The sequence below is a fragment of the Pseudomonas sp. PvP100 genome, from assembly GCF_017833055.1.
GTDB lineage: Bacteria > Pseudomonadota > Gammaproteobacteria > Pseudomonadales > Pseudomonadaceae > Aquipseudomonas > Aquipseudomonas syringae.
Genome location: NZ_JAFIBO010000001.1, coordinates 3,164,164 through 3,221,141, shown reverse-complemented (window position 1 = coordinate 3,221,141; position 56,978 = coordinate 3,164,164). Strand labels below are relative to the sequence as shown.

Below are 56,978 nucleotides of genomic sequence, written 5' to 3'. Positions count from 1 at the left end.
GGTAATAACCGTTGCCGCAACCCACATCCAGAACGCGTTTGCCCTTCAGGTCCAAATGTGGCGAAACCCGCGACCATTTCCAGTCCGAGCGCCATTCGGTGTCGATATGCACGCCGAACACATTGAACGGCCCCTTGCGCCACGGTGACAGGCCCAGCAGTGCCTTGCGCAGGACGGTGCGGGTCTCGCCGTTGCACTCAGCTTCCAGGGTAAAACTGTCGATCAGATCGATTCGCTCGGGCTGCAGGTCGGGCAAGGCATCCAGCGCACTTTGCCAGCGCTGTAGATCACCGTGCCCCTTGGCCATCTTGGTATCGAGCTGGGCCTGCAGGCCATTGGCCCAATCGGCCAGAGGGGTTCCCGCCAGACGACGGACGAGGGGGGCGAGATCAATCATGGCAGGGCAATCAATGAGGTGAAGTTAAGGCATTGAAACCACGGCACCACCTTGGAAAACCCTGCCGCAAGCAGGCGTTGGCGGTGTTCTTCGAGGCTGTCGGGTTTCATGACGTTTTCGATGGCGCTGCGCTTTTGGGCAATTTCCAGGTCGCTGTAGCCGTTGGCGCGTTTGAAGGCGATGTGCAGGTCCGTCAACAGCGCATGTTCCTGCGGGTCGTCGAAGCGCAGTTTTTCCGAGAGGATCAGCGCGCCGCCGGGCACCAGTGCGTCACGAATGCGCCCGAGCAATGCCAGGCGTTGTTCGGGAGCGATGAATTGCAGGGTGAAGTTCAGCGCCACCACCGAGGCGGGTTTGAACGTCAGCGCGAGAATATCGCCTTCGAGGACCTGCACCGGCAGCAACTCCTGAAACATGGAGTCCTGCGCGTTAAGGTATTCACGGCAACGCTCGACCATGGCACTGGAGTTGTCTATCGCGATGACCTCACAACCCTCGCCGCGTACATGGCGGCGCAGCGCCTGAGTGACGGCGCCCAGAGAGCTGCCCAGGTCATAGAGCACGGTGTTTGGCTGTGCAAATTGCGCGGCCAGCACACCGAGGTTTTCGACAATCGTCGGATAGCCGGGCACCGAGCGTTTGATCATGTCCGGGAATACCCGCACCACGTCTTCGTTGAAGGCGAAGTCAGGCACCTGGGTCAGCGGCTGGGCGAAAATGCGGTCGGTTTCTTTGCTCACGGCGGTTCCGGCGAAGGCTTTGAAAAGCGGGCATTCTAGCCAACTTGCCGCCGGGATGCATGATGCAGTACGTGCAGTCGGACAAGCCGTGCGCAACGCCTCATTTCACGCTGATGGCGCACTCGAAGGTCTGCTCCGGGGCGACTTCGGGTGCCCAGGGTTGCTGATAAACCATCATCAGCCGGCCGGTCCCGGCATCGGTGGCCTTGAAGCGCCAGACCGATTGCCCGCCGTTGCCGACCATTTCCTTGCTCTCTGCGTTGGCATACACCTCAGGCCCCAGGCTGCGCAGGATATTCTGGGCCGGGTTCTGGGTCAGCCAGCGAAAGCCGGTGGTCGGGTTGCTGGGCAGGGTCAGGATCAGCGTCTGCCCGGACGTGAGTGTCAGCGGGCAGTCGCTCTGCGTGTCGATGGATACAATGTTTTTCGGCGTCTGAGCGCACGCCGTCAGCAGCGCAAGGCTCAGCGGGGCAATGAAACGGGCAGGGGTCATGGCAAGTTCCGGTATCGCGATACGAAGCGCAAGGATAACTGATCGGAGTTTTGTGGGGGAGTACGACAGGTGTCGCGCTCTGGATCGGACGCAGAGCGTCCAGAACTGCATCCCCACGCTGGAGCGTGCTGCACGAGAGGCGCCCGATAGAACACCTCTTGTGCCCATTCAGCGTGGGGGCATGCGCAGTATCAAACTCTAGAACAACACCTTCACCACGTCCGCAAAGCGTTTGGCGAAGTGCACGGTAATGCCTTCCTTCAGATAGTCCGGCAGCTCTTCGAAGTTGCCACGGTTAGGCTCCGGCAGGATCAGTTCGTGGATTTTCTGGCGCCGCGCGGCAATGACTTTTTCGCGAACGCCGCCGATGGGCAGTACGTGCCCGGTCAGGGTCAGTTCGCCGGTCATGGCGACGCCTTTTTTCGGCGGCTGGTTGCGGGCCAGGGACAGCAAGGCGCTGGCCATGGTCACACCCGCACTCGGGCCGTCTTTCGGGGTGGCACCTTCGGGGACGTGTACGTGCACGAACGCCTCATCGAAGAACTTCGCGTCACCACCAAATTTCGACAGATTGGCGCTGACGTAGCTGTAGGCAATTTCGGCCGACTCCTTCATCACATCGCCCAATTGGCCGGTCAGCTTGAAGCCGCGATTAAGGGTATGAATGCGCGTCGCCTCGATCGGCAGGGTAGCGCCGCCCATACTGGTCCAGGCCAGACCGGTGATCACGCCAGTGCCGGACAGCACCTGCTCGCTGCGGAACACCGGCATGCCCAGCGACGCTTCGAGGTCTTTCGGTCCGATCTTGATCACCGAATCGGGCGCATCCAGCAGTTTGACCACCGCCTTGCGCACCAGTTTGCCAAGTTGCTTCTCCAGATGCCGCACACCGGCTTCGCGAGCGTAACCCTCGATGACGGCGCGCAGGGCGCTGTCACTGATGCTCAGCTTGTTTTTCGCAACGCCGGCTTTCGCCAACTGCTTGGGCCACAAATGCCGCTTGGCAATCGCCAGTTTCTCTTCGGTGATGTAGCCGGACAGGCGGATCACTTCCATCCGGTCAAGCAGCGGGCCGGGGATCGAGTCCAGCGTGTTGGCCGTGCACACGAACAGGACCTTGGAGAGGTCCAGACGCAAGTCCAGGTAGTGATCGAGAAACTCGACGTTCTGTTCCGGGTCCAGGGTTTCCAGCAGCGCGGATGCCGGGTCGCCCTGATAGCTCTGGCCCATCTTGTCGATTTCATCGAGCATGATGACCGGGTTCATGACTTCAACGTCTTTCAGCGCCTGCACCAGCTTGCCCGGTTGCGCACCGATGTAGGTGCGGCGGTGGCCCTTGATTTCGGCCTCGTCGCGCATGCCGCCCACGCTCAGGCGATAGAACGGCCGCCCCAGCGATTCGGCAATCGAGCGTCCGACGCTGGTCTTGCCCACGCCTGGCGGGCCGACCAGCAGCACGATCGAACCGCTGATTTCACCCTTGTAGGCACCGACGGCGAGGAATTCCAGAATCCGCGCCTTGATGTCGTCAAGCCCGGCATGGTGCTGATCGAGCACCTTGCGCGCGTGCTTGAGGTCCAGCTTGTCGGCACCGTAGATGCCCCACGGCAGCGAGCTGGTCCAATCCAGGTAATTGCGAGTCACAGCGTATTCGGGCGAGCCGGTTTCCAGCACCTTGAGCTTGCCGATTTCTTCGTCGAACTTCTTGCGCGCCTGTGGCGGCAGGGTCTTGCCTTCCAGACGCTGCTCGAACTGTTCGATGTCGGCGCTGCGATCGTCCTTGCTCAGGCCCAGTTCCTGCTGAATGACCTTGAGCTGTTCCTTGAGGAAGAACTGCCGCTGATGCTCGCCGATCTTGCGGTTCACCTCGGCAGAGATTTCCTTCTGCAGGCGTGCAACCTCGACTTCCTTGCGCAGCATCGGCAGGACTTTCTCCATGCGCCTGAGCATCGGCACACAGTCGAGTACTTCCTGCAATTCGACGCCGGTGGCGGAGGTCAGGGCAGCGGCAAAATCGGTGAGCGGCGAGGGGTCATTGGGGCTGAAACGGTTGAGATAATTCTTCAGCTCTTCGCTGTACAGCGGGTTGAGCGGCAGCAGTTCCTTGATCGCGTTGATCAGGGCCATGCCGTAGGCCTTCACTTCATCGGTCGGCTCATTGGGCTGCTGCGGGTATTCGACTTCTACCAGATACGGCGGGCGATGATGCTTGAGCCAGGTACGGATGCGCACCCGGCTCAGGCCCTGCGCGACGAACTGTAAACGACCATTTTCGCGACTGGCGTGGTGAACCTTGACCAGAGTGCCATACTCTGGGAGTGCGTCAGTCTTGAAGTGGCGTGGATCTTCCTGCGGAGTGTCCATGAAGAACAGCGCCAGCGAATGATGCTCGGACTTGCTGACCAGCTCCAGCGTTTCGGCCCACGGCTCTTCATTGACGATGACAGGCAGCACCTGCGCCGGAAAGAACGGACGGTTGTGGATCGGAATGATGTAAACCTTGTCGGGCAGGTTCTGGCCGGGCAAGGCAAGCGAGGTGCTGTCGGAACTCAGAGACACATCGTGCTCGTCTGCGTCGTTGGGCAAATCTGGCGAGTCTGTCTGCTGGTCGTTCATGGGGCACCTGAGAAGTTGAACATGGCTCTTAGATGGGGCGGTGGCTCTCAGGTTTCAATAGTCTTGGTCGATAGTCTGTAAAGCGATTGGAAAACCGCTATTTATGAGTGATGGGGCCTGTCAGGTAGAAAAGAGCGGGCTTATTTCATTTACGGCGCTGCCGTTATGGGTTGAATCAGGTATGACCAACGTATTTATATCGGCATTACTGGCCGGACTGTGCGTAGCCTCGGCTGCGAGCGCATCGGCTTCCACCTTTACCGCGCAGGTGATGGACAAGGAGGGCAAGCCTCTTGCGGATGCGGTGGTCACCCTCAAAGGGCCGCCCGATCCGTCACCCGTTGCGTTGAAGGCATCAATGGACCAGCGTGATCAGGAATTCGCGCCACATGTACTGGCCATCCACACCGGCACTCAGGTCAAGTTTCCCAACAGCGACAACATTCGCCACCAGGTCTACTCCTTTTCTCCGGCCAAGCGCTTCGAGTTGCGACTTTACGAGGGCACGCCCTCGGATCCGCTGTTGTTCGACAAACCCGGCGTGGTGGTGCTGGGCTGCAACATCCACGACTGGATGGTCGGTTACATCTACGTCACCGACGAGCCATGGTTCGGCGTGACCGACAGCAACGGCCAGCTCAAGCTCGATCAGATGCCCGCCGGGCACTACAACGCTACCCTCTGGCACCCGCAGATCGCGGACATGCAGCCGGTATCGGGCGGCGAGTTCGAGGTGCCTGCCGCCGGGCTCACCCAGCGTTTTAACCTCGCGGTTGAAATGCAAGCCGAGGACAAACCCGGCAAGCCCGCACCAGGCGGCTTCGGTGACGCCTTCCACAAGGCCACGCATTAATGAAATTTAAAGCCAGCTTTCAGGCGCGCATCGCCGGGGTGCTGATTGTCCTGTTGCTGATTGTCGTGAGTGCGGTCTACATCGCCGTCAAGGTTGCAACAGAGGAGGCGGTACGCACTCAGGCTCAGGCGCAACTGGAGGTGGGCAGTCGTGTGTTCGAACGGCTGATCGATCTGCGCGGCAAACGTCTGCGTGACACCGTGCAATTGGTTGCAGCCGATTTCGGCTTTCGCGACGCGGTGGCCAGTGCCGACTCCTCGACCATTCGTTCGGTGTTGCTCAACCATGGCAAACGCATCAATGCCAGCGACATGTTCCTGTTGGGCATGGACGGCACAGTGATTGCCAGCACCGTACAGAAAGTTCCCGAGGGTTCCAGGTTTGTCTATGACCAGGCCCTGCGCAACGCCAAACGTGCCGGTCAGTCAGTGCTCATTGTGCCCGGCGGCGGAGACCCGCATTTGCTGGTGGAGAGCACCGTTCTCGCACCGTTGCCGATAGGCCGCGTGGTCATGGGCTTTACCATCGACAGCGATATTGCCGAAGAGCTGCGTTCGCTCAGCGGCTTGGAAGTGTCTTTTCTCACTGTAGAAGACGGCAAGAACGGTGATCTGATCAGTACCCAGCCGGAGGCCCTGCACGCGGGCCTGATCGAGCTGATGCGCAGTTCCTCGGAAGGCCAGATGCTGCTCACCGAGCAATCGAACCTTAACTTTCTCAGCCAGACGCTGATGCTCGCCAACACCAACAATGGCGGCGACGGGCAGGTCATCGCGCTGTTGCAGAGCCCTCTGGACAAGGCCTATCAGGCATTCGCGCCACTGAATCAAAAGATCTTCTGGATTTCCATGGCCGCCCTGGTGGCTTCGCTGATCGGCACCCTGGCGCTGGCGCGAAGCGTCTCGCTGCCGGTTCAGGTCCTGGCCACGGCGGCCAAGCGTATTGGTGATGGCGACTATAAAACCCCGGTCACCTTGGTCCGCAGTGATGAACTGGGCATGCTCGCCGACGCGATCAACACCATGCAGCAAGGCATTGCGGTGCGCGAGGGGCAATTGGCCCACAACGCCCTGCACGACAACCTGACCGGGCTGCCCAACCGGGCGCTGGTGATGGAGCGTCTGGGCAGTTCGATTGCCGCAGATCGTGCAGTTGCCCTGCTATCTCTGAGTGTCGAGAACCTCGCCACGGTCAGCGAAAGCGTGAGCGCCGAAGGCGTGGACCAGTTGTTGCGACAGGTGGGCCAGCGCCTGCAAGGTAATCTGCGCGCAGGCGATACCGTGGCGCGTCTGGGGGCCAATGAGTTTCTGCTGCTGCTGGACAACACGGCCAGCGATGGCGCGGTGGGCATGGCTGACGCTGTGCAGCGTCTGCTCAGTGAGCCGCAACGTATCGACAATCATGAGCTGGAGCTTGAATGCTGCATTGGTATCACGGTGTACCCGGAACACGGTGACTCCGCCCAGGAGTTGCTCAACCGTGCGGTAATTGCCCGCAAGGACGCCGCGTTCCTCCCCGGTCGCCTGCAGATCTATCAGGATGGCCGCGACCTGGCTCACCAGCGACAGATCACGCTTATTCGTGACCTGCGCAAGGCCGCGCAGAATGGCGAATTGATGCTGCATTACCAGCCCAAGCTGGATATCCGCCAGGGCTATGTGCGTCAGGCCGAAGCGCTATTGCGCTGGGCTCATCCGCAGTTCGGCAGTGTCTCGCCCGCCGAATTCATCGTCCTCGCCGAGCGCACCGGGAGCATTTACCTGCTGACCAACTGGGTGATCGAAGAGGCGATGCGCCAACTGGCCGAATGGCGTAAGCGCGGGCTGGTCCTGCAGGTGTCGGTAAACATTTCTGCTGACGACCTGCTAGGTGATGATCTGGTCGGCTATGTCGTGAAACTGCTCAAGCAATACGCCGTACCTGCCGAACAACTGTTATTCGAGATCACCGAAAGCGCCGTCATGAGCGAACCGGAAAAGGCACTGATCGTCCTGCATCGCCTGCGCGATTGCGGCATCAGCCTGTCGATCGACGATTTCGGTACCGGTTACTCGTCATTAGCTCACTTGAAACGTCTGCCCGTGCAGGAGCTGAAAATCGATCAGTCTTTCGTGCGTAATCTGGATGAAACCAGTGAAGACGCAGTGATCGTGCGGTCGACCATTGAAATGAGCCACAACCTCGGACTGAAGGTGGTGGCAGAAGGTGTCGAGTATCAACACAGCCTGGACCTGCTCCGGCGTTGGCACTGCGATACGGCCCAGGGTTACCTGATCAGTCGACCGCTGACCGCGTCGGCGTTCGAGGCATGGATTGCTACGTATCAGGCCTCACCCGGTCTTATGGTGAATTAGCACATGTTGCATAAAACATCGCTGCTGTTGGGGTCTTTGCTGGTGGGCATGGCGGGCGCTGCTCCGACGTCCGCCCTGGGCGACAACGGCCGGTTGATTGCCACGGGCGGCGCGACCAGCATTGAAGGCAGCGCCGGCGGCGGCATAACCCCGTGGGCGGTGATCACCGGGTACAGCGAGCAAGGCGAGTGGGGCGCTACCGCCTTCGCCACGCACGTGAATCTGCCGGACTACAACCTCGATGTGGCAGGCCTGGCGTTCGCCTATGGCAATCGCGTGGAGTTGTCCTACGCCCATCAACGTTTCGATATCAGCAACCTGCAGCACAGGCTCAGCCTGCCGGACGATAACCTCAGTCAGGACGTGTTCGGCGTCAAAGTGCGGCTGTTCGGCGACCTGATTTACGAAAGCCTGCCGCAGGTTTCTCTGGGTGTGCAGTACAAGCATCAGAACGATTTCCTGATTCCCAGCCTGGTCGGCGCCCGGCGTGACTCGGATGTCGAAGGCTACCTGACGGCCAGTCGGTTGTTCATGGGCGCGGCGTTCGGCTACAACGTCGTGGTCAACGGCGGCGTGCGTTACAGCCGCGCCAACGAAACCGGACTGTTGGGGTTCGGCGGCGATCTGCGCGACAGCCGCAGCCTGCTCAAGGAGGGTTCGGTAGCCGTGCTGTTCAATCCGCGCTGGGCGCTGGGCGTCGAATATCGCGAGAAGCCGGACAACCTTTCGTTTGCGGGCGAAAGTGACTGGGCCGATGTTTTTCTCGGCTATTTCCCCAACAAGCACGTGTCCGTGGTCCTGGCTTACGCCCGCCTGGGTGAAATCGCCACCCTGGATAACCAGAACGGCACCTATCTGTCTGTGCAGGGGAGTTTTTGATGAGGCGTCTGCTGATAGCCATGATGCTGACGCTGCTGGCCGGTTGCGCGCAGCAGCAACAGCCACCCAAGGATGACAGCCTCTACCACGACCTGGGCCAGCGTGCCGGTATCCAGCGCATCGTCGAAGGCATGCTGATAAACGTGGCCAAGGATCAGCGGATCGTCGAGCACTTCAAGAAAGTGGACATCGTGCGTCTGCGCGACAAGCTGGTCGAACAACTCTGCGTCGAGTCCGGCGGCCCGTGTCGCTATAGCGGCGACAGCATGGCCGAGGCGCACAAGGGGCAGAACCTGACCCCCAGCGATTTCAACGCGCTGGTCGAAGACCTCATCGCCTCGATGGACACCGAAAAGGTCCCGGTCCCCGTACAAAACCGCCTCATCGCCCGCCTGGCACCGATGCGTGGCGAAGTGATCGGCAAGTAAGTCGTAGCCTGGATCTTAAGAAATAGAACGCTCGTGCAGGAGCGAACTTGTTCGCGAAGAGGGCGTTTGAGCAGCAGAAATGTTGTGAATGTACAGGCCCTTTCGCGGACAAGTCCGCTCCTACAGAAACCGGGTTTCACACCGAGTGCGAGTTGACTCGTTTATAGCGTGGCATGCGCTGCCGGGCGCTACGAAATCGGACGCTCGTGCAGGCGCGAACTTGTTCGCGAAGAGGGCCTTTGGGCAGCAGAAATGTTGTGAATGTACAGGCCCTTTCGCGGACAAGTCCGCTCCTACAGAAACCGGGTTTCACACCGAGTGCGAGTTGACTCGTTGATAGCGTGGCATGCGCTGCCGGGCGCTACGAAATCGGACGCTTGTGCAGGCGCGAACTTGTTCGCGAAGAGGGCGTTTGGGCAGCAGAAATGTTGTAAATGTACAGGCCCTTTCGCGGACAAGTCCGCTCCTACAGAAACCGGGTTTCACACCGAGTGCGAGTTGACTCGTTGATAGCGTGGCATGCGCTGCCGGGCGCTACGAAATCGGACGCTTGTGTAGGCGCGAACTTGTTCGCGAAGAGGGCGTTTGAGCAGCAGAAATGTTGTGAATGTACAGGCCTTTTCGCGGACAAGTCCGCTCCTACAGAAACCGGGTTTCACACCGAGTGCGAGTTGACTCGTTGATAGCGTGGCATGCGTTGCCGGGCGCTACGAAATCGGACGCTTGTGCAGGCGCGAACTTGTTCGCGAAGAGGGCGTTTGGGCAGCAGAAATGTTGTGAATGTACAGGCCCTTTCGCGGACAAGTCCGCTCCTACAGAAACCGGGTTTCACACCGAGTGCGAGTTGACTCGTTTATATAGCGTGGCAGCGAGAGTGATCCAGCCCGCCTCAACTCAACCGCGTCAGATACCCCGGCACTTCCTGCTCCGGCAATACCGACAGGACTTTCAGGCGTTGCAGCATGCGCTGCCGGGCGCGTAGCAGGTGTTCCTTGAGGTTCAGGGCAGCAGCGTCGAAGGCACCGTGCAGCAGCAATTCGATGATCAGCCGGTGTTCGGCCAGCATCGCGTCATCGGCGCCAATGCTCAGCAGGCGGTAGAAAATCCGGTTGATGATCATCGGGCTCTGCGCCTGGCTGATCAGCGTGGCGATCTTGCGGTTTTGCAGGCCGCCCAGGCATTGCTGATGCAGATCATCCTCAAGGCGCTCGATTTCCTCAAGGCTGCACTGTTCGGCGTCTTGCGCCTCGATGACCCTGGCCAGCATTGCTTCGAGGGTTTCGCGGCTCAGCTGTGGCGCAGTCTGGCGCAAGGCTTCGGGCTCGAGGCAGGCACGCAGTTCGTAGTCTTCAGTGATTTCCCGGGCCGTCAGCGGCCCCGCCAGCCATTGCGAGTAAGGCTCTTTTTCCACCAGGCCGCGATCGCGCAGACGCATCAGCGCCTCACGAACCACTGCGCGGCTTACTCCATAATGCTGCGCGGCGCTTTGCTCATCGAGCCGGTAGTGACCAAAGGCGATACAGGCCGACAGTGCCGCACCGATCTCGTCATGAATACGTTCGCCGAGCGGGCGGGTGTCGACCAGTTCTTCACTGCTGTCCAGCCCGAACTGCTTGTGGCTCAGGCTCAGGCGCAGCGGCTCGACTTCCTGCGCGTCAGGATTGACCAGATAGCCCCGGCCGTCGAAACGGCTGATCAAGCCTTCTTCATGCAGCAGGTTGAGCGCCTTGCGCACCGGCACCCGGCTGGTGCCGAACAGTTCTGCCAGCGGTGCTTCAAGCAGCACCAGTCCGTTGGCGGCCGCGCCCGAGACGATAGCGTTACGCAACACCTCGCGGATCATGGCGTAGCGCGACGCGGTGCGCGGGTCCTCTTCTGACATCGGTTTCATACACTTCTGGCGGTTGACGGACGATTCTCGCACAGAAGCGTTGTTGTCACCTTGGCACACGTCCTTATGCTCGCTCATGGGGCCACCGTTACTTTTTTGCACCGAAATGTATCTTTTATAAAAGATACATTATTTCTTTATGACGATCTTGTGCGCTGGCGAAGCGTTGTCGCAACTGATTGATGCCTTTGCAAAAAGGTTTCTAGCACGGCGGTTCCAGCGCGAAAGGGCTATCAGCCCGATCGGGTCAGGGCGTCGCGACGTGCAGATTGGCATGGAACCTGCCTTTATTAAATGTACATTTTATTAATAAGTACATTTTTTAAGGGTGTGATGTCCATGACCGATACCGGGAGTCACAGCGTTACCCGGGATGCCTGCGCACTGGCCGAGGATTTTGCTCGGGGGCGCAGTGACCCTGTGCAGGCTCTGGACAAGGCCCTGCAGCAGGCAGAAACCGCCGATCATGTGTTCATTTCCATGAGTATCGAACGGGCACGCCGGGAAGCCGAAGCGTCTGCGGCTCGCTGGCAACAAGGGCAGCCATTGGGCCCCTTCGACGGCGTGCCTATCGCCTGGAAAGATCTTTTCGACGTGGCAGGCAGCGTGACAACCGCCGGTGCCGCGGTGCGCACCAGCCTTTCGCCGGCGCTGCTGGATGCGCCGACTGTCGGGCTGCTGGCACGGTCCGGGATGGTCAGCCTGGGCAAGACCAACCTCAGTGAATTCGCTTATTCAGGGCTGGGTCTTAATCCGCATTTCGGCACGCCGGTCAACCCCAGCAGCGACAGCTCGCCACGCGTTCCTGGCGGCTCCTCTTCGGGTTCGGCAGTCGCCGTAGCCAACGGAACCGTACCAATCGCGATGGGCACCGATACCGCCGGTTCTATTCGTGTGCCGGCAGCGCTCAACGGTCTGGTGGGGTTTCGCAGCACCAGCCGCCGCTATAGCCGCGACGGCGTTTTCCCGCTGGCGCTGACGCTGGACAGCGTCGGACCACTGACCCGCAGCGTGCGCGACGCTCTGGTGATCGACGATCTGCTCTGTGCGCGCAGCAAACCTTCATCGTTGATACCACGCAGCCTGGCCGGTCAACGTTTTCTGCTCGATCAGGCGGTGCTGGAAGACGAGCGCGTCACGCCGGCCGTTCGCGACAACCTGTTGCGTGCCGTCGACGCCCTGCGTGCAAGTGGTGCGCTGATCGAGGTAAAGCCATGCCAGGCATTTCAGGCCACCTTGCTGTTGATCCAGCAACAGGGCTGGCTTGGTGCAGCCGAAGCGTTCGCGCTGCATCAGGCGTTGCTCGACAGCGACGCCGCCAGCCAGCTTGACCCCAGAGTTCGCAAGCGCCTGGAGGCAGCCCGTTCCATGCCGGCCAGCCTGCTGGTCAATCTGTATGCCGCGCGCGAGCGCTTGCAGGAGCAGTTGACCCTCGAACTGGACGGCGCGCTGCTGATTACCCCGACCGTGGCCCATGTGGCGCCGCCGCTCGCACCGCTGCTGACGGACGACGATCTGTTCGTTCAAACCAACCTCGCCACGCTGCGCCTGACCATGCCCGGCAGCCTGCTGAACATGCCCGGCGTGTCACTGCCCAGCGGCCGCGATGCCTCGGGCTTGCCCACCGGGCTGTTGCTCAGTGCACCGGCAGGCGAAGACGCACGGCTGCTGCGTGCGGCGCTGGCTGTGGAGTCACTGATCGCAGCCCCTTGAACACGTTTTGCAGTGCCAACCGGCCCGCGTGCCGTACAGCGCGAAGCCGATCTGATTAACCCGTGGGAGAACAACGATGGCCAAAGAAATTCTGTGTGCGTTTGGTGTGGATGTGGATGCCGTTGCCGGCTGGCTGGGCTCCTATGGTGGCGAGGATTCGCCGGACGACATTTCCCGCGGCCTGTTCGCCGGTGAAGTCGGCGCGCCGCGTCTGCTCAAGTTGTTCGAGCGTTACGGTCTGCGCACCACCTGGTTCATCCCGGGGCACTCCATGGAGACCTTTCCCGAGCAGATGAAGGCTGTGGCAGATGCTGGGCATGAAATCGGTGTGCATGGTTACAGCCATGAAAACCCGATTGCCATGACCCCGGAGCAAGAGGAGATCGTGCTCGACAAGTCCATCGACCTGATCACCCAAATGACCGGCAAACGTCCGACCGGCTATGTCGCGCCATGGTGGGAGTTCAGCAACGTTACCAACGAGCTGCTGCTCAAGAAAGGCATCAAGTACGACCACAGCCTCATGCACAACGACTTCCACCCTTACTACGTTCGGGTGGGCGACAAGTGGACCAAAATCGATTACAGCCAGCACCCGGATACCTGGATGAAGCCTCTGGTGCGTGGCGAAGAAACCGATCTGGTGGAAATCCCGGCCAACTGGTATCTGGACGATCTGCCGCCAATGATGTTCATCAAGAAGGCGCCGAACAGCCACGGTTTCGTCAACCCTCGGCACCTGGAAGAAATGTGGCGCGACCAGTTCGACTGGGTCTATCGCGAACACGAACACGCTGTATTCACCATGACCATTCACCCGGACGTGTCTGGTCGCCCGCAAGTGCTACTGATGCTGGAGCGCTTGATCGAGCACATTCAAAGCCATGCTGGCGTCAAGTTCGTCACTTTCGACGAGATTGCCGACGACTTCGTGCGTCGCAACCCCCGTACCCGCTGATTCATTGCCCTGTCCGAGGCGTCACTCATGTCCATTTACAATAAGCTCGACCTGACCGGCTGGAAACCTGAGCAACTGACTCCGGAGCAAGTACGGTTCGCCACATGGATTGCGTTTTTCGCGTGGGTGTTTGCGGTATATGACTTCATTCTGTTTGGCACGCTGTTACCGGAAATCGGTCGGCATTTCAGCTGGAGTGAGGTCGAACAGGCCGAAATCGCGACCTGGGTCGCGGTCGGCACCGCGGTGGTGGCTCTGGCCATCGGCCCGCTGGTAGATCGCCTGGGACGGCGCGTGGGTATCATTTTCACCGTGAGTGGCTCGGCGATCTGCTCGGCGCTCACGGCCATCGGCGGAGCGTGGGGCAAGTCGCCCCTGATCCTCATTCGTTCGCTGGGCGGTCTGGGTTATGCAGAGGAAACGGTCAACGCGACCTATCTGAGCGAAATCTACGCTGCATCCGACGACCCGCGACTGACCAAGCGCCGTGGCTTCATCTATAGCCTGGTGCAGGGCGGCTGGCCGGTTGGTGCGCTGATCGCGGCTGGTCTGACGGCGGTGCTGTTGCCGGTTATCGGCTGGCAGGGTTGCTTCGTGTTTGCGGCCATCCCGGCCATCGTCATCGCGATCCTGGCGCGCAAGCTCAAGGAGAGCCCGCAGTTTCAGATCCATCAACGCATCACCCAATTGCGCAAGAAGGGCGACCTCAGCCAGGCAAAGGCCGTGGCGCAGACGTACGGGGTGGATTACGAAGAACACAGCAAGGCCGGTATCGGCGCTGCCTTTCGCGGTTCCTCGCGCCGCGCGACCCTGGTGATCGGTGCTGCGATCCTGCTCAACTGGGCGGCCATTCAGGTGTTCAGCGTGCTGGGTACGACGGTGATCGTCAGCGTCCACCACATCTCGTTCGAGAACTCGCTGATCATTCTGGTGCTGTCCAACCTGGTGGGCTATTGCGGCTACCTGTGTCACGGCTGGATGGGTGACCGGATCGGTCGCCGCAATGTCATCGGCCTTGGCTGGATGCTCGGCGGCCTGGCGTTTGCCGGCATGCTGTACGGGCCAAGCAACATGGTGACAGTGGTCGGCTTGTACAGCCTGGGGCTGTTCTTCCTGATCGGCCCTTACTCGGCGGCATTGTTCTTCATCAGCGAAAGCTTCCCGACCAGCATTCGTGCCACGGGTGGCGCAATCATCCATGCCATGGGCCCGCTCGGTGCTGTGGTCGCAGGCTTCGGTGCCACATCGGTACTGAGCGCAGGCGGCGACTGGCAGACCTCGGCGTTGTACTTCGGTGCAGTGCCTTGCTTCCTGTCGGGTGCGCTGATGTTCGCCGCTAAACACGTGCGACCTGAAACGGTGAAATGAGGAGCAGCACATGACGCGTAAAGTTGCAGTGATAACCGGTGCCGCCAGCGGCATCGGTCAGGCCCTGGCAGTGGCTTTTGCCCGCCAGGGTGTGGCGGTGGCAGGCGGGTTCTATCCGGCTGACCCGCATGATCCGGACGAAACCCGCAGGCTGGTGGCGGAGGCGGGCGGCGAATGCCTGATGCTGCCACTGGACGTAACCTTCACCGAGTCGGTCGATGACCTGGCCGCGCAGGCGGTCAAGTTGTTCGGCCGCATCGACTACGCAGTCGCCAATGCCGGGCTGTTGCGCCGGGCGCCGTTGCTGGAAATGACCGACGAGCGCTGGAACGAGATGCTCGACGTGGACCTGACCGGCGTTATGCGCACCTTCCGCGCCGCCGTCCGGCATATGGGCGAGGGCGGGGCGCTGGTGGCGATTTCCTCGATTGCCGGTGGTGTGTATGGCTGGCAGGACCATTCCCATTACGCAGCGGCCAAGGCCGGCGTGCCAGGGCTGTGCCGGTCACTGGCGGTGGAGCTCGCTCCGAAGGGCATCCGTTGTAACGCGGTGATTCCCGGCTTGATCGAAACACCGCAATCGCTGGACAGCACGAACTCGCTGGGGCCGGAAGGTCTGGCGCAGGCGGCCAAAGCCATTCCGCTGGGCCGGGTCGGTCGAGCGGATGAAGTCGCTGCGCTGGTGCGTTTTCTGTGCAGCGATGAAGCCAGTTACCTGACCGGACAAAGCATCGTGATCGACGGCGGCCTGACCGTGCGCTGGCCCGAGTAGATCGATTCGGATCGGCAGCGAGCTTGCTCGCGAAGCGTTCCGTACAGGTGCGTGCCAGTGACTGAGCGTTCGCGAGCAATACGCCGTGATCCCCAAATCAACCAAGGAATCCGACCCATGCAGCAACTCAAACAAAAGCGCGCAGTAATCACCGGAGCAGGCAGTGGCATTGGCGCAGCCATCGCCCGCGCCTATGCGGCTGAAGGCGCGCGTCTGGTGTTGGGCGACCGAGACGCCGACAGCCTGGCGAAGATCGCTGCAGAGTGCCGCCAGCTGGGCGTCCAGGTTCAGGAGTGCGTGGCCGATGTCGGCAGCGTCGACGGCGCGCAAGCCAGCGTCGATGCTTGTGTCGAGCAGTTCGGTGGCATCGACATTCTGGTCAACAACGCGGGCATGCTGACCCAGGCACGTTGCGTGGACCTGACCCTCGATATGTGGAACGACATGCTGCGCATCGACCTGACCAGCGTCTTCGTGGCCAGTCAGCGGGCATTGCCGCACATGATTGCCCAGCGCTGGGGGCGCATCATCAATGTCGCTTCGCAACTGGGTATCAAGGGCGGTGCCGAACTGACCCATTACGCCGCCGCCAAGGCCGGGGTGATCGGTTTCAGCAAATCCCTGGCGCTGGAAGTCGCCAAGGACAACGTGCTGGTCAACGCCATTGCGCCCGGTCCTATTGAAACCCCACTGGTCGCCGGGATCAGCAGCGCCTGGAAAACCGCCAAGGCCGCCGAGTTGCCGCTGGGTCGCTTCGGTCTGGCCGAGGAGGTCGCCCCGGTGGCGGTGCTACTGGCCAGCGAGCCGGGTGGCAACCTGTTCGTCGGTCAGACACTGGGCCCCAATTCCGGCGACGTCATGCCATGAGCAAACAGCTGGAGAACGCCTGATGTGTGGATTGTGCGGGCTGTTGGGTGAAGACGTGCACTGGAGCGATCCGCTGGCTGCAGAACTGCCCCGGCGGCGTGAGCGCTTGCGGCGTATTGCTGCAATCAACAAGGTGGTCGCGCCGTTTCGTCTGAAGGTCGAAGATTTTCAAGGCGTTTCCTATCTTCTGCTTGGGGCCACCGGCAAGCAGGAGCTGGCGACCGGGCTGGAGCAGCTCTGGCAGAAAGCCGAGTTGCTGATCGGCCGGCCGCTGGACCCGCTTGATTCACGTCTGCTCGATCATCTGCAGAGGTCATCATGAGCATTGCCCTGAACGTGATTACCGGCTTCCTCGGCAGCGGCAAGACCACGCTGCTCAAACGCCTGCTGGCCGATGAAAACATGGGCGACACCGCGCTGCTGATCAACGAATTCGGCGACGTGGGTATCGATCATTTGCTGGTTGAAGAGGTCGCACCGGATACCGTGCTGCTGCCCAGCGGTTGTGTCTGTTGCACCGTCCGCGGTGAATTGAAAGACGCGCTGCTCGGTCTTCTGGAGCGGCGTAATCGAGGTGAAATTCCTGCGTTTCGCCGGGTCATTCTGGAGACCACCGGCCTGGCCGATCCGGCACCGATTCTCACCACGCTGAGCAATGACCCGCAACTTCGTGGGCGTTTTCATATCGGTCTGATCGTCACGCTGGTGGATGCCTGTCACGCGACGCTGCAGGAGCGTCTGCATCCGGAGTGGCTGGCGCAGGTCGCGGCGGCGGACCGGCTGCTGTTGAGCAAGACCGATCTGGTCGACGAGTCGGTGCTGGATGGCCTGCGCGAGCATCTGCAAGCGCTGAATTTTTCTGCGCCACTGCTGGATACGGCGGATGTCCACAGCGGCGATCAGTTGCTGCTGGGCGAGGGTATGCGCAGCGAAGAACCGGCCGCTGAAGTGACCCGCTGGCAACTGCATCGGGTGCTGTCGACCTCCGCACGGCATGGTGATGCGCAGGTCTGTTGCCTGACGTTCGAGCGGCCTCTGGACTGGGTCGGCTTCGGGGTGTGGCTGTCGATGCTGTTAAGATGCCACGGCGAACGAATCCTCCGCGTCAAAGGGCTGCTCAACGTGAACGACAATCAGGCTCCCATCGTGATTCATGGTGTGCAGCATTGCCTGCATGCGCCGGTGCACCTTGCCGCCTGGCCGGGCGAGGATCGTACCTCGCGGCTGGTGTTCATCCTGCGCGGTCTCGATCCCGATCTGCTGCGTCGTTCGTTCGAAGTCTTCTCCAGCAGTTTCGCGCCGCCGCTCAACGAGTCTGCAGCATGACCATCACCTTGCGCGTACTGGGCACCTCCGTGACCCTGCTGGAGTCTTTGCGTGAGCGGGCCGAGCAGGAACTGGGGATCAAACTGGTCTACCAGATTCATGACGTGCAAACCGCGCAACGTATCGCGGTCATGCAACCAGACAGCTACGACCTCTACGACCAGTGGTTTCATAACGTTGATTTCGTCTGGCCAGCCCGGGCGATTCAACCCATCGACACGCGGCGCATTGCGCTGTGGCACGAAATCAACGACTTGCCCAAGCAGGGCCGGCTGCGGCCTACCGACCAGCCAGGCAGCGGCAGTGTGCCGAGCGAGCGTTTGTTCGTGCAGCACGATGGCAGCCTGGGCAGCGCGGTGACCGAGCGCATCAGCATGCTGCCGCTGACCCATAACGCCGACAGCTTCGCCTATCGCCCCGAGCGCTTGCCGGAGGGCTTGAGCTCTGCGGACGAAAGCTGGGGATGGTTACTCGACCCTGTCTGGGGCGGGCGCATCGCCTTGCAGAGTGACGCGGCCATCGGCGCACTGGATGCCGCGCTGGCGGTGCAGGGGGCAGGGCTGGCGAGCTTCAAGGACATCGGCAACATGAGCATCGAAGAGATCGATCGGCTCGCTGATGTGCTGGTGCGTAAACAGCAGCAAGGGCATTTTGCTGCGTTCTGGTCAGGCGACGAAGAAGCCGCCGAACTGATGCTCAGCCCTGACATCGACATTCAGAGCCTCTGGTCACCGACCCTGGTCAGGCTGCACCGTGCCGGTGTGAAGTATCGCGTCGCGGTGCCCAAAGAGGGCTATCGCGGCTGGTTTGGCGGGCTTTCCCTGTCACGCCACGCCAAGGGGCCGGTGCTGGATGCGGCCTATGCGTACCTGAACTGGTGGCTTTCGGGCTGGCCCGGCGCAGTGATGGCGCGGCAGGGCTATTACATCGGTAACCCGGCACGCAGCCGTGATCACCTCAGCGCTGCCGAATGGGATTACTGGTACGCCGGCCTGCCTGCCCGCGAACAACTGCTCGGCAGCGACGGCTTGCCGCTGATCGACGCCGGGGAAGTCCGTGACGGCGGCGCTTACGAAGAACGCATGGGCCATATTGCCGTGTGGAACTCGGTCATGAACGAGCACAACTACCTGGTCCGCCGCTGGAACGACATCCTGCGCGCCAGTGACAAAAGCAGCGCCAAAGCGCGCTAGTCATTCGCACTGATAGAAGCCCTCAAGAGAGGACGCAGAGCGTCCAGAACGGCATTCCCACGCTGGAGCGTGAGGAACGATAATCGTCTGGCAGCGCTCACAGATCCGCAGCCCTGCCTGGTAGCTAGATCAACCGGGATCCGGCTTCAGTGGCGACAAAGAAAAGCGGCTACCTCTCGGTAGCCGCTTTTCATTGACATCAGCAACGCCTTACTTCGGCAGTTTGAACGCCATCACGTAGTCACCCTGTTTGGTGCCCAGTGAGCCGTGACCGCCTGCAACGACCAGCACGTATTGCTGACCGTCCTTGCCGGTGTAGGTCATCGGGGTGGTTTGCGCACCTGCTGGCAGGCGGGCTTCCCACAACTGCTTGCCGTTACGCACGTCATAAGCACGCAGGTACTGGTCAAGCGTAGCGCTCATGAACGCCAGGCCGCTGGCGGTAGTGATAGGACCGCCGAGGCTTGGAACGCCCATGGTCAGCGGGAGCGGGATCGGCGAGCTGTCGCGCACGGTACCGTTCTTGTGCATCCAGATGGTTTTTTGCGTGGTCAGGTCGACCGCCGCCACGTAACCCCATGCTGGCGCCTGGCAAGGCAGGCCCATCGGCGACAGCAGTGCTTCCAGTATCACACCATAAGGCGCGCCCTTGTTCGGCTGTACGCCTTCAGTTTCGCTCTTGCGACCCGGGCCGCCTTCAACTTCGGCAGACGGTACCAGCTTCGAACGGAAAGCCATGTAGTTAGGATTGACGAAGGCGATCTGACGCACCGGGTCGACGGAAATACCGCCCCAGTCAAACACACCGAAGTTACCCGGATAAACGATCGAACCTTGCAGCGAAGGTGGCGTGAACGGACCATCGTAGCGCAGCGACTTGAAGTCGATCCGGCACATCATCTGGTCAAACGGCGTCACGCCCCACATGTCGCGCTCCTTGAGCGGCGGCGGCATGAAGTTCAGGTCGGACTTGGGCTGGGTTGGCGAGGTGTGATCGCCAGCGACAGCACCTTGCGGAACCGGTACTTCATTGATGGGCACGATCGGTTTGCCGGTGCTGCGATCCAGCACGTAGATGCTGCCCTGCTTGGTCGATGCCAGCACAGCGGGTTTGATGCCGTCAGCGGTTTTCATGTCCAGCAGGGTCGGCTGACCGCCCACGTCCATGTCCCACAGGTCATGGTGAGTGAACTGGTAGTCCCAGCGTACGCGGCCGGTCGCGATGTCCAGTGCAACCAGGCCCGCGCTGTACTTCTCGGACTCTTTGGTACGGTCGCCGCCCCATTGGTCCGGCGTCTGGTTGCCCATCGGCAGGTAGATCAGGCCGAGTTTTTCATCGACGCTGAACATGGACCACATGTTCGGCGAGTTGCGGGTGTAGATCTTGCCATCGGCAATCGGAGCGGTTTCCTCCGGGTTGCCGCTGTCCCAGTTCCAGACCAGACGACCGGTGTGTACGTCATACGCACGGATCACGCCGGACGGCTCGTCCATGGAAACGTTGTCAGTAACGTGACCACCGATAATCACCAGGTCCTTGGTGACCGCGGGTGGCGACGTGGAGTAGTAGCCGCCCGGAGCGAAGGTGCCCATGTTGGCGGTCAGGTCGACCGAACCCTTGTTGCCGAAGTCTTCGCACATCTTGCCGGTGTCGGCGTTCAGCGCGATCAGACGAGTGTCGGCAGTCGGCAGGAAGATTCTGCGCGGGCAGGCAGCACTGGCAGTGGCAGTACCGTCAGCAGCCGGGACCGTCGGGCTTTGCGCCGGGGCACTGGCGGCGTAGGCAGCGTCGTCATGATAGGTGACGCCACGGCAGGTCATGTGCGCCCAACCCTTGAAGTTGGCAGCGTTCTGAGTGCTGAGCTTCGGGTCGAAGCGCCAGATTTCCTTGCCCGAATCCGGGTCAAGTGCGATCACCTGACTGTGCGGCGTGCACACGTAGAGCATGCCGTTGACCTTGAGCGGGGTGTTCTCGGCAGTGGTTTCACCCGGGTCATTCGGCCCCGGAATGTCACCGGTGCGATAGGTCCAGGCCGGCTCCAGCTTGTTGACGTTTTCCGGCGTGATCTGTGCCAGTGGTGAGTAGCGGTCACCGAAGGCGGTGCGGCCGTAGGACTGCCAGTCGCCGTCAGGCATGGCCGGGGCGGTGTTGGTCGTGCCAGCCGTCTCGCGGTCCAGCTGGCCTTCGATACGACCCGGATTGGTGAACTGGCTTGCCAGTGCGGTCAGTCCGGCCAGCACCACAGCGATGCTCAATGCACCGGTGCCCATGCGTGCCGGACCGTTGCGCAGCAGCGGCTTGCGGAACCATGGCAGCAGCAACACGATACCCAGTGCGAACCACAGCGCCAGGCGTGGCACCAATTGCCACCAATCAAGGCCGACTTCCCACAACGACCACACGGTGCTCGCGAACAGCAGCAGTGCATAAAGGCCCAGCGCAGCCGCACGACCCGTGATCAGCAGCACGCCAGTCACGGCGAAGCCGATACCGGCCAGCAGGTAATACAGCGAGCCATCCAGTTGCAGCAGTCGGGCACCACCGACCAGCAAGGCCAGCCCCATCAACAGGATCACCAGCCCGAGCAGGGTCGGTAACAGGCGATTTCTATTTGAAGCACCGTCAGTGCTCATAATGCGAATCTCCGCGAGAAGTAAGTAATTGACATCTTGTTTTAAGCATCGCCTGCCTTGGCGCCATTCCTTGAAGCTGCTTGTTGAGACGAATCGCCGACGGTGGAATTAAACCGTCAGGCAGAGCGCGGTTGCACGTTTGGTCGGCGCGGTCATTGAGTCGTAGACCATCACCGCCCGAATTCGTGCATAGGCTTTTGTCCGAAGGAACATCTGCAGAAGGGGGAATCTTCAATCCTTAACCCGGCAATGATAGGGCGCTAACAATTTTTCTAAAAGCGAAAAACCTGACATGGATCATTGCGAGGCCGGCAACAGTGCTGCAGGTCGACGGTGTTTTATCAAGGCGTGGGGCTTACAATGGCAGACTTTCGGGAAGTACCTGCTTACTCCAGAGATCCGTTCAGGTTCGTCTCCTCTCATCCGTTGCAAGGCTCATCATGACAACACCCAACTCCGACCCATTGCACGGCGTCACGCTGGAGCAGATCCTCAGGGCGCTGGTCGAACATTACGAATGGTCCGGCCTTGCCGAGCGCGTCGATATTCGCTGCTTCAAAAGCGATCCGAGCATCAAGTCCAGTCTGACCTTCCTGCGCAAGACCCCTTGGGCGCGGGAAAAGGTCGAAGCGCTGTATGGGAAGTTGCATCGCAGCAAGGGCTGGTAACAGGCTCGCCAGAATAGCTTGGCACGGAAGCCTGCACTCAAGGATACCGATTGATGCTCAGCGAACATCCACAACCTGCGCAGGGACAGCGCTATTACGCCCTCGTGGCCGCTTGCCTCGGCTGGTCGGGACTGGTGATTCAGCTTTACCTGATCCTGATTGGCCGTTATGCCGATCACGCCAGTCTGCTGGGCGGGCTGGTACGGTTTTCAAGTTTCTTCACCGTACTGACCAACATGCTTGTAGCGGTCGCACTGAGTTGCGCCCTGACGACACAGCAGTCGGCAGGCCACCGGTTCTTCCGCCATCCAGTGGTGTGTGGCGGCATTGCGGTGAGCATTGCGCTGGTGGGCATCGCCTACAACATCCTGTTGCGCCACTTGTGGCACCCGGAAGGCTGGCAGTGGGTGGCCGATGAACTGCTGCACGACATAATGCCGCTGGCGTTCGTGCTTTATTGGTGGTTGTACGTGCCCAGGGGCACACTGCGTCTGAGCCATATACCGCTCTGGGCGATCTATCCGCTTGTCTACTTCGCCTATGTCCTGCTGCGTGGCCACATGTTCGGTGATTACCTGTACCCGTTCATCGATGTCGGCACGCTCGGTTTTCCGAAGGCATTCATCAACGCGCTGGGCGTGCTGCTGGGTTTCGTGCTGATCGCATTGGTGCTGCTGGGAGTCGATAAACGCGCGTCTCGTCGTTCGCGGTGAGTCGCCCGGTCCTGCTCATTCTGCAGTGCTGTCCAGCTTCCAGTAACCGGCGGCCTTGACGAAGTCTTCTTCCAGGCCGAACTCGTCGAGCAGCACACGACGTAGCTTGCGTGACAGCGCGGATTCAGTCGCGACCCAGGCGTACAGCTTGCCCTCGGGCATCTCCAGGCGCCGCGTGACGTCCAGCAGATTCTGTTCGCCGCGTACGATCCAGATCACGTCGACCTGCGCGGCGCTATCGAACACCTGCTGTTCCTGCGGATTGGCCACTTCGACCACTACCAGCGCAGCACGGTTGGCGGGCAGCGATTCGAGGCGTCGGGAGATGGCGGGAATGGCTGTTTCGTCGCCGATCAGCAGGTAGCTGTCGAACATGTCCGGCACCACCATCGAACCCTTCGGCCCTGCGATGTGCAGAAATTGCCCAGGCGCTGCCTGAGCGGCCCAGGTGGCCGCCGGGCCTTCGCCGTGCAGAACGAAATCGATATCCAATTCCCCGGTTTTTTCGTCGTAGCGACGCGGCGTGTAATCGCGCATCGGCGGGCGCGGCGTGTCCTTGTCGCCGGCAGGGTTGAGGTTTTCCAAGGCGGCCTGTTCTTCTGCCGTTTGCGGGAAGAACAGTTTGACGTGGTCGTCGGTGCCCAGGCTGATGAAACCCGCCAGCTCCGGCCCCTGCAAGGTAATGCGGCGCATCAGGGGGGTCAGTTCCGTGACCCGCACCACCTGCAGCTTGCGTCGCTTGATTTCATGCATGACGCGATGGATTGACTGTGGCGAATTCATACCGACTCCTCCGATGCAGGTTGAGGCCCATCGACGACAGCCTTGGCTGTGCTGTTGAGCAGTTCGCTGACGCGCAGAATCTCTTCCGGACTCCAGCGGCCATGGTGCATCTGCAGCGCGTGGCGCAGGTTATGCACCGCTTCATGGATTTCCGGCGGACGATCATGGCCGCGCAGTGAGCGCTTGCTGACATCAATGCGCATGCGCACACCTTCCAGTGCCACGGCCTGATCTTCCAGGGATTGGCGACCTGCATCGGTGACGGTGTAGAGCTTCTTGCCGGCCTGTGCATCGCCGACCACCATTTCGCTTTCTTCAAGGAACGTCAGGGTGGGGTAGATCACGCCGGGGCTGGGGCAGTACGCACCCTCGAACAGACCTTCGATCTTGCGGATCAGGTCGTATCCGTGGGCAGGCTGTTCGGCGATCAACGCCAGCAACAGCAATTTCAGATCGCCAGGGGCGAAAACCCGTGGGCCACGCCCACCGCGTTCGCGGCCTGGGCGTTTTTCAAAACCGTCGCGATCTTCACCTGCTTCACGAAGATGCGGCGGACGGTGATGGGGTGGGTGTTTATCTTCACGCATGTTTTTGCTCTCTGGTTACAAGTTAGATATACCTTAAGATATATCTTATTGTAATCACAGAGCTGGCAGACGAGCGGTCATTGCCGGTCAGACACCCTTGGGCGCATCGGCAAGCGGGGCGTTGCACATCGCTTGTCCGTGGTTTTCCAGGTACGGCGTCAGAATCGGCGCCATGCCTTTGAGCACCTGCACCGGCAACGCCGAGGTAAAACGAAAGCCTTCGGCAGCGCGTCCCGGCACGAACGCCGTCAGTGCGCCAAAGTGGTTGTCGCCGATATAAAACACAAAAGTCGCCGTGCGGTTGATCGCCCTTGAACTGAGAATGCGCCCGCCGGCACCGACGCTTTCGATCCTGTTATCCCCGGTGCCGGTCTTGCCACCCATTGCCAGCACACTGCCGTCCTGCATCTTGAATGTGCCTTGCACGCGTTTGGCCGTGCCGCCGTCCACCACTTGCGACAAGGCCTCGCGCATTGCCGCTGCGACTTCCGATGGCAACACACGCTTGCCCAGCTCCGGGTTGATGCTCAGTTGGGTGTCATAAGGCGTATCGGCGGCAAAATGCAGACTGTCGATGCGCACCGCAGGCAGGCGGATCCCATCGTTCTGGATGATGCCGATCAGCTCGGCAAGCGCCGCCGGACGGTCTCCCGAACTGCCGATAGCCGTCGCCAGCGAAGGCACCAGGTGGTCGAACGGATAACCCACACGCTGCCAGCGTTGCTCGATGTCCAGAAACGCTTCGACCTCCATCATGGTCCGCACCCGGCTGTCGCGAGCGCCTTTGTGGCGACTCTTGAACAGCCAGCCATAGACTTCCTGACGCTCGAAACGACTGGCGGCCACTGCGTCCTTGAACTGTGCTTCCGGGTGCTTGAGCAGGTAGCCCACCAGCCACAGTTCCAGCGGATGGACGCGGGCGATGTAGCCTTGATCGGGCAGGTCATAACTGCCCGGACCGTAACTCTGGTACAGATCGGCAAGACGTTTGTCGGTGAGTTTCGCGCTTGCCCTGGGCTCGTCGAGGTGGGCGCGGATAAACGCGTTGAACGTGCCCTGATCAGCGCCCGGCAGCAGATAACGGTGCACCGCAGCGAGGCGAATAGCCGTCGGGTGAATGCCGTCCAGAAAGGTGTCGAGTCGCTCTTGGGTGGTCTTTTCCTTGTAGCGCTTCCAGAAGCGCAGCAGGAATACCGTGCCTTCGCGGTCGGCAAACTGCGCCAGGTATTCCTGACGGCGCGGGTTGTCATCATCCTTGAGCAGCTCGGCGCTATTGTTGGGCGCCTGATAGGTGCTGTAGCGCACGACATCGCGCATCAGGCGAATGAACGGCAGGTTGATCGACTCACGCAGCGACTCGCGCAGGGTTGGAATCCGCGCGTTGTCCTCGCGCCGGAAATTATTGAAACGGTGCATGCCGCCACCGGTGAAGAACGCTTCTGCGGGGCTGGCCGAATAGGTGCGGTCGAGTGCGGCCGAAAGCATCTTCGCCAGGTCACGGTCCTTGTTGATCAGCAGATAATCCACCGCCCAGCGGGTCAGCCGATCCGGTTCCTCGACCGGGACTTTGCGCAATTGCGCAGGGCTCAAGCCCGCATAGCGCCCATGCAGCTCGGCGATGATCTCCAGATACGTCGTCAGCACGCGCATCTTCGCCGTCGAGCCCAGCTCCAGCTTGCTGCCTTCGTTGATGTCGAAAGGCTGATCGGTGCTGTCGGTCTGGACCCTGACCCGCGAGCCATCCACGCCGCGTTCAAACAGCGTGAAGCTGTAGCGCACCTGCGTTGTGCTGGCCGGGGTCAACAGGCGCTCGCCCATCAAACCGGTCTTTGCCGCAAATTCAGGGTTGGCCAGGTCACGCAGGTACTGGCTGACGCTGCGCTGCAATTCGCCATGCAGAGTGCTGGTGGCGGACAGGTCAAGACGGTCCAGGTCATAAAGCGGGCGGTTGAGCAAATTCGACAGGCGAGTGCGCGCGACACTGATGCCCTTGTTGGTTTCGATGGGCTGCAGGGTCGGTTGCTGCGCCCAGTCGCGGTAGGTGACCTGGGCTGCCAGCGCGGCCTCGGCCAGCGGTCGGTCGATGACGTTGGCCTGGGCCAGCAAGCGAATGTGGCTGTCGGTCAACTCGGCGAGTTCAGAGCGGCCCTTGGCAAGATAGTGCGACGGACGACGCTGGGCGATCACCAGTGAGAGCACTTCACGCAGCGCCAGCGCCTTGTCGGCCAGCGCCTGTTTATTGCCTGGATTCGACGCCAGTATCTCGTTGGTTTTGCCGAAGTCTGCGCCGAACCATACCCTCAGTCCTTCAGCCAGACCATGCACCTCGCCATGCCCCGGCACCGCAGACAGCGGCACGCTGTTCAGGTAGTCACGCACCACTCGCTGGCGCACGGCGAGTGTCTCGGTCCCCGGCTGATAGGCGCGAACGCTGGCGGAAATCATCTGCCGCAGCTTTTCCGAACCCGACAGCGTCAGCCCGTCTGGGGAATGACGGTATTTTTCCAGCTGAGTAGCCAGCGTGCTGCCCCCAGCCGACTGGCCGGGGAGGGCAAACATCTTCGCCAGTTGCGACCAGGCGGCTTTGACAAATCGTGGCCAGTCCACCGCAGGGTTGGCCATGGGCTGCTGTGGATCGAGCAGGTCGCGGTTTTCGATGAACAGCAGGCTGTTCACCAGCATCGGCGGAATGGCAGCAAAGGTCGGGTAAAACTGCTGTGGGTATCTGAACTCGTACAGCGGCTCGCTGCGGCAATCGGTGATCGACAGCCCGGCCTGGGTCTTTTCCTCGTAAGGCACGAAAAAACCATGCCGGACGTAACGCAGCAGTTCCGGGGAAAACCGGGTCTGGCGCGTAATCACATAATCGCGCTTGAGCAGGCGCGACAGGAATTCATCCATGGATGAATAGCCCAGGCGTCTGTCGAACGGCCCGTCACCGGGATATACCACGTCATGACTCGGCCCAGGCTGCATTGAATAACCCAGGCTCGCGGCAAAGCGGCTGAATTCCCGCGCCTGAAGCCTGGAGGTTCTGCTCTCCACAGCCACCGCCGCGCCCAAGGCAACCCCGGCCAACACCACCACGACCCAGAACACCCGCCATCCGTATCGCTTGCGACGAGGATATTTGGGCGTACGAGGATCATCCTCACGATCAGCGGATAGCGTCTCTTGCTTGCTATCGGAATGCCGAAATGCGCCCATAGTCGATTGTCCGGTCATCCTGTCAAAGCACCTGACCCAAGCTTAGACGCTGGATGGGATTGTGGGAGGGAATTGTCTGGAGGTTTTCGAGGGAGGATGGCGCGCAGTGGGGATGAGCGTCATGCACTAATCCCAATGCAGTCACACATGAACTGCTGTGGCGCTGGCTTGATCAGACGTGAAGATCAACCAACGGTTTGCGCTCCTCTTCACGCTTCGGCGCATTGCGCTCGATCTGGTAAATGATCGTGTCCATATACCCCTGTCGGTGATCCGGTCACTAACGAGTGGAAGACCGAGTATTACGAAAATGGTGAGTGGGTTGCTCAGACACTTGAGGCCAAGGTTTTTAAAGATCTGGCCCTTGGGGCTGAGGTGATCATCAGGGTCAAGCCAAGAAACTCACTGGTAGGTGGCAGGCTTCCCTACACTGTCAGATTGGGTTCCTATCCTGTTTTAAAAAGCTATGAACTGCTCGACGAACCGGGAGTGATAAGAATTCCAAGTGGGTATACTAACCCTGGCTGCGAACTGTTGCTCCTCGCGGTTAACGTCTAACTCAGCCTGGCGAATCATTTGTCTCGCCAGGCTGATGTTTCATACCGCCAACGAAATATACGAAAAATCTCGTTTCTCAGCATTACTCTGGACTTGCTGTATCCATTCGTCCTGCATTTTTTGTACGCTGGTGTTCATGATTTTGCCATAGTCGATCACGTCCTGAAAATTGCTGATATCCAGTTTATATCGGCCGCCAAATGTTTCATGGTCGTGGTCTACCAGGGTCATGATGGTCTTTGCGTGATGTTGGAGTTGTTCTTTGAATTCTCTGAACCCGTTGATGGCGTGGGTAAGAACTGATGTGTCGTTTTCAGTCAGGCTGTTATCGTAGTCAATTATCTTGATGGATGCACTTTCGGTCAGTGTGAAGCCGAAGTTTTTACGTGCAATGTCGGGGTGGGTTTCTTGCAGTTCTTTTCGAAAGCTATCATAGGTCACATTTACCAGCGCAAGTTCCAGTACGTCGAGTCTCTTTTTGTGAGCTACGTAGTCAAGCCTGTTTGTGATGTGTTCGTTGATCGGTTCCAACAACCACGGCTCTTTCTGATATTCGTAAAATACATTTTTTTCTGTCGTTTTGACTTCAGATGCAATGGCCTCTTGAAGGCTGACGTCTTCTGTCGGATCAACATGTTTAGCACCGGTTACCAACCCCATCTGTTGCGGGGTGTTTACCGGATTTGAAACTCCATTAATGTTCAAAGCGTTGCCCTCTCTTTGGTCTCATACCGAATAGCGGCCGGTTCCTGAAAAACTTGGCCTGACAAACCAGTAGGAAATCTCCGAGAGGGCATGCAAACGTGACGCTGTTCTCAAGTTGGCAATAGGTGTGGCGATGTTCCCAGGCGTTTATTCAACTCCAACCCATTGGCCATCAGCATCATCAACCCCAACCCGACAATCGCCGTGGTCACTTGCATAGGCCATGTATCGCCTGCCAGTGCATTGGCCATGTCTGCCAGTGGCGCGAGCAGGACGCCCAGGCAGAAGACTTCCAGTGAATAACGCCCCATGCGGGAGGTCTGGCGCGCAGGCCAGTTTTCCAGCCAGGTGCTTGAGGCTGGCAGCAGTCGGGCGACGACGTAGACCAGGGCCAGGAAGTGCAGTAGCCGGACGGGCGCAAGGTCGGTCTTGCTGATCGGGTAAAGGCTTTCAAGGTGCAGGCTGGAGACCAGCGCGGCGTGCAGGCCGGGCCATTTTTCGCTGAAGGTCAGGATGCCTGCGACCAGCACGTAGACGGCAGCCACCATGAACAAGGGCTGTTGGCGCAACGGAGGGCGCTCAGCTGTTGTAGCTGTTTCGCTGCGCAACGCGCACGCACCGCCGAGCACGAACAGCAACTGCCAGGCGACCGGGTTGAAGTACCAGACACCGCCGCCTTCGTAGGCGCGCAGGTTCCAGCCGAATAGCGGCACCATTAGGTACAGGGCAATCGACAGGCCCACCGCCACTTCGAGTTTGCGCAACATCAATGGCAAGGTCAGCGGCAAGGTCAGCAACAGCACGATATACAGCGGCAACGGGTCGGTCAGGTTCGGCTTGAAGCGCAGCAGCAGTTCATCGGCCAATGCCTGTTGCGGGTTGCCGACGAAGTATTCAAGGCCCATCTGCTGGACCATGTCGCGCGTCTCGACGTGATTGTTGGCGACGAAGACGATGCCCATCAGCAGGGTCAGCAGAAAGATATGCACCACATACAGCACCCAGGTCCGGCGCAGGATACGCACGCCAGCCACCAGCATGCCGTCACGTCGGGCGATGCGCCCGTAGGCCAGTATGGATGCGTAACCGGCGAAGAAAACGAAGATTTCCGCTGCGTCGCTGAAGCCGAAGTTGCGTACGGTCAGTTGCGCCAGGGGATTGTCCGGCACGTGATCCCAGAAGATGAAGATCAGCGCCAGGCCGCGAAAGAAGTCGATTCGATGATCGCGTCCGTTATTCATAACGGTGGACTCTTGAAAGTGCTAATGAGTAAAGATAGGCCACAGAGGCTCAGGTTCCAGGCCAGCGACCAGTGACGTTCGGCGGCGCGGCAGGGTGCCGCTAATCGAGGGCAATTGCAAAGGCGCGCTATTACAGAATGTCTCTGGCCCACGTGGCTCGGCGGCTGCACGCCGACATCGGCGCCGTGTGCGTGTTCGATCAACCTCACCAATGATGGCAATCAATAGCAATCATTCTCATCTTTGGTTATGTTACTGTATAACTATTCCACTCAACTCACCGGAGAGATCACGATGAAACCCGATATCCATCCTCAATACCGCACCGTGCTGTTCCACGACACTGCTGCCGATGCTTACTTTCTGATCGGCTCCACCGTAGACACAGACCGCACGCAACAGCACACCGACGGCACTGCCTATCCTTATGTTGCGCTCGATGTTTCCAGTGCCTCGCACCCGATGTACACCGGGCAGCAGCGCAAAACCACCACCGAAGGCCGGATCGCGGGTTTCAACAAGCGTTTCGCCGCCTTTGGCTCGGCTGGCAAGAAAGAAACCGCAGCCGCTCAATGAGCGGTCTGACCTCCCGGTCGTGGGCACTTCGCATGGATTGCCCACGACCGGGATTTTTTTTGTCTGAATTTCAGGCCTGCGGCCAATCATCTACTGGACTAACAGCCGACATTGCTTTTATCTTCGCGGCCTGAAAAACAGGAGTAACCGCTTTGAAAAAGTCAGTCGCCATCGTTTTCGGTGGGCAATCCAGCGAGCATGAGGTTTCGTTGCAGTCGGCACGCAACGTGATCAATGCGATTGATCGTGAACGCTATGCGCTGACCCTGATTGGCGTCGACAAGCTGGGCCGCTGGCTGCATTTCGACGAGGCCGATTACCTGCTCAATGTCACTGATCCCGCACGGATCAAACTGAGCGCATCAGGCAAGCCATTGTCCTTGCTGCCGGGCAGCATCGGTGGGCAGTTTGTCGAAGTCGAGTCAGGCCAGCCACTGGCAGCCATCGATGTAGTATTCCCGCTGATCCATGGCGCGTTTGGCGAAGACGGTGCATTGCAGGGCGTGCTGCGCATGCTGGCCGTGCCCTTTGTCGGCGCCGATGTGCTGTCCTCTGCGGTTTGCATGGACAAGGACGTGACCAAGCGCCTGCTGCGCGATGCGGGCATTACCGTCGCGCCGTTCAGGGTCCTGTCGCGTGGAGATAGCCTTTCTTTCACGGAGGCTGCCGACCAATTGGGGCTGCCAATGTTCGTCAAACCGGCCAATCAGGGTTCATCGGTGGGCGTGAGCAAGGTATCTGACGAGGCTGGTTTCGCGGCGGCACTGGCGCTGGGTTTCGAGTTCGATCACAAGCTGCTGATCGAGCAGGGCATCGTCGGCCGGGAAGTGGAGTGCGCCGTACTGGGTAACGTCGATGTGCAGGTCAGTGTCTGTGGCGAAGTGATTGCCAACGATGAATTCTATGCCTACGACACCAAGTACCTGAATGGCGATCAGGCACGCATCGCCATCCCCGCCGAGCTGCCCGCCGACCTGAGCGATCAGGTGCGTGAGGTCGCGTTGCAAGCGTACAAGGTGCTGGGCTGTGCAGGGCTCTCGCGGGTCGATTTCTTCGTCACCGAAGGGCGCGACATCATCATCAACGAAGTCAACACACTGCCGGGTTTCACCTCGATCAGCATGTACCCCAAGCTCTGGCAGGCCAGCGGTCTGTCGTATGCCGAACTGATCCATCGCCTGATCGTTCTGGCGCTGGAGCGGGCTGATCAGGCGCGGCTGCTGAAAACGGAGATCTTCGCATGAAGATCATCCGCATCGCGGCGGCGCTGCTGATCGGCGCGGACGGCCGGACTCTGCTGGTGCGCAAGCGCGGTACTCAGGCCTTCATGCAGCCGGGCGGCAAGATCGAGCCCGGTGAACCGGCACCGCAGGCGCTGGCCAGAGAACTCGAAGAAGAGCTCGGGCTGATCGTCGATCCGGCGCAGGCGGTATTTCTCGGTGAGTTCACGGCACCCGCCGCCAACGAGCCCGGTTTCGAAGTCAACTGCCAGTTGTATGAGGTCAGGACCGACGCTCAGGCAGTGCCTGCCGCCGAGATTGAAGAAGTGCTGTGGGTTGACGCGGACAGTCATGCGGGTTTGCAGCTGGCGCCGTTGACCCGCGATCTGATTCTGCCGCTGTATCTGAAGCGGCAGGCAGCGCGTAGCTGAACGGCGCAGTCGTCCTGCATCGCGGTGCAGGACGGCACTGTCAACAAACCCTATGTCAGCGAACCACACTTACCCCGTCGAGCGTCGAAAACGAGGTGTCCTTGGCGGTCAGCAGGAAATCGCGCATGTACGGTGCGTCAAGCATGTCGGCGCGGATACCGGCGTAGAGCGTCGCGAACAGTCCTTTCTCGCCCAGCCGCTTGGCCTTCACATAGCCGCGTGAGCTGTATTCATGCAGCGCCCAGTGCGGCATACCGCAGACCCCGCGCCCGCTGGCGACCAGTTGCATCATCATCACCGTCAGTTCCGATGTTCGTACCTGTGCCGGTTCGATGTCGGCGGGTTCCAGAAAGCGCGTGAAGATGTCCAGCCGGTCGCGTTCCACCGGGTACGTGATCAGCGTTTCAGCCAGCAAGTCTTCCGGAACGACATACGGCCTGGTTGCCAGCGCATGTTGATTGGCCACTGCCAGCATCGCTTCATAGGTAAACAGCGGCACATAGGTGATGCCGGGCAATTCCAGCGGATCTGAGGTCACCACCAGGTCCAGATCGCCGCGCGCCAGGGCAGGCAAGGGCGCGAACGAGAAGCCGGAAGACAAGTCGAGTTCGACCTCGGGCCAGGCATCGCGGAACTGGTCGATGGTCGGCATCAGCCACTGAAAACAGCTGTGGCACTCAATTGCCATGTGCAGCCGTCCCGCCGTGCCACCCGCCAGTCGGGCGATGTCGCGCTCGGCACTGCGCAGTTGCGGCAGCATAGAGTCGGCCAGTTGCAGCAGGCGCAAACCTGCGCTGGTAAACCGCACCGGTTTGGTCTTGCGCACAAACAGCGGCATACCCATGCGCTCTTCCAGCTCCTTGAACTGATGGGACAGTGCCGACTGCGTCAAATGCAGGCGCTCGGCTGCCTCCACAAGGCTGTCGGCCTCGCGCAGGGCGTGCAGGGTTTTGAGGTGGCGTATTTCAAGCACGGTCAGTGCTCCATGAGCAGTATTTGTGATCAACACGAAAAAAATGAGTTTGTCTCATGTTGTGTCAGCTGTCGACAATAGCCCCATCTTTTATGGAGGACGCATCGTGGCCCTGACTCAACACCCTGACTATTTTCCCATTGGCGCGGACCGTGAATTGCAGCACGCTTTGCAGGCTTTCTGGAAACAGGATCAGGGGAGTGCGACCACGGGTGCCGAACTACGCACCTGGTTGATGGCGCGTTATCCGCAGCAGGTACCAAACCTGAAACGCGACCAGCGTTTTCAGCCCGATTGGGCGCCGCTGCTGGCGAGCGTCGGTGAAGCAGGCGAGCAAGGCCGCAAAACCGCGTTGATCGGTCCTCTGACACTGCTCTGGCTAAGTGACGTTCAGGGTGACGAGGTAGATCGCCTCGACCTGCTGGAGCATCTGCTGCCGGTGTATGGCGAGATTTTCGGGCGGCTGGCAGCGCGCGGTGTCGAGTGGATTCAGATCGACGAACCGATTCTGGCGCTCGACCTGCCACTGGCATGGAGCAACGCCTTCGAGCGTGCCTATCACATTCTCCAGTATTCGCCGTTGAAGAAGCTTATCGGCCTCTATCACGGTGACCTGCGGCCCAACCTGGGTGTCGCGGCCCTGCTGCCGGTTGCAGGGTTGCATCTGGACAGCGTGACCGAACCGGAGCTGCTGGCCCCGGTGTTTGATCGTCTGCCGGTTTACAAGGTTCTGTCCCTGGGCGAGTGCGATACGCATTCGAACTGGCATCAGGAATCGTTGCTCGAAGCGCGCGCCCGTTTTGGGGAAAACCTGATGGTGGCGGATCAGGTCGCTGCCTAACGCAAACCCCGATTAACGACCGCTCAGCGCCATTCATCAAACTGTCACGCAAGTGTGGCAGCGCGCTTGGAAAAACATCATCAGACTCGCGGCCTACTGGGGTTCTGTTTTTTGGTGTTTTTCATGCGGGTTTTAATTTTTCTGGCCGCGCTTCTGTGCGGCTTGCCGTCTTTTGCGGCCGATCGTTGTGATACCGATGTTCCTGTACAGATGGCTGACCTCAAGGACGTGCGGATTGCCTACCAGAGTATTGGTAGCGAGTCCGACCCTGCCTTGTTGTTGGTGATGGGGCTGGGTGGGCAGTTGATTCACTGGCCGGATGAGGTCGTGGTCGCGTTATGTCAGCAGGGTTATCGGGTGATTCGCTACGACAATCGCGATGTGGGTCTGTCGTCGTGGGTGCAACAGCCAGCGGATGCCAATCTGACGTTCGAAGTGCTGCGTTACAAACTTGGACTGCCTGTCTCGGCACCTTATTCGTTGACTGATATGGCCGACGATGCGCTGGGTCTGATGGATGCGTTGCAGATTCGTCAGTTCCACGTATTGGGCGCGAGCATGGGCGGCATGATCGCTCAGCATCTGGCTGATCTGGCGCCGTCGCGGGTCGAAAGCCTGACGCTGATCATGACCAGTTCCGGTGCGCAGGGTTTGCCTATGCCCAGCACCGCGCTCATGCAGCTGTTGGCGCGTCGCGGCGCGCCCAATCGGGAAGTGGCGATCGAGCAGCAGGCCGATTTGCTTGCGGCGCTGGGCAGCCCGCAGGTCAAGGACGATCGCCAGCAACTGCTGCATCAGGCGGCTGTTTCCTATGACCGGGCGTTCAATCCTGAGGGCGTGAAACGCCAGATCATGGCGATTCTGGCCGAGCCCAGCCGCGTGGAACTGCTGAACCGTCTGCGTCTGCCGGTACTGGTGGTTCACGGCACGGCTGACCCGCTGTTGCCGGTCATGCACGGTGTGCATGTGGCCGCGCACATTCAGGGCAGCCAGCTGCGCCTGATTCCGGGGCTGGCGCACCGTTTTCAGGAGGCCTTCAAGGCCCCGTTGCTCGGTGCAGTGCTGCCATACCTGAAAGCCCAGCATGAAGACGGTCGCAACCTGGCTCAGTTGTAAGCCGGCCCGGTTGTCAGGCATGGACAGAGGTGTATCGTGTGACCTTTGCTTCCAAACTGTGTAAAAACTACTACGCTTGGCAATACTGCGTTAAAAACAGGCGAAAAATGCTCATTTAGAACACCTAAACTCCGCTTTTTCGCCTGTTTTTGCCTTGTCTTGCCTTCGCTCGTGACGTTTTTACACACTCTGTACCGAAAAGGGCCGACATGACAACTGCACTGAAGATCGACTTCATCTCCGATGTTTCCTGCCCCTGGTGCGTAATTGGTCTGCGCGCGCTGGATCAGGCGCTGGAGGCATTGGGTGATGAGGTGCAAGCGCACATTCACTTTCAGCCTTTCGAGCTGAACCCGAACATGCCTGCCGAAGGGCAGGACATCAAAGAACACATCGCCGAAAAGTACGGCTCCACGCCGGAACAGATCGAAGGTATTCACCAGACCATTCGTGAACGCGGTGCTGAACTCGGCTTCACCTTTGCCAGCGGCGAGCGGCGTATCTACAACACGTTCGATGCCCATCGCCTGCTGCACTGGGCCGAGCAGCAAGGCAAGCAGCATGCGTTGAAGCAGGCGCTGTTCGAGGCGTATTTCAGCGACCTGAAAGACCCGTCCAGTCACCAGACTCTGGCAGATGTGGCGCAGAAGGTCGGCCTGGATCGTCTGCGTGCTCAGGCGATTCTGGATGGCGACGAGTACACCACTGAGGTTCGCGAGGCAGAGCAGCTCTGGACGTCTCGCGGTATCACCTCCGTGCCGACCATGGTCTTCAACGACCAGTACGCCGTCTCGGGCGGTCAGCCGGTCGAGGTATTCGTCAGCGCAATCCGCCAGATTGTCGGTGAATCGAAGTAACGTACTGTCTGTGCGGGATAGCACGCGGAGCATTCGCACGATAGGTGTCTTGCGGACGCCTATCGTTCCTCGCGCTCCAGCGTTGTCTGCGTCACAGATCAGCGCTACGCCGCACCCTCAAGATCGGGCGCAGTGCTCAAAGCCCGTATTTCTTGACCTTGTCAAACAGCGTGGTCTTGGCCATGCCCAGTTCCTGGCTGGCCTGGCTGAGGTTGCCGCCGCTGCGTTGCAAGGCGTCGCCGAGCAATGAGCGCTCGAAGGCTTCGACTGCTTCGGCAAACCCAAGACTCTGGTTTTCACTGACCGTGCCTGACTGCTTGAATGCTGGCAGGCCCAAGGCAAAGCGTTCGGCCACGTTGCGCAGTTCGCGTACATTGCCCGGCCAGTCGTGGCTCATCAGGTTCGAGCTGGTTTGCCGATCCAGCACGGGCGGTTCGCGGTCGAAGCGTAACGACGACAACTGCAGGAAGTGTTCAAACAACTGCAGAATGTCTTCGCGGCGCTCACGCAAGGGTGGCAGTTCGAGCGTGACGACGTTCAGGCGGTAATACAGGTCGCTGCGGAACTGATTGGTCTTGCCCAAGGCATTCAAGTCGGACTTGGTCGCCGCAATGACCCGGCAATCCACGGCGACGCTCTGGTTGGAACCCAGCCGTTCGAGGGTTCGCTCCTGCAGGACGCGCAACAGCTTGATCTGCAGATTGACCGGCATGCTTTCCACTTCATCGAGAAACAGCGTGCCGTTGTGCGCGTGTTCGATCTTGCCGATGCGCCGCTTGCCCGCGCCGGTAAAAGCGTTGGCTTCGTGGCCGAAGATTTCCGACTCGAACAGGCTTTCCGCCAGCCCGCCACAGTTGAGCGCCACGAACTGGCTGTCCTTGCGCCGACTGAAATCGTGCAGGCAGCGCGCGACCAGCTCCTTGCCCGTGCCGGTTTCGCCTTCTATCAATACGTTGGCCGAGGTGTCGGCGACGTTGGCAATCAACGCACGCAGGTTTTGCATGGCCGGGGAGCGGCCGATGATCCGGCCTTCCAGCGAATCGCGCTCGGCCAGCTGCTTGCGCAACGCCCACACTTCACGGGCCAGCCCGCGTTGTTCCAGTGCGCGCCGGGTGACGTCTACCAAGCGCTCGGGAGAAAAGGGTTTCTCCATGAAGTCGTAGGCGCCATCGCGCATTGCGTTGACGGCCATGGTGATGTCGCCATGGCCAGTGATCAGCACCACCGGCAGGCTGCTGTCACGTGCCTTGAGACGGCTCAGCAACTCCAGCCCGTCGATGCCCGGCAAGCGAATGTCACTGATGACGATACCGGCGAAGTTGTCACCGATGCGCTTCAAGGCCTCTTCAGCGTTGGAAACGCCCTCGCTGGCGATGTCTTCCAGCGCGAGGGCCTGCTGGCAGCCGAGCAATACATGCGGATCGTCTTCGACGATCAGGACGGTCAGGTCGCTGTTTATGCTCATGGATGTCGTCTCATGTCGGGCTGTCCGGGTGGCGGGCATCGGGGATGAACGGCAGGCTCAGGACAAACGTCGTACCGCCGTCCTGCGGATGCTCTGCGCTCAGGCTGCCCCCGGCTGCGGCGGCAAGGCTCGCCGACAGCGTCAGGCCCAGCCCCAGGCCTTGTTCGCCCGGTTTGGTGGTGAAGAAAGGTTCAAACAGATGCTTGCGCGCCTCGGCGTCGACGCCGTGCCCGTTATCACGTACCCGCAGACGGTATCGGCCGTCGACAACCGATCCGGTGAGCCATAATTCCGGTTGCGGCAGGTCGAACATGGCGTCCAGTGCGTTGCCGATCAGGTTGACCAGAATCTGTTCCAGGCGGGTCTGGTCGATGGTCAGGGTGGCGTCGACGAAGTCGCGATGCACTATCAGGCCGGACTGCTCCAGACGCACGCCCAGCAACTGCGCCGCCGCATCGACAGCCTTGCTCAGTTGCGCCTGGCCCTGATCGTCGCCGCGTCTGGCGAATGCGCGCAGGCTGGCGGTGATGCGGCCCATGCGGTCGACCAGATCATTGATGGTACGCAGGTTGGTACTCGCGGTGTCCAGCGCGCCTCGTTCCAGAAAGCGCACGGTGTTGCCGGACAAGGTGCGCAGTGCGGCCAGAGGCTGGTTCAGCTCATGCGCGATGCTGGTCGACATCTGGCCGATGGCTGCCAGCTTTCCGGCCTGTACCAGCTCGTCCTGGGCTCTGCGCAAAGTGTCTTCAGCCTGCCTTCGCTCACGAATCTGCGCCTTGAGGCGTTCGTTGCTGGCCCGCAGGTGTTCGGTGCGTTCGGCGATCTTGCGTTCCAGCTCGTTGTTGGCAGCCTGCAGCGCTTCCCTGGCAGCAAGCCGAGTCGAGATCACCTTGCGCCGCTCGTTCCAGGCGATCAGCAGAAAGGTCACCAGCGCGCAAGCCACGGCCACCAGCATGCCCTGATTGGCTGCTTCACGGCGCAGATCTTCCAGCGGGGTAAGCAGTGTCAGGTGCCAGGCGGTGTCACTCAGCGGGCGGCTCTGGGCCAGATAACTGACCTTTTTGTGTTCGCGGTCGACACTGATGTTGGCGGGAAAAACCAGTGTTTCGACGCCCTCAGACAAGGTTTCCCGCTCCAATGGCACCAGTTCGTTGAGCGGCCACCAGTAATATTGCAGGCTGCGAGCCAGACGCTCCTTGACCTCAGCCGTGAGTGGACGCACTGATTTCAGACGCCGGGCCGGATCGCTGGAGAGGATGATGATGCCATTCTCGTCGCTGACAAACGCCTCCAGCCGTGCTCGCTGCCAGCGTTCTTCAAGTGCTTCGAGGCGTACCTTGATCACCGCAACGCCGATGATGCGGCCTTTGTCTTCCAGCCCATGGGCCAGGTAATAGCCCGACTCACCTATGGTGGTGCCGATGCCGTAAAAGCGCCCGGGCAGGCCGCGCACGGCGTCCTGAAAGTAGGCACGGAAAGACAGGTCTTCACCCTGATAACTGTCGGGATCACGCCAGTTGCTGGTGGCCAGCACGCGTCCGGTGGTGTCCATCACGTAAATGGCACGGCTGCGGCTGCGTCGATTCAGCCCTTCGAGGTAGCGGTTGACCTGCTGCTGAAGCTCGGGTCCCGGTTCGTTCAGCAACTGCGACACGCTGGATTCCAGCTCCAGCACGCTGGGCAGGTAGGTGTATTTGCTGATTTCGCTCTCCACCGTGCGCGCGTGCAGCTCGAGCTGGCGCTCGCCGGTTTCGCGCAGGCTCTTGATGCCGCTATGTTCACTGACCAGATAGGCGATATAGCCCAGCCCGATCATCAGCATGAGGATCAGCGGTGGCAGAAACAGTTGACGGATCAGGCGGGGTTTCACGGCGAGTGATGGCGGCGCGGCGCGATAAAGAGTGGGGTCGCATTTCATCACAGTCGTCCTGGACCGAACAGCTGCCCGCTGATAGGCGGACAGCCGTCAAGCTATTGCCTAGTGCTGAAGGATCTTGGCGAGGAATTGCTGGGCGCGTTCCGAGCGTGCGCTGACGTCACCGAAAAACTCTTCCTTGGCGCAGTCTTCGACGATCTGTCCCTTGTCCATGAAAATCACCCGGTTGGCGACTTTGCGGGCGAAACCCATCTCGTGGGTCACGCACATCATGGTCATGCCTTCCTGGGCCAGTTGCACCATCACATCGAGCACTTCATTGACCATTTCCGGGTCGAGTGCGGAAGTGGGCTCGTCGAACAGCATGACCACCGGGTCCATCGCCAGCGCGCGCGCGATGGCGACACGCTGTTGCTGCCCACCGGAAAGCTGCCCGGGATGCTTGTGCGCATGCTCGGAAAGACCGACGCGCTCAAGCAGCTTCAGACCCTTCTCGGTGGCTTCGGCCTTGCTGCGGCCCAGCACCTTGATCTGCGCGATGGTCAGGTTTTCGACAATGCTCAGGTGCGGGAACAGTTCGAAGTGCTGAAACACCATGCCGACCCGCGAGCGCAGCTTGGGCAGGTTGGTCTTCGAATCGGAGATTGATGTGCCGTCGACGACGATATCGCCTTTCTGAAACGGTTCCAGTGCGTTCACGCATTTGATCAGGGTCGACTTGCCGGAGCCGGACGGGCCGCACACCACAACTACTTCGCCCTTGCTGACCTCGGTGCTGCAATCGGTCAGTACCTGGAAGTCCCCATACCACTTGTTGACGTTTTTGATGGAAATCATACGGCAAACCTTTTTTGCAGACGCTTCACCAGCAGCGAGGCGGCAAAGCTGATCGTGAAATACACCAGACCGGCAATGATCAGGAACTCGTTGGCGCGCCCGATGATGTCGCCACTGGAGCGCGATGCGTTGAGAAAATCGACGAGGCCGACGGTGTACACCAGAGAGGTGTCCTGAAACAGAATGATGCTCTGTTGCAGCAGCAGTGGGGTCATCTTGCGAAACGCCTGGGGCAGGATGATCAGTCGCATCATCTGCGAGTAGTTCATGCCCAGCGCCTGAGCAGCGCCCATTTGCCCCTTGGAGATCGACTGCACACCAGCACGGACGATTTCGCAGAAGTACGCGGCTTCGAACATCATGAAGGCCACGACGCACGAGGCGAACGCACCGATGGGCGTGTCTTCACCGGTAATCCAGCGCAGCACGAACGGCACGGCCAGATAGAACCAGGTGATCACCAGTAGCAGCGGGATCGAACGAAAGTAGTTCACGTAGGCACCGGCCACATTGGCCAGCAGCTTGTTCGATGACAGGCGCATCAGCGCCAGCAGCGTGCCAAGCACCAGGCCGCCGACGACACCCATCGCCATCAGCTTGAGGGTCATGACCATGCCGTTCCACAGGCCGGGAATGGCCGGAACGATTCCAGTGAAGTCCATTTATTTGCCCCCCAGTGAGATGAGTCCCGGTACGGCGACTTTCTTCTCGATCGCACGCATCAGCAGCATCAGGCTCATGTTCAGCGTGAAGTAGATGAGCGTCGCGAGGGTGAAGGCCTCGAACAGGTTGGCGGAGAACTCGGCGGTTTGTTTGGTCTGTGCGAGCAGCTCCATCAGGCCGATCAGTGACGCTACCGATGAGTTCTTGAACACGTTCAGGAATTCGGAGGTGAGCGGCGGAATAATGATCCGGTAAGCCTGCGGCAACAGCACGTTCCAGTAGATCTGTGGCAGCTTGAAGCCCATGGCGCGGGCGGCCGATTCCTGGCCCTTCGGCAGTGCTTCAATGCCGGTACGCACCTGTTCGCAGACCCGTGCAGCGGTGAACAGGCCGAGGCAGACCACGACGCTGAGGAACGCGGAGGTGGTCGGGTTCAGGTCTTGCTTGTACCACTCCTGCAGGTTTTCCGGCAGCAGGTCGGGCACCAGGAAGTACCAGATGAACAGCTGCACCAGCAGTGGCACGTTACGGAAGATTTCCACGTATACCGTGGCGATGCCCGACACCAGACGGTTTGGCACGGTGCGCATGACGCCCAGCACCGAACCCAGTATCAGGGCAATGATCCAGGCAATGACAGCAATGGCGATGGTCCAGCCCAGACCGGAGATGAACCAGTCCAGATAGGTCTCGCTGCCGACGCCGGTAGACTTGAAGAATACGCCCCAGTCCCAGTTGTAATTCATCAGGGTCTCCCCCTCTTTTTCTATTTATATCGAGATGCACGCACTGTCGGATGCCGAGAGTGAGGGGCCGGTCCCGAACAGTTTTGCCTGCTCGGGATGCGTTCAGTTCAGGCTGGCTGAACCGGCTACTCAGACTTTCTTGTCGCTAGCTTTGTCGTCAGCCGCTTTATCGTCAGCAGCTTTGTCGGTCGGGTTACCGATGAGCTCCTTGAACTCGTCGCTCATCTGGAAATTCAGGTTCAGACCTTTCGGAGGGACAGGAGACATGAACCATTTGCTGTAGATGTTGTTGATTTCGCCGGATTTGAAGGTGGCAACAATCGCGTCATCCACTGCCTTCTTGAACGGGGCATCGCCCTTGCGGACCATGCAGCCGTATATTTCGTAGGATTGTGCCGTGCCGGTCACTGCCCAGTCGTCCGGCTTCTTGGCCTTGGCCATTTCGCCTGCCAGCAGCGCGTCGTCCATCATGAAGGCGACTGCACGGCCGGACTCGAGCATCTGGAAGGATTCACCGTGGTCTTTGGCGGAGATCACGTTCATGCCCATCTGCTTGTCAGCGTTCATCGCCTTGAGGATGCGCTCGGAAGTGGTGCCAGCCGTGGTCACGACGTTCTTGCCTTTCAGGTCATCGAAGTCCTTGTAGCTGGAATCCTTTTTCGACAGCAGACGCGTGCCGACTTCGTAGATGCCGACGGAGAAATCAACCTGCTGCTGACGCTCGACATTGTTGGTGGTCGAGCCACATTCCACATCGACGGTGCCGTTCTGAACCAGCGGGATACGGGTCTGCGAAGTCACCAGGTTGTACTTGACCTTGAGGTCAGGCATGTCCAGGTCTTTCTTGATGGCTTCGACAATTTTCAGCTGGATATCGTGGGAGTAGCCCATCGGCACGCCAGAGGCATCAGCGATGTAGGAAAACGGGATGGAGGCGTCACGATGGCCCAGCGTGATGGTGCCGGATTCCTTGATCTTCTTCAGGGTGCCAGTGAGTTCGGCGGCGAAAACCGGCGTGCTGATCAGAGCGGCAGCGATGGCTGCGCCCAACAGGTGGGGAACGATGCGCATGGTTGAGTCCTTGATTTCATTTTTATTGATGGGGCCGTAATCAGAGTCGGCCCGCTTCTTGGCGAATGCTTCAACGGCGTCCACATCCAGACACACGCCCTCGTCGAAACGCTCGGTTCAGAATCTAGAGCATGAGTCGTGCCAAGCAGTTTTAATAATTCAAGCAACTGAATTTAAAAGGTTTTTTAAAGTTGGCTATGGTGCCGCGGACCGAGGCGTCCGGGAAACCGAATAAGGCGGGGTAGACTGTTCGGGAAACCGAATGGAATGGGTTATGCGGGAGGAGGGGAGCAAGGAGAGAAGCCTGTTCACCGCGCAATGGGTGAACAGGTTGCGGGCGGATTATCAGGCCGCTTCGAAAGAGGCTTTGTTGCGCACCACTGTTTCCAGGTAGCTGCTCACGGCGGTCTGCTCCTCAGGCGTCGTGAACAAGCCGAGTTTGGTGCGACGCCACAGGATATCTTCGATGCTGGTGGCCCATTCCTGGTCGCACAGGTAATCGACCTCGCGGGTATACAGGCCTGCACCCAAATGCTGACCAAGGTCTTCCAGGCTTTGAGCACCCTCCAGCAAGCGCCAGCTGCGGCTGCCATAGGTGATCGACCAGCGCTTGGCAATAGAGGCAGGGAGCCAGCTGCAGCGACGGGTCATTTCTGTTGCCAGCGCTTCGGCGGTGGTCATGTCTTCGCCACCCGGCAGGGCAGCCTTGGCCGTCCAGCTCGGTTTCATCTGCTTGAAGAACGGTGCCAACTGCGCCATCGCCGACTCGGCCAGTTTGCGGTAGGTGGTCAGCTTGCCGCCAAACACCGACAGAATTGGCGCTTCGTCAGCGCCGCCTGACAAGGAAAGTGTGTAATCACGGGTAATGGCGGACGGATTATCGGACTCGTCATTACACAATGGGCGCACGCCAGAAAACGTGTGGAGCACGTCTGCGCGACTCAACTGTTTCTTGAAGTGGTCATTGGCCACTTTCAGCACGTAATCCATCTCGCCTTCAGTGATATCCACCTTGTTCGGATCACCCTGATACTCACGGTCGGTGGTGCCGACGATGGTGAAGTGCTCCAGGTACGGAATCGTGAACACGATGCGCTTGTCTTCGTTCTGCAGAATAAACGCGTGCTCACCTTCGTACAGTTTCGGCACGATCAGGTGGCTGCCTTGAATCAGGCGGATGCCGTAAGCCGAGTCGAGTTTCAGGTCTTCACGTATGAACTTGGCCACCCATGGGCCTGCCGCATTGACCAATGCCTTGGCATGGATCGAAAACAGGCTGCCGTCGCTGCGCTCCAGATGCAGATGCCACAGGCCCTTGATACGACGGGCGCTGACACAACGGGTCTGAGTATGAATGTGCGCACCGTTTTCACGAGCGGACATGGCGTTGAGCACGACCAGACGTGCGTCGTCGACCCAGCAGTCGGAATATTCGAAACCGCGGGTGATGCTCGAGTTGAGCGGGCTGTCTGCACCGAAATGGATGGTTCGCGATGCTGGCAGCTTTTCGCGCTTGCCGAGGTTGTCATAAAGGAACATCCCGGCACGAATCATCCAGGCCGGACGCAGGTGCGGGCGATGAGGCAGCACAAAGCGCATTGGCTTGACGATGTGCGGTGCTTTGGCAAGCAGCACTTCACGTTCTGCCAAGGCTTCACGCACCAGGCGGAACTCGTAGTGCTCCAGATAGCGCAGGCCCCCATGAATCAGCTTGCTGCTGGCCGAGGACGTGTGGCTGGCCAGGTCGTCCTTTTCGCACAGAAAAACCGAAAGGCCGCGACCGGAGGCATCCGCTGCGATACCGACACCGTTGATGCCACCGCCAATAACGGCAATGTCGTAGACCTCTGAGAGGGGCGGGGTTGGCACATTGGTGTGGGGCATTGGTGGCCTCCTGGACAATTCGTGAGCAGTGCTCGAAAGGCGAATCTGAACATTAATGTTCATTTTCGAAAATCATAGCTCAATAAAATGACCCTTGCTAGCACGTATCGATTGAAAATACTGATGATGGAGTCAGTAAAAGAACAAATATGAACATTGTAGGGCGGGATTTTTTGCCGGGAGGATGGATGCATAGCCTGTACGAAGTTGCTCTGGCTCACAGGTCTGCGCTGCATCGCTGAGGCAGGAGAGGACGCAGAGCGTCCGGAACGGCATACCCACGCGAAGCATGGGCACGATGGTGTTCTTGCGTACACCTATCGTTTCTCACGCTCCAGCGTGGAAATGCCTTGGGTGACGCTCCGCGTCACAGATGCATGCCGCGCCATACATCCACAAGTCTTGTGGGAGAGAGCTTGCTCGCGAATAGGCCGGTACAGGCGCCAGAAAATAGGGCGCTCGATGCACCGTCTTCATGAGCAACGCGGACCGCCGCGCGAACACCGCTCGCGCCTGACAATCACACCACTTCCAGACGAATCTTGTGCTGATTCAGCAACTGCTGCAGCGCGGGTACCGGTGGCTGATCGGTGACCAGGCAATCGATGAGGGTGATCGGCCCCAGGCGGACCATGGCGTTGCGTCCGAACTTGCTGGAATCAGCCGCCAGCAGCACTTTGCGAGCGTTGGCGATGATCGCCTGGGACACCCTCACTTCCTGGTAATCGAAATCCAGCAGGCTGCCGTCTTCGTCGATACCACTGATGCCCACCAGGGCAAAGTCCACTTTGAACTGGGTGATGAAGTCGATGCTGCCCTGGCCCACAACGCCGCCGTCACGCCGCACATTGCCGCCTGCTATTAGCACCTCGAAATCATCCTTGGTGCTGAGGATCGACGCCACATGCAGGTTATTGGTGATGATCTTCAGGTTGTTGTGGTTGAGCAAAGCACGTGCGATGGATTCGGTGGTGGTGCCGATATTGATGAACAACGAGGCGTTGTCCGGGATCTGCGCGGCGATGGCCTCGGCGATCCGTTGTTTTTCGTCGCGCATCTGGTCCGCACGCATGGCGTAGGCGGTATTTTCGATGCTGGAGTCATAGGCTGCGCCGCCGTGGTAGCGGCGCAACAGGTTCATTTCCGCCAATTGATTGATATCACGGCGAATGGTTTGTGGGGTCACGACGAACAGCGTCGCCATCTCCTCGATGCTGACATAACCACGGTCACGGACCAGTTCGAGGATCTGTTGTTGGCGGGGAGGCAGGTTCATTGTTTTTCCTTGGGCGCCCTCTACAAATGGCGCCCATCATGCCGCAGGAAAGTGCAACCTGTCAGCCGGAATCCTGCTCCCCTCCTTACAACAGCACTGTCACTCTTCGTTTTCGTGCGGTTCCCAGTCACGAGTACGCGCGACTGCTTTCTGCCAGCCTGCGTAAAGTTTTTCGCGATGCGCTTCTTCACACGATGGCTCGAACACACGCTCGATCACGGCCTTGTTACGCAACTCGTCCAGGCTGCTCCAGAAACCAATTGCCAGACCGGCCAGGAAGGCTGCACCCAGTGCCGTGGTTTCACGCATCTGCGGACGCTCGACGTGGGTGCCGAGGATGTCTGCCTGGAACTGCATCAGGAAGTTGTTGGCCACTGCACCACCGTCCACACGCAGCGACTTGAGGCGTTCGCCGGAGTCCTGCTGCATGGCATCGAGCACGTCGCGGGTTTGATAGGCGATGGATTCCAGCGCTGCACGAATGATGTGATCGACTTTCACGCCACGGGTCAGACCGAACAATGCGCCTCGTGCGTAGGGGTCCCAATAAGGTGCGCCCAGACCCGTGAACGCCGGCACTAGGTATACGCCGTTGCTGTCCTTGACCTTGCCGGCGAAGTATTCGGTGTCCAGTGCGTCGTTGATGAGCTTGAGTTCGTCGCGCAGCCATTGCACGGTCGAGCCACCGTTGAAGACCGCGCCTTCCAGCGCATAGGCCACTTCACCACGCGGGCCACAGCCGATAGTGGTGAGCATGCCGTGCGCCGATTTCACGGCTTTCTTGCCGGTGTTCATGAGCAGGAAGCAGCCAGTGCCATAGGTGTTCTTGGCCTGGCCGGGTTCGACACACATCTGGCCGAACAACGCTGCCTGCTGGTCGCCGGCAATACCGGCGATCGGGATGCCGCTCTTGCTGTGGCCGTAAACTTCGGAGGAGGCTTTGACCTCAGGGAGCATCTCGCGCGGGATGTCCAGCACGTCGAGCATGCGCTGATCCCATTCCAGCGTATGGATGTTGAACAGCATGGTCCGCGAGGCGTTGGTGTAGTCGGTGACGTGAACCTTGCCGCCGGTGAATTTCCAGATCAGCCAGGTATCGATGGTGCCGAACATCAGCTCGCCTTTACGGGCGCGCTCGCGGCTGCCTTCAACGTTGTCCAGGATCCACTTGACCTTGGAACCGGAGAAGTACGGGTCAATCACCAGACCTGTGGTGTCCTTGATGTACTCCTCAAGACCGTCGCGCTTGAGTTGCTGGCAGATCTCGGTGCTGCGGCGGCACTGCCAGACGATGGCGTTGTAGATAGGGCGGCCGGTGTCGCGCTCCCAGATGACCGTGGTTTCACGCTGGTTGGTGATGCCGATGGCGGCAATCTGGTTGTGGTGCAGATCGGCCTGCGCCAGTGCCTTGGTCATGCAGGCAGTCTGGGTGGCGAAGATTTCCATAGGGTCATGTTCGACCCAGCCTGCCTGCGGGTAATGCTGGACGAATTCGCTTTGGGCAGTGCTCACCACGTTGGCGTCGCGGTCGAAGATGATGGCGCGCGAGCTGGTGGTGCCCTGGTCAAGAGCAATGATGTAGTTCTTGTTCTGTGTGTCAGTCATTTCGATTGCCTTGCATTATTGGGTGGGATTCAGTTGTGTGAGATTCAAATTGAGTGACATTCAAGATGAAACCTGAACTTTGCCGCGAACCACAGGAGCCTCTTTTTCATGTTCAACAGGAGCGGCACTTGGCAGATGACGCGCGATCAGCGCGCGGTAGCCAGCAGCACCAAGGCAGGCACCCAGAATGGGCGCAAAAATCGGAACCAGGAAATAAGGAATGTCGCGACCGCCGGTGAAGGCCATTTCACCCCAGCCAGCGAAGAACGTCATCAGCTTCGGACCGAAGTCGCGCGCCGGGTTCATGGCGAAACCGGTCAGCGGCCCCATCGAACTACCGATCACGGCTACCAGCAGGCCGATCAGCAAGGGTGCCAGCGGGCCGCGCGGCAAACCATTGCTGTCATCGCCCAAGGCCATGATCACACCCATCAGAATGGTAGTGATGACCACTTCGACCAGGAAGGCCTGACCGACTGAAATGGCCGGATTTGGATATGTCGAGAACACCGACGCCAGTTCAAGACTCTGCTCGCTGCCGCGAATGATGTGGTGAGCATGTTCGAAGTCGAAAAAAAGGCTGATGTACAGCAGGTACACCAAACCCGCTCCGCAGAACGCGCCTGCGATTTGCGCGGAGATATAAAAGGGCAATTTACGTTTTTCAAAACCGGCGAACAGACTCAGCGCGATGCTGACGGCCGGGTTGAGATGCGCACCTGAAATGCCGGCGCTGAGGTAGATCCCCATGCTGACGGCCATACCCCAGATGATGCAGATTTCCCAAAGACCGAAAGTGGCGCCCGCGACCTTGAGCGCTGCAACACATCCTGTGCCGAAAAAAATCATCAGGGCGGTGCCAAGAAATTCAGCCACACATTGCCCGGTGAGCGTCGGTTGTTTTAGTGCGATGGACATGGATACCTCATTTTTTGTTTTTGTCTCGGCACCCTGAGACAGGCGTGGGTGCTCGTTATTCGTGCGTCTCAGAAAAAACCCCATTTCTGATCGCCGTTGCGAGTTATACCGAAAAATCGCTTTCGATAATATTCGTAAACGAAAAAATATAGGCAAGAAACACCGCTGTCAAAGGTCGGAACCGAACGGTCAGTAAATCGCCAGCACCCCGCAAGGACCCGGCAAGACCGCTTTATACCGGGGAATTCAGGCTGTTGCCAAAAGGCCATCAGTGTCGCAGGTGGCGTGAATCAAGGCATGTTCACTTTACTTCGCTTAAAGTGATGGGCATTCGGAACCTTTTGGAGCGTTGCATGACACCCGCACTGGATTTGCTGAAAAAAAACCGCGCCGAACATCGCATTCACAGTTATGAACATGATCCGAAAGCGCCGTCATATGGGCTGGAGGCAGCGGAAAAGCTGGGTCTGGAGCCTGCACAGGTTTTCAAGACGCTGCTCGCCAGTACCGAAAAAGGTGAGTTACTGGTCGCCGTCGTGCCAGTCGTCGGAACACTTGATCTAAAGGCGCTGGCGCAGGCTGCCGGGGCGAAAAAAACCGAAATGGCTGACCCTGCGGCGGCGCAACGTTCGACGGGTTACCTGTTGGGTGGCATCAGTCCCTTGGGCCAGAAAAAGCGTCTGCGCACCTTTATCGACGAAACTGCCCAGCGCTTTGACAGCATTTATGTCAGTGCCGGGAGGAGGGGGCTTGAGGTCGAGCTTTCGCCAGCAGTGCTGGCTGAACATACCCAGGCCAGGTTTGCCCAGATCGGCAGGGAATGATTCGCGCCTCAGCTATTGAGCGTATGCACGGCCACGCTGCCGGGTGCCGGGAACAGCACCAGATGCTCTGCTGCCACACGAATACCGACTTCCTCACCCTGGCCGTGGTCGGCGTGGCTGGGGAAAATGGCTTCCAGTTGACTGCCGGTCGACAGTTGCAGGCGGTACAGGGTCGAGGCGCCCTGAAACGTTCGGCCGATGACCCGTGCTTTCAGGTCGCTGTGCGGCGCGTAGACGATATCGTCAGGGCGTAACAAGACATCCACAGCGGTGCCACTGACGCCCGGGTATGCCCGGTTGCCGAGCAATACGCCGAGTTCGGTATGCACCGATTGCGGGTCCATCATCTGCCCGCGAATGAAATAGCCTTGGCCGATGAAGCTGGCAACGAATGGCGTGCGCGGCTCGTGGTAGAGATTGTAAGGCGTGTCCCACTGTTCCAGGCGTCCCTCCTTGAATACGCCTACGTGATCGCTGACGGCAAAAGCCTCTTCCTGATCATGAGTCACCAGAATCGCGCTGGTGCCACGCGCCTTGAGAATATCGCGCACCTCATGGCTCAGGCGCCGACGCAACTCGCCGTCCAGATTGGAGAACGGCTCGTCGAGCAGCAGCAGTTGTGGCTCGGGTGCCAAGGCTCTGGCCAGCGCCACTCGCTGTTGCTGCCCACCGGACAGCTCGTGAGGATAGCGCTTGCCCAGCGCGCCGAGGTTGACCAGTTCAAGCAACTCGGCGATCACCTGATCCAGGCGCGGGTGGTTGCGAATGCCGAATGCGATGTTCTCGGCGACGCTTAAGTGCGGGAACAGCGCGTAATCCTGAAACACCATGCCGATGCGGCGTTTCTCCGGCGGCAGGGTCCAGCCCGGACGGGAGATCACTTCTCCCGCCAGAGTGATCTCGCCCGCATGGATCGGTTCGAAACCGGCAATGGCGCGCAGTGTGGTGGTCTTGCCGCAGCCAGACGAGCCCAGCAGGCAGCCGATGTCACCCGCGTTGAGGTGCAGGTTCAAGTCCTGCACCACGCGCTGGTTCTGGTAGCCGCAAGCGAGGTTGCGCAGGTTCAGCAGCAACGGGTTCATGCGGGCTGGCAGGACGGCGCGACGAGAAACTCCAGCAGCGCTTTCTGCGCGTGCAAGCGATTTTCGGCCTGATCCCAGGCGACCGAGCGTGCATCATCCAGCAGGTCGACACTGATTTCTTCGCCGCGATGAGCTGGCAGGCAGTGCATGAACAGCACGTCCTTGTCAGCCAGGTCGAGCAGGGCGCGCGTGACCTGAAACGGCGCGAACAATTTCTTGCGCCGAGCGGTTTCCTCTTCCTGACCCATGGAGGTCCACACGTCGGTGCTGACCAGATGGGCGCCCTCAACTGCGGCTTTCGGATCGCGGACCACGGTGACACGCTCGCCAGCCAATGCCAGGAACTCGGCGTTTGGCTCGTAGCCGGCAGGGCAGGCCACACGCAACTGGAAGTCGAATTGAATCGCCGCTTCTATATAGCTGTTGCACATGTTGTTGCCATCGCCTATCCAGGCAACGGTCTTGCCCTGGATCGAGCCGCGATGCTCCAGGAAAGTCTGCATGTCGGCGAGCAACTGGCACGGGTGCAGATCATCGGACAGACCGTTGATGACCGGCACGCGTGAATTGGCCGCGAATTCGGTCAGATTGCTGTGCGCATAAGTACGGATCATGACTGCATCCAGCATGCGCGACATCACTTTCGCGCTGTCGGCAATCGGCTCGCCGCGGCCCAACTGGGTGTCTCGATGCGACAAAAAGATGGCCTGGCCACCGAGCTGAATCATCCCTGCTTCAAAAGAAAGACGGGTACGTGTCGAGGATTTCTCGAAAATCATCCCCAATACCCGGTTCTTCAGCGGTTCAAAAAGTACACCGCGATTTCGCAGGTCTTTAAGCTCTACGCCACGACGGATCAAGCCCAAGAGTTCATCCGGGGTGTAATCCATCATCGAGAGAAAGTGCCTGGCGTTCATGATTAACTACCTTTTCTGCAACAGACCGCAGGTTATCAAAGCCGGTTTTTATCGATAAAACGGGCGAGACCTGCGGCGGAAGCCGCACGGGGCGACGAATAAGAAAGGCGCGATAGTATAAAAAAATGTCGCGTCTTACCAATAGCATGCGTTTTTCTGAAACATGGTTACTACTGGCGTCCCGTATAGAAGGGGCGCCGTTATTCTGTGTTGACGGGGCAAAACTGGCTACGCTGTGAAGGTTGACAGCCATCTGCACGTTTTCCGAAGGCAGCATTTGTACACTGCCCAAATAGCGCTTGGCAATTAGTACCAATCCTGTAACAGTCCACGTTTGCGCGGCCGTCGCCTGATGGGATGCGCCTCACGGGCTTGAAACAGGGACCGTTTCTTTAATCTCGGGCGTGGGTTATAAATCGTTGCCGATACATTACTGATCAAGGGGTGGGGGAATGGACTCAAAAGAGCATCAATTAACGGAGTTGCTCGGGCTCACCGCCCGCACGCTTACCCATCTGACAGCCTCGATGACCTCGATGTCTTTCGAACTGCTGCGCAGCGAGGACGAAGTCACGCGTACCGCGGGGCGGCGCATGATTGATCGCATGGCCACCATCAGCTCAGGCCTCGACGAGCACTGGCGCTTGATCGGCGATCTGACCGGCGTCCACCTGGCGCAGGAACAGGTCGAAACCGTGGCTGAAATCCAGCAACAGCGCAAGGTCGTGACGCCTATCGGCGGTTGATTCGGCCAACTCATCCGCGCGCCTGATGCCCCTCGATTCACGGGCCGAACATCAGTGGCGCGGGGCATGGCAAGGCAGCATAGTGAGTGTTCGGCAATCAACCGGATTGCCATGACAAGATCTGAGGCTGTGATGACCCGGACTGAACACTACCGAGCCTGCCACCTGTGCGAGGCCATTTGCGGTCTTGTGATCGAGACCGTCGTGGAGGCGGATTCTGCGCCGCGTATTACCTCGATCAAGGGCGACCCGCTGGACACGTTCAGCCGCGGTCATATCTGCCCCAAGGCGGTTGCGCTGCAGGACATCCAGAACGACCCTGATCGCTTGCGGCAGCCGATGCTGCGCAGCGGTGATCAATGGCAGCCGATTGCCTGGCAGCAGGCCTTCGATCTGGTGGCGGAGCGGCTTTACGCCATTCAGCAGCGCCATGGGCAAAACGCGGTGGCGGTCTATCAGGGCAACCCCAGCGTGCATAACTACGGGTTGATGACGCACAGCAATTACTTTCTCGGCCTGCTCAAGACCCGCAATCGTTTTTCGGCGACGTCGGTCGATCAGTTGCCGCATCACCTCACCAGTTTCCTGATGTATGGCCACGGCATGCTGTTGCCGATTCCGGATATTGATCACACCGACTTCATGCTGATTCTCGGCGGCAACCCGTTGGCGTCCAATGGCAGCATCATGACGGTACCGGATGTTGAAAAACGTCTGAAAGCAATCCAGCAGCGCGGCGGCAAACTGGTGGTCATCGACCCGCGGCGCAGTGAGACGGCTGCCATCGCTGACCAGCATCTGTTCGTACGCCCGGGCGGTGATGCGGCGTTGCTGTTCGGGCTGCTCAATACGCTGTTCGAGGAGGGGCTGACCCGCGAGAGCCATTTGCCCTTCGACGGCCTGGAGCGGGTTCGCCACGCCATTGCCGGTTTTACTGCCGAGGCCATGAGCCCGCGCTGCGGTATCGCTGCCGGGCAGATCCGGCAACTGGCGCGGGATTTCGCGGCCGCTGACAAGGCGGTGTGTTATGGGCGAATGGGCGTGTCGACTCAGACCTTCGGCACGCTGTGCCATTGGCTGGCACAACTGATCAATCTGGTGACTGGCAACCTGGACCGTGTGGGTGGCGCACTCTGTACAGAGCCCGCCGTCGACCTCGTCAGCTCGACATCCGGCGGTCATTTCAATCTGTGGCAAAGCAGGGTGTCCGGCCTGCCGGAGTATGGCGGGGAGTTGCCGGTCTCGGCGCTGGCCGAGGAAATGCTCGTGGAGGGGGAGGGGCAGGTTCGCGCGTTGGTGACCGTTGCGGGTAATCCGGTTCTGTCGACGCCCAACGGCCGTCAGCTGGAGCAGGCGCTCGAAGGGCTTGAGTTCATGCTCAGCATCGATCTTTACATCAACGAGACCACTTGCCACGCCGACTTGATCCTGCCGTCCACCTCGGCACTGGAAAATGATCACTACGACACCACCTTCAACACCTTGGCTGTGCGCAACGTCACGCGCTTCAATCGGGCTATTTTCGACAAGCCCGAAGGTGCGCTGCACGACTGGGAGATCTTCGTCGGGCTGGCCAGCGCCTTTGCCGCCAAGGCCGAGCGGGCGCTGAAACCCACTTTGCCGCCTGCGCAGATGATCGATCGCGGGCTGCGTGCAGGCTTCTATGGCGACGCATCACCCCATAAGCTGTCACTGGAAACCCTGGACAGTCATCCGCACGGTCTTGATCTGGGGGCTTTGAAGGCTAATCTTGCACAGCGTCTGAAGACCGCCAATGGCCGCATCCAGGCCGCGCCTGAGGTGATCATGGCCGACCTGGCGCGCTTTGCAGCCGAGTCTGCTCCCCAGGCCGGTGAGTTACTGCTGATTGGCCGCCGGCATGTGCGCAGTAACAACTCATGGATGCACAACTACCATCGGCTGGTGAAGGGCAAACCCCGGCATCAACTGTTGATGCATCCTGACGATCTCGCGTGCCGTGGTCTGAGTGACGGCCAGCAGGTCCGGGTCAGCTCCCGGGTCGGGATGATCGAGGTTCAGGTGCTGGGCAGTCTGGACATGATGCCGGGGGTGGTCAGCCTGCCGCACGGTTGGGGGCATTCACGTGCAGGAGTAAAAATGGCGATCGCGCAGAGCCTGCCCGGCGTCAGTGCCAATGACCTGACCGACGAACGGCAACTCGACGCGCTGTCCGGCAACGCGGCGTTGAACGGCGTACCGGTGCACGTCGTGGCGTGTTAAGCCTCAAGACAGAGCGTCATGCTCGGGATTTCGTTACAATGCGCCACCGTGCCGACAACTGAGTCGGATATTTCAGCCGAGGTGCTCCATGGATATCATCGAAACGATCAAAGAGCAGATTGCCAACAACACCATTCTGCTTTATATGAAAGGCGCTCCGAACGCTCCGCAATGCGGCTTTTCGGCCAAGGCTTCCCAGGCATTGATGGCGTGTGGCGAAAAGTTTGCCTACGTCGACATTCTGCAAAACCCTGAAATCCGCGCCAACCTGCCAAAGTACGCCAACTGGCCGACTTTCCCGCAACTGTGGGTTGCCGGTGAGCTGGTCGGTGGTAGCGACATCATCACCGAGATGATGGCTGACGGTTCGCTGCAGACGTTGGTCAAGGAAGCATCCGCCGCCAAGGCCGAGTAAAGCCTCGCGCAGAGCGTCGCACGATAGTCGCGATTATCGCCTCCTACGCTCCAGCAAGGTTTTACGCACAAGAAAAAGCCCGCTCTCGATTGAGGCGGGCTTTTTCATTGTGGCGCGATGGGGGAATCAGTCACCCATCTGCGACTGCAGGTAGTTCTCGATACCGACCTTGACGATCAGACCCAACTGAGTCTCCAGCCAGTCGATTTGCTCTTCCTTGGGCTCAAGGATGTCTTCCAGCAGCTCACGGCTGCCGAAGTCACCGACTGTCTCAAAGTGAGCGATCGCGGCTTTCAGATCGGCCAGACCTTTTTGCTCGATCTTCAGGTCGCACTCCAGCATTTCCTTGGTGTGCTCACCGATGAGAATCTTGCCCAGGTCCTGCAGGTTGGGCAGCCCTTCCAGAAACAATGTGCGCTTGATCAGCTTGTCAGCGTACTTCATCGCATGGATGGACTCTTTATATTCGTGGCCACCCAGCTTTTTCAGACCCCAGTCTTCGTACATGCGCGCATGCAGGAAATACTGATTGATAGCGACCAGCTCGTTCCCGAGGATCTTGTTGAGATGCTGGATGACGGTAATGTCGCCTTTCATGTTCGAGGTCCTGCCGGTGGCTTGTGTATATAAGTGCCGAGTGTGAGCTGCGCTTAAACGCCTGTCAAACCTAAGTTGTTGAATAATAAGTGAAATTAAATAGGAATAAGAATGTTTGAGTTCCGCATCTTGACGCTAAGCGCTTGAATTACAGGCATAAAAAAACCGGACGTGGTGTCCGGTTCTTTAAAAGAGGGGGTTCAGGCAGCTGAAAATTTTGCCGGATAGGCCAGCAATGCATGGCTGGTTTGCAGCTCGGTCAGCGTATCACGCACCACTTCCTTTGCCAGGCAGGCGCATTTCCCACATTTACTCGCAACGCCGAGTGTTTCACGGACTTCACGATAACTGCAGCAGCCTTCCAGAATTGCATCCCGGATTTGACCGTCGGTGACACCTTGGCAGAGGCAAACATACATAAGCTATGGACCGTCGCTGGTTTATTGCTTGGTGCCGAGGAGCTTAATGTTAATGAGAATGCTTGTCAAAACTGTTTTGGGTTGTATTCAGGTCGAGCGATGAGCGGTTGCTTTCGCAGGAAACGCGCCATGAGTATGCCCTCAGGTTCATCCCGCTGCAGACATGAAAAAACCGGCACAAGGCCGGTCCATTCACAGACGTAACGTCCTCAGTCGTCGAAATCTTCCCAACCGCCCATTTCTTTCCAGCGATTGACGATGCCGCAGAACAGCTCTGCCGTCTTCTCGGTGTCGTAACGGGCCGAGTGTGCCTCGCGCCCGTCGAAGTCGATGCCGGCAGCCTGACAGGCTTTTGCCAGCACCGTCTGACCATAAGCCAGGCCGGCGAGGGTGGCGGTGTCGAAGCTGGAGAACGGGTGAAACGGGTTGCGCTTCATGTCCATCCGCGCGACGGCGGCATTGACGAAGCCGAGGTCGAAGCTGGCGTTGTGCCCGACCAGCACCGCGCGTTTGCAGCCATTGGCCTTGAGGGCCTTGCGCACGCCGCGAAAGATGTCGTTCATCGCGGTTTCTTCGCTGACTGCCATGCGCAGCGGGTGATCGAGCTTGATGCCGGTGAACTCCAGCGCCGCCGCTTCGATATTGGCACCTTCGAACGGTTCTACGCGGAAGAAATAGGTGTGTTCCGGGAACACGAAGCCTTTTTCATCCATGCCGATAGTCACCGCAGCGATTTCCAGCAAGGCATCGGTGGCTGAATTGAATCCGCCGGTTTCTACGTCGACGACCACTGGCAGGTAGCCGCGAAAGCGCGCCGCCATCGGGTGACGGGAACCGCCGCCACCGCCGTGGCCTTCGTGTTCGTCGTCAAAATTATCTTCACTCACGCGTGTTCCTCCAGACGCCAGCGCAGTGTTTCACCAGCGCGCAGCGGGATAACAGTCAACTCGCCGAACGGCAGGCTGGCAGGGGCGGTCCACTCGTCACGCACCAGCGTGATGGTGTCCTGATTGGCGGGCAAGCCGTAGAACGCCGGACCGTGAAGGCTGGCGAAGCCTTCCAGCTTGTCCAGAGCGTTACGCTGCTCGAAAGCTTCTGCATACAGTTCGATGGCTGCGTAGGCGGTGTAGCACCCGGCGCAACCGCACGCGTTTTCCTTGGCATGCTGGGCATGCGGCGCAGAGTCGGTGCCCAGGAAGAACTTGCCGCTGCCGCTGGTGGCCGCGTCGAGCAGGGCCGTCTGATGCGTATTGCGCTTGAGGATCGGCAGGCAATAGAAGTGCGGACGAATCCCGCCGACCAGCATGTGATTACGGTTGTAGAGCAGGTGATGCGCGGTGATGGTCGCCGCGACATTGGCGGAAGCTTCATTGACGAACTGCACCGCTTCACCGGTGGTGATGTGTTCGAACACCACTTTCAGGGTCGGGAAGCGCTC

The 56,978-nt window shown here is 59.5% G+C and carries 52 protein-coding genes and 1 pseudogene (2 of these 53 only partly in view); 25 read left to right on the top strand and 28 right to left on the bottom strand.

Annotated features, from left to right (window positions below; genetic code table 11):
* The 4 genes from cmoB to lon all read right to left on the bottom strand — a co-directional run.
* Positions 1-397 carry the 5' portion of a tRNA 5-methoxyuridine(34)/uridine 5-oxyacetic acid(34) synthase CmoB gene (gene cmoB / locus JOE39_RS13670; RefSeq protein WP_003405349.1) on the bottom strand. Its footprint begins 563 nt before the window's first position, so only the first 397 of its 960 coding nucleotides appear in the window; its start codon is at positions 395-397; its stop codon lies beyond the left edge, outside the window.
* On the bottom strand, positions 394-1,137 hold the full coding sequence (cmoA, locus tag JOE39_RS13665; protein ID WP_024648817.1) for a carboxy-S-adenosyl-L-methionine synthase CmoA: 744 nt from the start codon (positions 1,135-1,137) through the stop codon (positions 394-396). Before cmoA ends, cmoB begins: the two co-directional genes overlap by 4 nt.
* A 100-nt stretch (positions 1,138-1,237) precedes the next feature.
* Entirely contained in the window at positions 1,238-1,630 is a 393-nt protein-coding gene (locus tag JOE39_RS13660) for a protease inhibitor I42 family protein (RefSeq protein WP_003405351.1), read from the bottom strand.
* 198 nt (positions 1,631-1,828) lie between these two features.
* Positions 1,829-4,246, bottom strand: coding sequence for an endopeptidase La (gene lon / locus JOE39_RS13655; RefSeq protein WP_003412995.1), 2,418 nt, complete (start codon positions 4,244-4,246; stop codon positions 1,829-1,831).
* 181 nt (positions 4,247-4,427) lie between these two features.
* On the opposite strand from lon, the gene JOE39_RS13650 reads away from it, so the two are divergent.
* Genes JOE39_RS13650 through JOE39_RS13635 form a run of 4 tightly spaced genes read left to right on the top strand, consistent with a single transcriptional unit; the run spans position 4,428 to position 8,760 of the window.
* On the top strand, positions 4,428-5,099 hold the full coding sequence (locus JOE39_RS13650; protein ID WP_017279492.1) for a hypothetical protein: 672 nt from the start codon (positions 4,428-4,430) through the stop codon (positions 5,097-5,099).
* On the top strand, positions 5,099-7,453 hold the full coding sequence (locus JOE39_RS13645) for an EAL domain-containing protein (RefSeq protein WP_046265671.1): 2,355 nt from the start codon (positions 5,099-5,101) through the stop codon (positions 7,451-7,453). Before JOE39_RS13650 ends, JOE39_RS13645 begins: the two co-directional genes overlap by 1 nt.
* 3 nt (positions 7,454-7,456) lie before the next feature.
* A complete protein-coding gene (locus tag JOE39_RS13640) occupies positions 7,457-8,332 on the top strand; it encodes a DUF3034 family protein (RefSeq protein ID WP_004389827.1) in 876 nt (291 codons plus the stop codon).
* Positions 8,332-8,760, top strand: a complete 429-nt coding sequence (locus JOE39_RS13635) for a group 1 truncated hemoglobin (RefSeq protein WP_024664231.1) — start codon at positions 8,332-8,334, stop codon at positions 8,758-8,760. Before JOE39_RS13640 ends, JOE39_RS13635 begins: the two co-directional genes overlap by 1 nt.
* An 889-nt stretch (positions 8,761-9,649) precedes the next feature.
* Here JOE39_RS13635 and JOE39_RS13630 read toward each other — a convergent pair.
* The gene (locus JOE39_RS13630) at positions 9,650-10,651 is read right to left on the bottom strand and encodes a GntR family transcriptional regulator (protein WP_162888984.1); all 1,002 of its coding nucleotides are present in this window, start codon (positions 10,649-10,651) and stop codon (positions 9,650-9,652) included.
* 339 nt (positions 10,652-10,990) lie between these two features.
* Here JOE39_RS13630 and JOE39_RS13625 point away from each other — a divergent pair, with 339 nt between their 5' ends.
* From JOE39_RS13625 to JOE39_RS13590, 8 genes are all read left to right on the top strand, one after another.
* A complete protein-coding gene (locus tag JOE39_RS13625; RefSeq protein ID WP_210078635.1) occupies positions 10,991-12,364 on the top strand; it encodes an amidase in 1,374 nt (457 codons plus the stop codon).
* 76 nt (positions 12,365-12,440) lie between these two features.
* Positions 12,441-13,322, top strand: a complete 882-nt coding sequence (locus JOE39_RS13620; protein ID WP_002554892.1) for a polysaccharide deacetylase — start codon at positions 12,441-12,443, stop codon at positions 13,320-13,322.
* Between the two features lie 27 nt (positions 13,323-13,349).
* A complete protein-coding gene (locus JOE39_RS13615) occupies positions 13,350-14,690 on the top strand; it encodes an MFS transporter (protein ID WP_003412976.1) in 1,341 nt (446 codons plus the stop codon).
* A gap of 10 nt (positions 14,691-14,700) precedes the next feature.
* The gene (locus JOE39_RS13610) at positions 14,701-15,462 is read left to right on the top strand and encodes an SDR family NAD(P)-dependent oxidoreductase (protein ID WP_004416418.1); all 762 of its coding nucleotides are present in this window, start codon (positions 14,701-14,703) and stop codon (positions 15,460-15,462) included.
* A 117-nt stretch (positions 15,463-15,579) separates the two neighbouring features.
* A complete protein-coding gene (locus JOE39_RS13605) occupies positions 15,580-16,329 on the top strand; it encodes an SDR family NAD(P)-dependent oxidoreductase (protein ID WP_004416420.1) in 750 nt (249 codons plus the stop codon).
* A gap of 22 nt (positions 16,330-16,351) precedes the next feature.
* Positions 16,352-16,651 carry a hypothetical protein gene (locus tag JOE39_RS13600; RefSeq protein ID WP_003431302.1) on the top strand — a complete coding sequence of 100 codons (300 nt, stop codon included), beginning with the start codon at positions 16,352-16,354 and terminating at the stop codon, positions 16,649-16,651.
* Positions 16,648-17,655: a GTP-binding protein gene (locus JOE39_RS13595; RefSeq protein ID WP_003425332.1), complete on the top strand. Its 1,008-nt coding sequence runs from the start codon at positions 16,648-16,650 to the stop codon at positions 17,653-17,655. The genes JOE39_RS13600 and JOE39_RS13595 overlap by 4 nt, the downstream gene beginning before the upstream one ends.
* A complete protein-coding gene (locus JOE39_RS13590; protein ID WP_024683868.1) occupies positions 17,652-18,848 on the top strand; it encodes an extracellular solute-binding protein in 1,197 nt (398 codons plus the stop codon). The genes JOE39_RS13595 and JOE39_RS13590 overlap by 4 nt, the downstream gene beginning before the upstream one ends.
* A 210-nt stretch (positions 18,849-19,058) precedes the next feature.
* Here the strand turns inward: JOE39_RS13590 and JOE39_RS13585 are convergent, their stop codons facing one another.
* The gene (locus JOE39_RS13585) at positions 19,059-21,482 is read right to left on the bottom strand and encodes a glucose/quinate/shikimate family membrane-bound PQQ-dependent dehydrogenase (RefSeq protein ID WP_210078636.1); all 2,424 of its coding nucleotides are present in this window, start codon (positions 21,480-21,482) and stop codon (positions 19,059-19,061) included.
* A gap of 440 nt (positions 21,483-21,922) precedes the next feature.
* On the opposite strand from JOE39_RS13585, the gene JOE39_RS13580 reads away from it, so the two are divergent.
* Positions 21,923-22,150, top strand: a complete 228-nt coding sequence (locus JOE39_RS13580) for a VF530 family protein (protein ID WP_210078637.1) — start codon at positions 21,923-21,925, stop codon at positions 22,148-22,150.
* Positions 22,151-22,203: 53 nt separating this feature from the next.
* Positions 22,204-22,863 (top strand): Pr6Pr family membrane protein, encoded by a 660-nt coding sequence (locus JOE39_RS13575; RefSeq protein ID WP_024664166.1) that lies wholly within the window; start codon positions 22,204-22,206, stop codon positions 22,861-22,863.
* Positions 22,864-22,878: 15 nt separating this feature from the next.
* Here the strand turns inward: JOE39_RS13575 and JOE39_RS13570 are convergent, their stop codons facing one another.
* The 3 genes from JOE39_RS13570 to JOE39_RS13560 form a co-directional block, all read right to left on the bottom strand.
* Complete coding sequence (locus tag JOE39_RS13570) at positions 22,879-23,646, bottom strand: siderophore-interacting protein (RefSeq protein ID WP_122233268.1); 768 nt, start codon at positions 23,644-23,646, stop codon at positions 22,879-22,881.
* Positions 23,643-24,233 (bottom strand): PadR family transcriptional regulator, encoded by a 591-nt coding sequence (locus tag JOE39_RS13565; protein WP_004404274.1) that lies wholly within the window; start codon positions 24,231-24,233, stop codon positions 23,643-23,645. Before JOE39_RS13565 ends, JOE39_RS13570 begins: the two co-directional genes overlap by 4 nt.
* Before the next feature lie 87 nt (positions 24,234-24,320).
* The gene (locus JOE39_RS13560) at positions 24,321-27,440 is read right to left on the bottom strand and encodes a transglycosylase domain-containing protein (protein ID WP_210078679.1); all 3,120 of its coding nucleotides are present in this window, start codon (positions 27,438-27,440) and stop codon (positions 24,321-24,323) included.
* Positions 27,441-27,695: 255 nt separating this feature from the next.
* Here JOE39_RS13560 and JOE39_RS13555 point away from each other — a divergent pair.
* A pseudogene (locus tag JOE39_RS13555) lies at positions 27,696-27,962 on the top strand (hypothetical protein); the annotation flags it as partial.
* A gap of 75 nt (positions 27,963-28,037) precedes the next feature.
* Here the strand turns inward: JOE39_RS13555 and JOE39_RS13550 are convergent.
* Together JOE39_RS13550 and JOE39_RS13545 are read right to left on the bottom strand one after the other, a co-directional pair.
* Positions 28,038-28,658 (bottom strand): hypothetical protein, encoded by a 621-nt coding sequence (locus JOE39_RS13550; protein WP_010420941.1) that lies wholly within the window; start codon positions 28,656-28,658, stop codon positions 28,038-28,040.
* Positions 28,659-28,813: 155 nt separating this feature from the next.
* On the bottom strand, positions 28,814-29,944 hold the full coding sequence (locus JOE39_RS13545; protein ID WP_010420944.1) for an OpgC domain-containing protein: 1,131 nt from the start codon (positions 29,942-29,944) through the stop codon (positions 28,814-28,816).
* A 294-nt stretch (positions 29,945-30,238) separates the two neighbouring features.
* Here JOE39_RS13545 and JOE39_RS13540 point away from each other — a divergent pair, with 294 nt between their 5' ends.
* The 3 genes from JOE39_RS13540 to JOE39_RS13530 all read left to right on the top strand — a co-directional run bounded on the left by JOE39_RS13540 (position 30,239) and on the right by JOE39_RS13530 (position 32,171).
* On the top strand, positions 30,239-30,520 hold the full coding sequence (locus JOE39_RS13540) for a type B 50S ribosomal protein L31 (protein ID WP_003418539.1): 282 nt from the start codon (positions 30,239-30,241) through the stop codon (positions 30,518-30,520).
* A 152-nt stretch (positions 30,521-30,672) separates the two neighbouring features.
* On the top strand, positions 30,673-31,764 hold the full coding sequence (gene ddlA / locus JOE39_RS13535; RefSeq protein WP_210078638.1) for a D-alanine--D-alanine ligase: 1,092 nt from the start codon (positions 30,673-30,675) through the stop codon (positions 31,762-31,764).
* Positions 31,761-32,171: an NUDIX domain-containing protein gene (locus JOE39_RS13530; protein WP_003425349.1), complete on the top strand. Its 411-nt coding sequence runs from the start codon at positions 31,761-31,763 to the stop codon at positions 32,169-32,171. The genes ddlA and JOE39_RS13530 overlap by 4 nt, the downstream gene beginning before the upstream one ends.
* Before the next feature lie 55 nt (positions 32,172-32,226).
* Here the strand turns inward: JOE39_RS13530 and metR are convergent, their stop codons facing one another.
* Complete coding sequence (metR, locus tag JOE39_RS13525) at positions 32,227-33,144, bottom strand: transcriptional regulator MetR (RefSeq protein ID WP_003425350.1); 918 nt, start codon at positions 33,142-33,144, stop codon at positions 32,227-32,229.
* 106 nt (positions 33,145-33,250) lie between these two features.
* On the opposite strand from metR, the gene JOE39_RS13520 reads away from it, so the two are divergent.
* The 3 genes from JOE39_RS13520 (at position 33,251) to JOE39_RS13510 (ending at position 35,958) form a co-directional block, all read left to right on the top strand.
* Positions 33,251-33,985 (top strand): 5-methyltetrahydropteroyltriglutamate--homocysteine methyltransferase, encoded by a 735-nt coding sequence (locus tag JOE39_RS13520; protein WP_210078639.1) that lies wholly within the window; start codon positions 33,251-33,253, stop codon positions 33,983-33,985.
* 123 nt (positions 33,986-34,108) lie between these two features.
* Complete coding sequence (locus JOE39_RS13515; protein WP_004416438.1) at positions 34,109-35,101, top strand: alpha/beta hydrolase; 993 nt, start codon at positions 34,109-34,111, stop codon at positions 35,099-35,101.
* A 209-nt stretch (positions 35,102-35,310) separates the two neighbouring features.
* Complete coding sequence (locus JOE39_RS13510) at positions 35,311-35,958, top strand: DsbA family oxidoreductase (protein WP_004404250.1); 648 nt, start codon at positions 35,311-35,313, stop codon at positions 35,956-35,958.
* A gap of 136 nt (positions 35,959-36,094) precedes the next feature.
* On the opposite strand, the gene JOE39_RS13505 is transcribed toward JOE39_RS13510, so the two are convergent.
* The 10 genes from JOE39_RS13505 to JOE39_RS13460 all read right to left on the bottom strand — a co-directional run bounded on the left by JOE39_RS13505 (position 36,095) and on the right by JOE39_RS13460 (position 48,299).
* Positions 36,095-37,423 (bottom strand): sigma-54 dependent transcriptional regulator, encoded by a 1,329-nt coding sequence (locus JOE39_RS13505; RefSeq protein WP_003428833.1) that lies wholly within the window; start codon positions 37,421-37,423, stop codon positions 36,095-36,097.
* Between the two features lie 10 nt (positions 37,424-37,433).
* On the bottom strand, positions 37,434-39,341 hold the full coding sequence (locus JOE39_RS13500; protein ID WP_210078640.1) for an ATP-binding protein: 1,908 nt from the start codon (positions 39,339-39,341) through the stop codon (positions 37,434-37,436).
* A gap of 60 nt (positions 39,342-39,401) precedes the next feature.
* Entirely contained in the window at positions 39,402-40,136 is a 735-nt protein-coding gene (locus JOE39_RS13495) for an amino acid ABC transporter ATP-binding protein (RefSeq protein ID WP_003363626.1), read from the bottom strand.
* Positions 40,133-40,798, bottom strand: a complete 666-nt coding sequence (locus JOE39_RS13490) for an ABC transporter permease subunit (protein ID WP_002554865.1) — start codon at positions 40,796-40,798, stop codon at positions 40,133-40,135. The genes JOE39_RS13495 and JOE39_RS13490 overlap by 4 nt, the downstream gene beginning before the upstream one ends.
* A complete protein-coding gene (locus JOE39_RS13485) occupies positions 40,799-41,545 on the bottom strand; it encodes an amino acid ABC transporter permease (RefSeq protein ID WP_003418523.1) in 747 nt (248 codons plus the stop codon).
* 129 nt (positions 41,546-41,674) lie between these two features.
* Positions 41,675-42,616, bottom strand: a complete 942-nt coding sequence (locus tag JOE39_RS13480) for a glutamate/aspartate ABC transporter substrate-binding protein (RefSeq protein ID WP_024663847.1) — start codon at positions 42,614-42,616, stop codon at positions 41,675-41,677.
* 345 nt (positions 42,617-42,961) lie between these two features.
* On the bottom strand, positions 42,962-44,500 hold the full coding sequence (glpD, locus tag JOE39_RS13475; RefSeq protein WP_210078641.1) for a glycerol-3-phosphate dehydrogenase: 1,539 nt from the start codon (positions 44,498-44,500) through the stop codon (positions 42,962-42,964).
* A 520-nt stretch (positions 44,501-45,020) separates the two neighbouring features.
* Complete coding sequence (locus tag JOE39_RS13470; protein ID WP_003363617.1) at positions 45,021-45,776, bottom strand: DeoR/GlpR family transcriptional regulator; 756 nt, start codon at positions 45,774-45,776, stop codon at positions 45,021-45,023.
* 99 nt (positions 45,777-45,875) lie between these two features.
* The gene (gene glpK / locus JOE39_RS13465; RefSeq protein WP_003405430.1) at positions 45,876-47,381 is read right to left on the bottom strand and encodes a glycerol kinase GlpK; all 1,506 of its coding nucleotides are present in this window, start codon (positions 47,379-47,381) and stop codon (positions 45,876-45,878) included.
* 60 nt (positions 47,382-47,441) lie between these two features.
* Entirely contained in the window at positions 47,442-48,299 is an 858-nt protein-coding gene (locus JOE39_RS13460) for an MIP/aquaporin family protein (RefSeq protein WP_004389876.1), read from the bottom strand.
* Positions 48,300-48,652: 353 nt separating this feature from the next.
* Between JOE39_RS13460 and ybaK the strand changes: the two genes are divergently transcribed.
* Positions 48,653-49,123, top strand: a complete 471-nt coding sequence (gene ybaK, locus JOE39_RS13455) for a Cys-tRNA(Pro) deacylase (RefSeq protein ID WP_004389877.1) — start codon at positions 48,653-48,655, stop codon at positions 49,121-49,123.
* Positions 49,124-49,131: 8 nt separating this feature from the next.
* Here the strand turns inward: ybaK and JOE39_RS13450 are convergent, their stop codons facing one another.
* Positions 49,132-50,205 (bottom strand): ABC transporter ATP-binding protein, encoded by a 1,074-nt coding sequence (locus JOE39_RS13450; protein WP_096114254.1) that lies wholly within the window; start codon positions 50,203-50,205, stop codon positions 49,132-49,134.
* Positions 50,202-51,122, bottom strand: a complete 921-nt coding sequence (argF, locus tag JOE39_RS13445; protein WP_003428811.1) for an ornithine carbamoyltransferase — start codon at positions 51,120-51,122, stop codon at positions 50,202-50,204. The genes JOE39_RS13450 and argF overlap by 4 nt, the downstream gene beginning before the upstream one ends.
* Positions 51,123-51,574: 452 nt before the next feature.
* Between argF and JOE39_RS13440 the strand changes: the two genes are divergently transcribed.
* The 3 genes from JOE39_RS13440 to grxD all read left to right on the top strand — a co-directional run bounded on the left by JOE39_RS13440 (position 51,575) and on the right by grxD (position 54,524).
* On the top strand, positions 51,575-51,868 hold the full coding sequence (locus tag JOE39_RS13440; protein WP_003428809.1) for a hypothetical protein: 294 nt from the start codon (positions 51,575-51,577) through the stop codon (positions 51,866-51,868).
* 132 nt (positions 51,869-52,000) lie between these two features.
* Entirely contained in the window at positions 52,001-54,109 is a 2,109-nt protein-coding gene (locus JOE39_RS13435; RefSeq protein ID WP_210077239.1) for a molybdopterin oxidoreductase family protein, read from the top strand.
* Between the two features lie 88 nt (positions 54,110-54,197).
* A complete protein-coding gene (gene grxD / locus JOE39_RS13430; RefSeq protein ID WP_002554852.1) occupies positions 54,198-54,524 on the top strand; it encodes a Grx4 family monothiol glutaredoxin in 327 nt (108 codons plus the stop codon).
* 126 nt (positions 54,525-54,650) lie between these two features.
* On the opposite strand, the gene bfr is transcribed toward grxD, so the two are convergent.
* The 4 genes from bfr to pyrC form a co-directional block, all read right to left on the bottom strand.
* Positions 54,651-55,121, bottom strand: coding sequence for a bacterioferritin (bfr, locus tag JOE39_RS13425; RefSeq protein ID WP_002554851.1), 471 nt, complete (start codon positions 55,119-55,121; stop codon positions 54,651-54,653).
* Between the two features lie 200 nt (positions 55,122-55,321).
* Positions 55,322-55,540: a bacterioferritin-associated ferredoxin gene (locus tag JOE39_RS13420; protein ID WP_003350768.1), complete on the bottom strand. Its 219-nt coding sequence runs from the start codon at positions 55,538-55,540 to the stop codon at positions 55,322-55,324.
* 209 nt (positions 55,541-55,749) lie between these two features.
* Positions 55,750-56,427, bottom strand: coding sequence for a ribonuclease T (gene rnt / locus JOE39_RS13415; RefSeq protein ID WP_003428806.1), 678 nt, complete (start codon positions 56,425-56,427; stop codon positions 55,750-55,752).
* Positions 56,424-56,978, bottom strand: partial view of a dihydroorotase gene (gene pyrC / locus JOE39_RS13410; protein WP_210077241.1) — the 3' portion only. Its footprint extends 489 nt past the window's final position; the window shows 555 of its 1,044 coding nt (coding positions 490-1,044); its start codon lies beyond the right edge, outside the window; its stop codon occupies positions 56,424-56,426. Before pyrC ends, rnt begins: the two co-directional genes overlap by 4 nt.

Bases quoted from the DNA above. Each gene is read 5' to 3' on its own strand.
- JOE39_RS13660 (WP_003405351.1), bottom strand. From the start codon at position 1,630: ATGACCCCTGCCCGTTTCATTGCCCCGCTGAGCCTTGCGCTGCTGACG.
- lon (WP_003412995.1), bottom strand. From the start codon at position 4,246: ATGAACGACCAGCAGACAGACTCGCCAGATTTGCCCAACGACGCAGAC.
- JOE39_RS13650 (WP_017279492.1), top strand. From the start codon at position 4,428: ATGACCAACGTATTTATATCGGCATTACTGGCCGGACTGTGCGTAGCC.
- JOE39_RS13645 (WP_046265671.1), top strand. From the start codon at position 5,099: ATGAAATTTAAAGCCAGCTTTCAGGCGCGCATCGCCGGGGTGCTGATT.
- JOE39_RS13640 (WP_004389827.1), top strand. From the start codon at position 7,457: ATGTTGCATAAAACATCGCTGCTGTTGGGGTCTTTGCTGGTGGGCATG.
- JOE39_RS13635 (WP_024664231.1), top strand. From the start codon at position 8,332: ATGAGGCGTCTGCTGATAGCCATGATGCTGACGCTGCTGGCCGGTTGC.
- JOE39_RS13630 (WP_162888984.1), bottom strand. From the start codon at position 10,651: ATGAAACCGATGTCAGAAGAGGACCCGCGCACCGCGTCGCGCTACGCC.
- JOE39_RS13625 (WP_210078635.1), top strand. From the start codon at position 10,991: ATGACCGATACCGGGAGTCACAGCGTTACCCGGGATGCCTGCGCACTG.
- JOE39_RS13620 (WP_002554892.1), top strand. From the start codon at position 12,441: ATGGCCAAAGAAATTCTGTGTGCGTTTGGTGTGGATGTGGATGCCGTT.
- JOE39_RS13615 (WP_003412976.1), top strand. From the start codon at position 13,350: ATGTCCATTTACAATAAGCTCGACCTGACCGGCTGGAAACCTGAGCAA.
- JOE39_RS13610 (WP_004416418.1), top strand. From the start codon at position 14,701: ATGACGCGTAAAGTTGCAGTGATAACCGGTGCCGCCAGCGGCATCGGT.
- JOE39_RS13605 (WP_004416420.1), top strand. From the start codon at position 15,580: ATGCAGCAACTCAAACAAAAGCGCGCAGTAATCACCGGAGCAGGCAGT.
- JOE39_RS13600 (WP_003431302.1), top strand. From the start codon at position 16,352: ATGTGTGGATTGTGCGGGCTGTTGGGTGAAGACGTGCACTGGAGCGAT.
- JOE39_RS13595 (WP_003425332.1), top strand. From the start codon at position 16,648: ATGAGCATTGCCCTGAACGTGATTACCGGCTTCCTCGGCAGCGGCAAG.
- JOE39_RS13590 (WP_024683868.1), top strand. From the start codon at position 17,652: ATGACCATCACCTTGCGCGTACTGGGCACCTCCGTGACCCTGCTGGAG.
- JOE39_RS13585 (WP_210078636.1), bottom strand. From the start codon at position 21,482: ATGAGCACTGACGGTGCTTCAAATAGAAATCGCCTGTTACCGACCCTG.
- JOE39_RS13580 (WP_210078637.1), top strand. From the start codon at position 21,923: ATGACAACACCCAACTCCGACCCATTGCACGGCGTCACGCTGGAGCAG.
- JOE39_RS13575 (WP_024664166.1), top strand. From the start codon at position 22,204: ATGCTCAGCGAACATCCACAACCTGCGCAGGGACAGCGCTATTACGCC.
- JOE39_RS13570 (WP_122233268.1), bottom strand. From the start codon at position 23,646: ATGAATTCGCCACAGTCAATCCATCGCGTCATGCATGAAATCAAGCGA.
- JOE39_RS13565 (WP_004404274.1), bottom strand. From the start codon at position 24,233: ATGCGTGAAGATAAACACCCACCCCATCACCGTCCGCCGCATCTTCGT.
- JOE39_RS13560 (WP_210078679.1), bottom strand. From the start codon at position 27,440: ATGGGCGCATTTCGGCATTCCGATAGCAAGCAAGAGACGCTATCCGCT.
- JOE39_RS13550 (WP_010420941.1), bottom strand. From the start codon at position 28,658: ATGGGGTTGGTAACCGGTGCTAAACATGTTGATCCGACAGAAGACGTC.
- JOE39_RS13545 (WP_010420944.1), bottom strand. From the start codon at position 29,944: ATGAATAACGGACGCGATCATCGAATCGACTTCTTTCGCGGCCTGGCG.
- JOE39_RS13540 (WP_003418539.1), top strand. From the start codon at position 30,239: ATGAAACCCGATATCCATCCTCAATACCGCACCGTGCTGTTCCACGAC.
- JOE39_RS13530 (WP_003425349.1), top strand. From the start codon at position 31,761: ATGAAGATCATCCGCATCGCGGCGGCGCTGCTGATCGGCGCGGACGGC.
- JOE39_RS13515 (WP_004416438.1), top strand. From the start codon at position 34,109: ATGCGGGTTTTAATTTTTCTGGCCGCGCTTCTGTGCGGCTTGCCGTCT.
- JOE39_RS13510 (WP_004404250.1), top strand. From the start codon at position 35,311: ATGACAACTGCACTGAAGATCGACTTCATCTCCGATGTTTCCTGCCCC.
- JOE39_RS13505 (WP_003428833.1), bottom strand. From the start codon at position 37,423: ATGAGCATAAACAGCGACCTGACCGTCCTGATCGTCGAAGACGATCCG.
- JOE39_RS13500 (WP_210078640.1), bottom strand. From the start codon at position 39,341: ATGAAATGCGACCCCACTCTTTATCGCGCCGCGCCGCCATCACTCGCC.
- JOE39_RS13495 (WP_003363626.1), bottom strand. From the start codon at position 40,136: ATGATTTCCATCAAAAACGTCAACAAGTGGTATGGGGACTTCCAGGTA.
- JOE39_RS13490 (WP_002554865.1), bottom strand. From the start codon at position 40,798: ATGGACTTCACTGGAATCGTTCCGGCCATTCCCGGCCTGTGGAACGGC.
- JOE39_RS13485 (WP_003418523.1), bottom strand. From the start codon at position 41,545: ATGAATTACAACTGGGACTGGGGCGTATTCTTCAAGTCTACCGGCGTC.
- JOE39_RS13480 (WP_024663847.1), bottom strand. From the start codon at position 42,616: ATGCGCATCGTTCCCCACCTGTTGGGCGCAGCCATCGCTGCCGCTCTG.
- glpD (WP_210078641.1), bottom strand. From the start codon at position 44,500: ATGCCCCACACCAATGTGCCAACCCCGCCCCTCTCAGAGGTCTACGAC.
- JOE39_RS13470 (WP_003363617.1), bottom strand. From the start codon at position 45,776: ATGAACCTGCCTCCCCGCCAACAACAGATCCTCGAACTGGTCCGTGAC.
- glpK (WP_003405430.1), bottom strand. From the start codon at position 47,381: ATGACTGACACACAGAACAAGAACTACATCATTGCTCTTGACCAGGGC.
- JOE39_RS13460 (WP_004389876.1), bottom strand. From the start codon at position 48,299: ATGTCCATCGCACTAAAACAACCGACGCTCACCGGGCAATGTGTGGCT.
- ybaK (WP_004389877.1), top strand. From the start codon at position 48,653: ATGACACCCGCACTGGATTTGCTGAAAAAAAACCGCGCCGAACATCGC.
- JOE39_RS13450 (WP_096114254.1), bottom strand. From the start codon at position 50,205: ATGAACCCGTTGCTGCTGAACCTGCGCAACCTCGCTTGCGGCTACCAG.
- argF (WP_003428811.1), bottom strand. From the start codon at position 51,122: ATGAACGCCAGGCACTTTCTCTCGATGATGGATTACACCCCGGATGAA.
- JOE39_RS13440 (WP_003428809.1), top strand. From the start codon at position 51,575: ATGGACTCAAAAGAGCATCAATTAACGGAGTTGCTCGGGCTCACCGCC.
- JOE39_RS13435 (WP_210077239.1), top strand. From the start codon at position 52,001: ATGACCCGGACTGAACACTACCGAGCCTGCCACCTGTGCGAGGCCATT.
- grxD (WP_002554852.1), top strand. From the start codon at position 54,198: ATGGATATCATCGAAACGATCAAAGAGCAGATTGCCAACAACACCATT.
- bfr (WP_002554851.1), bottom strand. From the start codon at position 55,121: ATGAAAGGCGACATTACCGTCATCCAGCATCTCAACAAGATCCTCGGG.
- JOE39_RS13420 (WP_003350768.1), bottom strand. From the start codon at position 55,540: ATGTATGTTTGCCTCTGCCAAGGTGTCACCGACGGTCAAATCCGGGAT.